Origin of the sequence: Ruegeria meonggei, from assembly GCF_900172215.1 — a bacterium.
Lineage (GTDB): Bacteria > Pseudomonadota > Alphaproteobacteria > Rhodobacterales > Rhodobacteraceae > Ruegeria > Ruegeria meonggei.
The window spans coordinates 168,986-212,160 of sequence record NZ_FWFP01000008.1; the positions used below are offsets into that span (position 1 = coordinate 168,986).

Annotated in this window: 47 protein-coding genes and 1 pseudogene (1 of these 48 cut by a window edge); 18 read left to right on the forward strand and 30 right to left on the reverse strand. The window is 59.8% G+C overall.

Features of this window, described 5'->3' with window-relative positions:
* The 3 genes in view from rnr to dapE are tightly spaced (at most 57 nt apart) and all read right to left on the reverse strand, a layout consistent with a single transcriptional unit that may run on beyond the window.
* Positions 1 to 706: the start of a ribonuclease R gene (gene rnr, locus RUM8411_RS14580; RefSeq protein ID WP_085823437.1), read on the reverse strand. It extends 1,553 nt beyond the left edge of the window; the window shows 706 of its 2,259 coding nt (coding positions 1-706); the start codon lies at positions 704 to 706; its stop codon lies off the left edge, out of view.
* Positions 707 to 763: 57 nt separating this feature from the next.
* The gene (locus tag RUM8411_RS14585; protein ID WP_085823438.1) at positions 764 to 1,339 is read right to left on the reverse strand and encodes a TIGR04282 family arsenosugar biosynthesis glycosyltransferase; all 576 of its coding nucleotides are present in this window, start codon (positions 1,337 to 1,339) and stop codon (positions 764 to 766) included.
* Positions 1,340 to 1,342: 3 nt separating this feature from the next.
* Complete coding sequence (dapE, locus tag RUM8411_RS14590; protein WP_085823439.1) at positions 1,343 to 2,482, reverse strand: succinyl-diaminopimelate desuccinylase; 1,140 nt, start codon at positions 2,480 to 2,482, stop codon at positions 1,343 to 1,345.
* Positions 2,483 to 2,690: 208 nt separating this feature from the next.
* On the opposite strand from dapE, the gene RUM8411_RS14595 reads away from it, so the two are divergent.
* The gene (locus RUM8411_RS14595) at positions 2,691 to 3,749 is read left to right on the forward strand and encodes a transporter substrate-binding domain-containing protein (protein ID WP_085823493.1); all 1,059 of its coding nucleotides are present in this window, start codon (positions 2,691 to 2,693) and stop codon (positions 3,747 to 3,749) included.
* Here RUM8411_RS14595 and RUM8411_RS14600 read toward each other — a convergent pair.
* The gene (locus tag RUM8411_RS14600; RefSeq protein WP_085823440.1) at positions 3,746 to 4,090 is read right to left on the reverse strand and encodes a DUF8846 family protein; all 345 of its coding nucleotides are present in this window, start codon (positions 4,088 to 4,090) and stop codon (positions 3,746 to 3,748) included. The genes RUM8411_RS14595 and RUM8411_RS14600 overlap by 4 nt on opposite strands.
* Positions 4,091 to 4,206: 116 nt before the next feature.
* On the opposite strand from RUM8411_RS14600, the gene RUM8411_RS14605 reads away from it, so the two are divergent.
* The gene (locus RUM8411_RS14605; protein WP_085823441.1) at positions 4,207 to 4,542 is read left to right on the forward strand and encodes a cupin domain-containing protein; all 336 of its coding nucleotides are present in this window, start codon (positions 4,207 to 4,209) and stop codon (positions 4,540 to 4,542) included.
* A 63-nt stretch (positions 4,543 to 4,605) separates the two neighbouring features.
* Here the strand turns inward: RUM8411_RS14605 and RUM8411_RS14610 are convergent.
* A pseudogene (locus RUM8411_RS14610) lies at positions 4,606 to 4,824 on the reverse strand (2,3,4,5-tetrahydropyridine-2,6-dicarboxylate N-succinyltransferase); the annotation flags it as partial.
* Positions 4,825 to 5,059: 235 nt separating this feature from the next.
* Between RUM8411_RS14610 and RUM8411_RS22735 the strand changes: the two are divergent.
* A complete protein-coding gene (locus tag RUM8411_RS22735) occupies positions 5,060 to 5,998 on the forward strand; it encodes a hypothetical protein (protein ID WP_159453906.1) in 939 nt (312 codons plus the stop codon).
* Positions 5,999 to 6,138: 140 nt separating this feature from the next.
* On the opposite strand, the gene dapD is transcribed toward RUM8411_RS22735, so the two are convergent.
* The 5 genes from dapD to RUM8411_RS14640 form a co-directional block, all read right to left on the reverse strand.
* Entirely contained in the window at positions 6,139 to 6,966 is an 828-nt protein-coding gene (gene dapD / locus RUM8411_RS14620; RefSeq protein ID WP_085823443.1) for a 2,3,4,5-tetrahydropyridine-2,6-dicarboxylate N-succinyltransferase, read from the reverse strand.
* A gap of 92 nt (positions 6,967 to 7,058) precedes the next feature.
* Entirely contained in the window at positions 7,059 to 8,024 is a 966-nt protein-coding gene (gene bioB, locus RUM8411_RS14625) for a biotin synthase BioB (protein ID WP_085823444.1), read from the reverse strand.
* On the reverse strand, positions 8,017 to 8,604 hold the full coding sequence (locus RUM8411_RS14630) for a biotin transporter BioY (RefSeq protein WP_085823445.1): 588 nt from the start codon (positions 8,602 to 8,604) through the stop codon (positions 8,017 to 8,019). Before RUM8411_RS14630 ends, bioB begins: the two co-directional genes overlap by 8 nt.
* 122 nt (positions 8,605 to 8,726) lie before the next feature.
* The gene (locus tag RUM8411_RS14635) at positions 8,727 to 9,326 is read right to left on the reverse strand and encodes a GntR family transcriptional regulator (protein WP_085823446.1); all 600 of its coding nucleotides are present in this window, start codon (positions 9,324 to 9,326) and stop codon (positions 8,727 to 8,729) included.
* 43 nt (positions 9,327 to 9,369) lie between these two features.
* Positions 9,370 to 10,287: a threonine/serine dehydratase gene (locus RUM8411_RS14640; RefSeq protein ID WP_085823447.1), complete on the reverse strand. Its 918-nt coding sequence runs from the start codon at positions 10,285 to 10,287 to the stop codon at positions 9,370 to 9,372.
* Between the two features lie 79 nt (positions 10,288 to 10,366).
* Here RUM8411_RS14640 and RUM8411_RS14645 point away from each other — a divergent pair, with 79 nt between their 5' ends.
* Together RUM8411_RS14645 and RUM8411_RS14650 are read left to right on the forward strand one after the other, a co-directional pair.
* On the forward strand, positions 10,367 to 11,209 hold the full coding sequence (locus tag RUM8411_RS14645; RefSeq protein WP_085823448.1) for an LOG family protein: 843 nt from the start codon (positions 10,367 to 10,369) through the stop codon (positions 11,207 to 11,209).
* 3 nt (positions 11,210 to 11,212) lie between these two features.
* Positions 11,213 to 12,313 (forward strand): cystathionine gamma-lyase, encoded by a 1,101-nt coding sequence (locus RUM8411_RS14650; RefSeq protein WP_085823449.1) that lies wholly within the window; start codon positions 11,213 to 11,215, stop codon positions 12,311 to 12,313.
* On the opposite strand, the gene RUM8411_RS14655 is transcribed toward RUM8411_RS14650, so the two are convergent.
* Positions 12,314 to 12,697: a hypothetical protein gene (locus RUM8411_RS14655; RefSeq protein ID WP_085823450.1), complete on the reverse strand. Its 384-nt coding sequence runs from the start codon at positions 12,695 to 12,697 to the stop codon at positions 12,314 to 12,316.
* Between the two features lie 161 nt (positions 12,698 to 12,858).
* On the opposite strand from RUM8411_RS14655, the gene RUM8411_RS14660 reads away from it, so the two are divergent.
* Complete coding sequence (locus RUM8411_RS14660) at positions 12,859 to 13,776, forward strand: DnaJ C-terminal domain-containing protein (RefSeq protein ID WP_085823451.1); 918 nt, start codon at positions 12,859 to 12,861, stop codon at positions 13,774 to 13,776.
* Positions 13,773 to 14,117 (forward strand): hypothetical protein, encoded by a 345-nt coding sequence (locus RUM8411_RS14665; protein WP_085823452.1) that lies wholly within the window; start codon positions 13,773 to 13,775, stop codon positions 14,115 to 14,117. Before RUM8411_RS14660 ends, RUM8411_RS14665 begins: the two co-directional genes overlap by 4 nt.
* A gap of 1 nt (position 14,118) precedes the next feature.
* Here RUM8411_RS14665 and RUM8411_RS14670 read toward each other — a convergent pair whose 3' ends face one another.
* The 5 genes from RUM8411_RS14670 to RUM8411_RS14685 form a co-directional block, all read right to left on the reverse strand.
* Positions 14,119 to 14,694, reverse strand: a complete 576-nt coding sequence (locus tag RUM8411_RS14670) for a cytochrome P460 family protein (RefSeq protein ID WP_143534914.1) — start codon at positions 14,692 to 14,694, stop codon at positions 14,119 to 14,121.
* Positions 14,695 to 14,976: 282 nt separating this feature from the next.
* A complete protein-coding gene (gene rlmN, locus RUM8411_RS14675; protein WP_085823453.1) occupies positions 14,977 to 16,164 on the reverse strand; it encodes a dual-specificity RNA methyltransferase RlmN in 1,188 nt (395 codons plus the stop codon).
* A 79-nt stretch (positions 16,165 to 16,243) separates the two neighbouring features.
* Entirely contained in the window at positions 16,244 to 16,621 is a 378-nt protein-coding gene (locus RUM8411_RS14680) for a lysozyme inhibitor LprI family protein (protein ID WP_200818584.1), read from the reverse strand.
* Positions 16,622 to 16,760: 139 nt separating this feature from the next.
* The gene (locus RUM8411_RS22850; RefSeq protein ID WP_200818585.1) at positions 16,761 to 16,928 is read right to left on the reverse strand and encodes a hypothetical protein; all 168 of its coding nucleotides are present in this window, start codon (positions 16,926 to 16,928) and stop codon (positions 16,761 to 16,763) included.
* A 164-nt stretch (positions 16,929 to 17,092) separates the two neighbouring features.
* Positions 17,093 to 17,626 carry an invasion associated locus B family protein gene (locus tag RUM8411_RS14685; RefSeq protein WP_085823454.1) on the reverse strand — a complete coding sequence of 178 codons (534 nt, stop codon included), beginning with the start codon at positions 17,624 to 17,626 and terminating at the stop codon, positions 17,093 to 17,095.
* A gap of 177 nt (positions 17,627 to 17,803) precedes the next feature.
* On the opposite strand from RUM8411_RS14685, the gene RUM8411_RS14690 reads away from it, so the two are divergent.
* The gene (locus tag RUM8411_RS14690; protein ID WP_085823496.1) at positions 17,804 to 18,802 is read left to right on the forward strand and encodes an asparaginase; all 999 of its coding nucleotides are present in this window, start codon (positions 17,804 to 17,806) and stop codon (positions 18,800 to 18,802) included.
* A gap of 5 nt (positions 18,803 to 18,807) precedes the next feature.
* On the opposite strand, the gene RUM8411_RS14695 is transcribed toward RUM8411_RS14690, so the two are convergent.
* From RUM8411_RS14695 to hutI, 8 genes are all read right to left on the reverse strand, one after another.
* Complete coding sequence (locus RUM8411_RS14695; protein ID WP_085823455.1) at positions 18,808 to 19,128, reverse strand: YciI family protein; 321 nt, start codon at positions 19,126 to 19,128, stop codon at positions 18,808 to 18,810.
* 22 nt (positions 19,129 to 19,150) lie between these two features.
* Positions 19,151 to 19,579, reverse strand: coding sequence for an SRPBCC family protein (locus RUM8411_RS14700; protein ID WP_085823456.1), 429 nt, complete (start codon positions 19,577 to 19,579; stop codon positions 19,151 to 19,153).
* Entirely contained in the window at positions 19,567 to 19,896 is a 330-nt protein-coding gene (locus RUM8411_RS14705; RefSeq protein WP_085823497.1) for an ArsR/SmtB family transcription factor, read from the reverse strand. The genes RUM8411_RS14700 and RUM8411_RS14705 overlap by 13 nt, the downstream gene beginning before the upstream one ends.
* 46 nt (positions 19,897 to 19,942) lie before the next feature.
* Positions 19,943 to 20,821, reverse strand: a complete 879-nt coding sequence (gene serB / locus RUM8411_RS14710; protein ID WP_085823457.1) for a phosphoserine phosphatase SerB — start codon at positions 20,819 to 20,821, stop codon at positions 19,943 to 19,945.
* A gap of 72 nt (positions 20,822 to 20,893) precedes the next feature.
* Complete coding sequence (hutU, locus tag RUM8411_RS14715) at positions 20,894 to 22,576, reverse strand: urocanate hydratase (RefSeq protein ID WP_085823458.1); 1,683 nt, start codon at positions 22,574 to 22,576, stop codon at positions 20,894 to 20,896.
* Entirely contained in the window at positions 22,573 to 23,370 is a 798-nt protein-coding gene (hutG, locus tag RUM8411_RS14720; protein WP_085823459.1) for an N-formylglutamate deformylase, read from the reverse strand. Before hutG ends, hutU begins: the two co-directional genes overlap by 4 nt.
* Positions 23,370 to 24,905, reverse strand: a complete 1,536-nt coding sequence (gene hutH / locus RUM8411_RS14725; RefSeq protein WP_085823460.1) for a histidine ammonia-lyase — start codon at positions 24,903 to 24,905, stop codon at positions 23,370 to 23,372. The genes hutG and hutH overlap by 1 nt, the downstream gene beginning before the upstream one ends.
* Positions 24,902 to 26,110 (reverse strand): imidazolonepropionase, encoded by a 1,209-nt coding sequence (gene hutI, locus RUM8411_RS14730; RefSeq protein ID WP_085823461.1) that lies wholly within the window; start codon positions 26,108 to 26,110, stop codon positions 24,902 to 24,904. The genes hutH and hutI overlap by 4 nt, the downstream gene beginning before the upstream one ends.
* 82 nt (positions 26,111 to 26,192) lie before the next feature.
* On the opposite strand from hutI, the gene RUM8411_RS14735 reads away from it, so the two are divergent.
* The 3 genes from RUM8411_RS14735 to RUM8411_RS14745 all read left to right on the forward strand — a co-directional run bounded on the left by RUM8411_RS14735 (position 26,193) and on the right by RUM8411_RS14745 (position 29,877).
* Complete coding sequence (locus RUM8411_RS14735) at positions 26,193 to 27,548, forward strand: formimidoylglutamate deiminase (protein ID WP_085823462.1); 1,356 nt, start codon at positions 26,193 to 26,195, stop codon at positions 27,546 to 27,548.
* Between the two features lie 13 nt (positions 27,549 to 27,561).
* Positions 27,562 to 28,266 carry a histidine utilization transcriptional repressor HutC gene (gene hutC / locus RUM8411_RS14740; protein ID WP_085823463.1) on the forward strand — a complete coding sequence of 235 codons (705 nt, stop codon included), beginning with the start codon at positions 27,562 to 27,564 and terminating at the stop codon, positions 28,264 to 28,266.
* 93 nt (positions 28,267 to 28,359) lie between these two features.
* Entirely contained in the window at positions 28,360 to 29,877 is a 1,518-nt protein-coding gene (locus tag RUM8411_RS14745) for a malonate--CoA ligase (RefSeq protein ID WP_085823464.1), read from the forward strand.
* Here the strand turns inward: RUM8411_RS14745 and RUM8411_RS14750 are convergent.
* From RUM8411_RS14750 to RUM8411_RS14770, 5 genes are all read right to left on the reverse strand, one after another.
* Positions 29,864 to 30,601, reverse strand: a complete 738-nt coding sequence (locus RUM8411_RS14750; protein ID WP_085823465.1) for a metallophosphoesterase family protein — start codon at positions 30,599 to 30,601, stop codon at positions 29,864 to 29,866. The genes RUM8411_RS14745 and RUM8411_RS14750 overlap by 14 nt on opposite strands.
* A 120-nt stretch (positions 30,602 to 30,721) precedes the next feature.
* Positions 30,722 to 32,317 carry a phosphoglycerate dehydrogenase gene (gene serA / locus RUM8411_RS14755; RefSeq protein ID WP_085823466.1) on the reverse strand — a complete coding sequence of 532 codons (1,596 nt, stop codon included), beginning with the start codon at positions 32,315 to 32,317 and terminating at the stop codon, positions 30,722 to 30,724.
* Positions 32,318 to 32,388: 71 nt separating this feature from the next.
* Entirely contained in the window at positions 32,389 to 33,570 is a 1,182-nt protein-coding gene (locus RUM8411_RS14760; protein WP_085823467.1) for a phosphoserine transaminase, read from the reverse strand.
* Between the two features lie 175 nt (positions 33,571 to 33,745).
* Positions 33,746 to 34,852, reverse strand: a complete 1,107-nt coding sequence (locus tag RUM8411_RS14765; protein WP_085823468.1) for a Gfo/Idh/MocA family protein — start codon at positions 34,850 to 34,852, stop codon at positions 33,746 to 33,748.
* 12 nt (positions 34,853 to 34,864) lie between these two features.
* Positions 34,865 to 35,575: a GntR family transcriptional regulator gene (locus RUM8411_RS14770; protein WP_085823469.1), complete on the reverse strand. Its 711-nt coding sequence runs from the start codon at positions 35,573 to 35,575 to the stop codon at positions 34,865 to 34,867.
* Positions 35,576 to 35,682: 107 nt separating this feature from the next.
* Between RUM8411_RS14770 and RUM8411_RS14775 the strand changes: the two genes are divergently transcribed.
* From RUM8411_RS14775 to RUM8411_RS14800, 6 genes are read left to right on the forward strand one after another with little or no spacing between them, the layout of a single operon-like run.
* Positions 35,683 to 36,837: an LLM class flavin-dependent oxidoreductase gene (locus RUM8411_RS14775; RefSeq protein WP_085823470.1), complete on the forward strand. Its 1,155-nt coding sequence runs from the start codon at positions 35,683 to 35,685 to the stop codon at positions 36,835 to 36,837.
* Positions 36,837 to 37,727 carry an aldo/keto reductase gene (locus RUM8411_RS14780; protein ID WP_085823471.1) on the forward strand — a complete coding sequence of 297 codons (891 nt, stop codon included), beginning with the start codon at positions 36,837 to 36,839 and terminating at the stop codon, positions 37,725 to 37,727. The genes RUM8411_RS14775 and RUM8411_RS14780 overlap by 1 nt, the downstream gene beginning before the upstream one ends.
* Positions 37,727 to 38,242 carry a flavin reductase family protein gene (locus RUM8411_RS14785; protein WP_085823498.1) on the forward strand — a complete coding sequence of 172 codons (516 nt, stop codon included), beginning with the start codon at positions 37,727 to 37,729 and terminating at the stop codon, positions 38,240 to 38,242. Before RUM8411_RS14780 ends, RUM8411_RS14785 begins: the two co-directional genes overlap by 1 nt.
* A gap of 53 nt (positions 38,243 to 38,295) precedes the next feature.
* A complete protein-coding gene (locus tag RUM8411_RS14790) occupies positions 38,296 to 38,883 on the forward strand; it encodes a TRAP transporter small permease (RefSeq protein WP_085823472.1) in 588 nt (195 codons plus the stop codon).
* Entirely contained in the window at positions 38,884 to 40,173 is a 1,290-nt protein-coding gene (locus RUM8411_RS14795; RefSeq protein ID WP_085823473.1) for a TRAP transporter large permease, read from the forward strand.
* Positions 40,174 to 40,193: 20 nt separating this feature from the next.
* Entirely contained in the window at positions 40,194 to 41,255 is a 1,062-nt protein-coding gene (locus tag RUM8411_RS14800; RefSeq protein WP_085823474.1) for a TRAP transporter substrate-binding protein, read from the forward strand.
* A 30-nt stretch (positions 41,256 to 41,285) separates the two neighbouring features.
* On the opposite strand, the gene RUM8411_RS14805 is transcribed toward RUM8411_RS14800, so the two are convergent.
* Positions 41,286 to 41,756, reverse strand: coding sequence for a tetratricopeptide repeat protein (locus tag RUM8411_RS14805; protein WP_085823475.1), 471 nt, complete (start codon positions 41,754 to 41,756; stop codon positions 41,286 to 41,288).
* A 42-nt stretch (positions 41,757 to 41,798) separates the two neighbouring features.
* Between RUM8411_RS14805 and RUM8411_RS14810 the strand changes: the two genes are divergently transcribed.
* The gene (locus RUM8411_RS14810) at positions 41,799 to 43,040 is read left to right on the forward strand and encodes a cytochrome-c peroxidase (RefSeq protein WP_085823476.1); all 1,242 of its coding nucleotides are present in this window, start codon (positions 41,799 to 41,801) and stop codon (positions 43,038 to 43,040) included.
* The last annotated feature ends 135 nt before the right edge of the window (positions 43,041 to 43,175 follow it).

Sequence of the window (43,175 nt, forward strand, 5' to 3'; positions counted from 1 at the left end):
CTATCACTTTGTCCGGGAAATCATCCGGAATCCCGTGCTGATGGATCGAGATCAGCGACACCGCCTTGGGCGCCGACGGATCGCCCAGCCGTTCGACAATGCGCGCGCGGGGCAAGCCCATGCGGTTCTTCGGCCCGGCCTGCTCGGCCTCGACCAATTCGCCATCCTGTGCCCCGTGCACCGCCCCGTCATGGACCAGCCATTCGGTTGATCCGGCCTTGTCGATAGGAACGATCCGACCGCCCTCGGCCCCTTTGCGGAAGATTCCCACGATACGGCGCGGGTTGGACCCGATACGGCGGATCAGGCGGGCCTCGTAATTGTGGTCTTCCTCCTGCACCACGGTCAGCCGGGCCAGGATACGGTCGCCTTCGCCCAACGCCGGATCGCTGGCGCGGGTGATCATCAACACGACGGGCTCGACCCCCTCGCCATGCCATTCCAGCGGGCGCGCAAACAAATCGCCATCCGCGTTGGGGGCCTTGATCTGTAACACGCTGACAGGCGGCAACCGGTCGGGATCGCGGTAGCTGCGCTTGCGTTTTTCCAAATGACCTTCGGCCTCAAGCTCTTTGAGAATACGCTTCAGGTCGATACGGTCAGCGCCTTTGATCCCAAAGGCTTTGGCGATATCGCGTTTCGAGGTCAGGGTGGGGTTCGCCGAGATCCAGTCCAGGATCTCTTGCTTGGTGGGGATGCGAGTCATGCCCTTGGCCTAGCACGGGTGTGCGACGGCGTCATGACCAAAAAGCGCCCCCTCGAGTCAGGAATTCAGATCGTCCACCGTGTCGACGTCGCGCAGATGATCCAGAAAGGCCACGCGGCCCCCCGAAACCGAAGCCAGCGTATCTGCCAGAGCATGTTTCGTAGACCATCGCACATCTCGAAACAGGCTTTGTGGCAAAGCACCAAAGCGCTGCGCACCAACGAGCCAGTAACCCCCGTCCGGGGCCGGGCCAAACACCATCTGCGCTGACCCCAGCCCTTTGAATGCCTGCGCGATATGACCGCGTGTGATACCGGGAATATCCGCACCGATCAGGCAAACCGGCCCGTTCGGCATGGCGCGCAGCATCCGACCCATCCGATCGCCCAGATCGCCCTGCCCCTGCGCCGCGCGGGGCAGGTCTGCGGGCCAGATACGGCTGGTCAAACCCTCGCGATCCGGTGACACCGCCAACACGATATGCCACCGCGGATCGCGCAGCCGCCGGATCAGCGACCGGGTCTGGTGCCTGAACCACCAGGCCGCGCCAACCATGCCGATATCCCGCCCCAGCCGAGTCTTGACCCGGCCCGGTCGTGGTTCCTTGACCATGATGACCAAAGTACGCTGCATGGATCAGGCAAAGTAATCCCGCAGGATGCGCGTATATATCGCCTTGAGCTGTTCGATCTGCGCCACCTCAACGCATTCGTCCACCTGATGCATGGTGCGGCCAACAAGGCCAAACTCGACCACCGGGCAATGGGACTTGACGAACCGCGCGTCAGACGTGCCCCCCGTAGTGGACATTTCAGGCGCAACTCCTGTTTCATCCTCAACCGCCTTGCCCACGAGATCGGACAATGGCCCCGGCGGTGTCAAAAAGCTTTCGCCCGAAATCTTGATACGAACCGCCACCTCGACATCGCAGGCATCGGCCACGCTTTGCGCCTTGGCCCGTAACCACGTGCTGAGTTCGGCCCCGGACTGCAGATCGTTGAACCGGATGTTTATCGTCCCGCTGCACTGCGCAGGGATCACATTGGTAGCCGTGTTCCCGGTGTCGATATTGACGACCGCCAGGGTCGACGCATCGAAATGGTCCGAGCCCTGATCCAGTTCATGACTGGCCAGGTCGTGCATCAGGCGCGCCATAGCGGGCAGTGGGTTTTTGGCCCGGTGCGGATAGGCTGAATGGCCCTGTACCCCGGTCACGGTGAACCAGGCGGTCATCGACCCGCGCCGGCCGATCTTCATCATCTCACCCATTGTGTTAGGGCAGGTCGGTTCACCGACCAGACAAACTGACATCCGCTCATCGGCGCCGTCCATGTAGTCCAGCAGGGCCGTGGTGCCGTGCAGCGCATCGCCCTCCTCATCGCCGGTGAGCGTCAGAATGACCGCCCCGTCCGGCGGCGTGTCGCGTACGAAATCCACAGCTGCGGCAGCAAATGCCGCCACCCCGGACTTCATATCGGTTGTCCCACGGCCGTACATCACACCATCGCGTATCGCGGCCCCGAAAGGAGGCATGGTCCAGGCGGCCTCGTCCCCGACTGGCACAACATCGGTGTGCCCGTTGAATCCAAAGCTGCGCGCATGACCCTTTTCGCCCCACCGGGCAAACAGGTTGCTGACACCACCGCGATCCACACGAGTGCAATCAAACCCCGCATCCGACAACAACGCCTCAAGCCGCACCAAAGCGCCGCCCTCTTCGGGTGTGACCGATGGGCAACGGATCAGGTCTGCCGTCAACTGTACCGGATCTGTCATGATGTGGCCCTTTGGTTCATTCGCACGCAGGTTCGCGTACAGATTCAACGAATTGGGCGGATTGCCAACCCCCGTGGTCCCGATTTCAGACGCTTTTTTCCGTTTGTACCGAATTGATACGTCAATAAAACATGACGCTTTACCCTGCGCGCATCTTGCTGGAGTAATCAAAATCGCGTTAGAGGGCCGCGAAACAGGTAAATTACCAATGACTCGCGCCCTTTGCATATGGATCTGCCTGGCGGTTGCCACATTAGCGCAGCAAATCCAGGCTCAGACACTGACGGTCACCACAGTGACACGCCCACCGTTTTCTTATGTTGAAGACGGGGCGCAGGCGGGATTCTCAATGGATCTGTTAGAGGCTCTGGCCGAGGCGCTGAACTGGGAGTACTCGGTCACCCGGGTCGAAGGGTTCAACGAAATGCTGGGGGCCGTTCAGGATGGCACCGCTGATCTGGCCATCGCCAATATCTCGATCACTGCCTCGCGTGAGACGCAGATGGACTTTACCCAGCCGATCTTTGAGGCCGGCCTGCAGATCATGATCCCGTCCGCGGCCACGCGCAGTCCATCTCTGCTGCAGGCGCTGCTGTCGGTCGAGCTGTTCATCGCCATCGGGCTGGCCTTTGCCATTTTGCTGGGCGGCGGGATGCTGATGTGGGGGTTCGAACGGCGCGCGCAGCCCTATTTCGACCGCAAACTGAACGAGGCGTGGTTTCCATCCTTCTGGTGGGCCCTCAATCTGGTGGTCAATGGCGGGTTCGAAGAACGGATGCCCCGGACTCCCTTTGGCCGATTGCTGGGCGTCATTCTGGTTGTGTCCTCGCTGTTCATCGTTTCGGTCTTCACTGCGCGGATCACCTCGGTCATGACCGTGGACGCCATCACCGGTAACGTGAATTCTGTCAACGATCTGTACGGCAAGCAGGTTGGGACAATTTCTGACTCAACCGCTGCCAGTTTCCTGAACCGGCGCGAGATTGAGTTTTCCAGCTATGAAGATCTGGATCAGATGCTGACCGCTTTCAAGGATGAGCAGTTGGACGCTGTGGTGTTCGACGCACCAATCCTGTCCTACTATGCCGCGCATGAGGGGCGCCGGATCGCATCCGTCACCGGAGGCGTGTTCCTGCGTGAAAACTATGGCATCGCGTTCCCCACCGGATCGCCTCTGGTCGAGGACGTCAATCAGGCCCTGCTGGCCCTACGCGAAGACGGCACCTATGACGAGATTTACCGCAAGTGGTTCGGCGCGCGGAACTAAGCGGTCTCTTCATCCCCGAAAAACGGCGTCATCTGCGCGACGATCACTGCGTTTTCGTCCAGCGCCCGCTGCATCAACGCCCGCTCATCGGGATCGATTTCATGCCCTTGTGCCTCACGCTCGGCCAATGTGCCATAACCAGTGACATCCAGCGGTGCGGTATCGGCCTGTTTCAGGATCGCCACGGTTTCACGCACGGCCTCTGCCTCGTCCACGCCACTGGCAAAACATATCAGCGCCGCCCCGGTCGCGCCTTTGGGCAGGCCATCGCCGTCTTTGCGGCCGATTTGCACAAGCAGGGTGTAAACTTGCTGACGAGAAGGCTTCTTTTGCTTTTCCATGCAGGGGGCCATAGCGGCGCACCTGTGCGCGGTCAAGCACCCGCCAATTGCAAGGTCAGGTCCGCCCGGTCATAGTACCCGCGTAACCCTTCCCAAATCCTTTTAAGGACGCCGTTATGCCCTATCCAGGTTTCATTACCAGTTTCCCAAGCCTTGACGTCCCGTTTCCCGAGGACGTGGTACAGACAGCGGTCATCAGATCCGATGCCGGGCTGGTGGCGTTCTTCACGTTTCTCCAGGATTTCGAACTGCCGCTGCATTCCCACAAAGCGCAGTGGGGCACCGTGATCGAAGGCGAGATAGAGCTGACCATCGGCGACGACACCCGCATCTATCGCCGCGGGGACAGCTACTCGATACCGGCTGGTGTTGAACATGGCGGCAAAATCAAAGCCGGATCGCGGGTGATTGACGTGTTTGAAGAACCCGACCGCTATCCGATCAAGGGATAAGCCGCGAACGAAAAAGGGCTGCCGCGGTATGCGCTGCAGCCCTGTTTAATTCTCGCGAGAGCGTTAGTCGCGCAGCAGTTCGTTGATCCCGGTTTTCGAGCGGGTTCTTTCGTCCACCCGCTTCACGATCACCGCGCAATACAGACTGACATTGTTCTTGGACGGCATCGAACCAGCAACAACCACCGAATAGGGTGGCACTTCGCCATTCATGATCTCTCCGGTTTCCCGGTCCACGATCTTGGTGGACTGACCGTTAAAGATACCCCTTCCCAGAACCGATTCTTGATACCTTGCGAAAAAGACACAATCCAGCCGCAATCTCCTCTCCGGGGGATTGACACGAATCTCTGCAAGAATCCGCAAGGTTGAATATGGCAGCCTTTTGCCGACACTTCGCGCATCTGTGCGCGGGTTTTGGCTGAACGCTGCACCGCTGACCCGAGCCGTTACACGCTGAAAAGAACGGTTCTTAAAATGACCGCACTTTAAAATTATTTTTGAGAGGGAAAGTTCGATGAGTAAATTATCCAAACTCTTAACAACTACCGCGAGCCTGTCCTTGCTAGCATTAACTCCGGCAACAGTCAGCGTAATCACCTTCTCTTCCAATGCCGCATACGCACAAGAAAATGGCGGCGAAAGCGGCGGCGGCGAGTCCGGTGGCGGCGAAGGCGGCGGCGGTGAGTCCGGTGGCGGCGAAGGCGGCGGCGGCGAGTCCGAAGGCGGCGAAGGCGGCGGCGGTGAGTCCGGTGGCGGCGAAAGTGGCGGCGGTGAGTCCGGTGGCGGCGAAGGCGGCGGCGGTGAGTCCGGTGGCGGCGAAGGCGGCGGCGGTGAGTCCGGTGGCGGCGAAGGCGGCGGCGGTGAGTCCGAAGGCGGCGGCGGTGAGTCTGGTGGCGGCGAAGGCGGCGGCGGTGAGTCCGGTGGCGGCGAAGGCGGCGGCGGTGAGTCCGGTGGCGGCGAAGGCGGCGGCGGTGAGTCCGAAGGCGGCGGCGGTGAGTCCGGTGGCGGCGAAAGCGGCGGCGGTGAGTCCGGTGGCGGCGAAGGCGGCGGCGGTGAGTCCGGTGGCGGCGAAGGCGGCGGCGGCGAGTCCGAAGGCGGCGAAGGCGGCGGCGGTGAGTCCGGTGGCGGCGAAAGCGGCGGCGGTGAGTCCGGTGGCGGCGAAGGCGGCGGCGGTGAGTCCGGTGGCGGCGAAAGCGGCGGCGGTGAGTCCGGTGGCGGCGAAGGCGGCGGCGGTGAGTCCGGTGGCGGCGAAGGCGGCGGCGGTGAGTCCGGTGGCGGCGAAGGCGGCGGCGGTGAGTCCGGTGGCGGCGAAGGCGGCGGCGGTGAGTCCGGTGGCGGCGAAGGCGGCGGCGGCGAGTCCGAAGGCGGCGAAGGCGGCGGCGGTGAGTCCGGTGGCGGCGAAAGCGGCGGCGGTGAGCAGGCTACCGATGTGATGCCAGGAGAGAACCGCTGATTTCAAAAATTATCGGCTTCTATAAAACCAATAATCCTTAGCTATGGAAGCTCAATAATTGCGAGTTCTCATCGCTGAAGATTCAAACAAATTGATTGGCCGGGCCAGATGGCACCGGCCCTTCTTTTTTTGATCAATAATCAATCGCGCAGCAGCTCGTTGATCCCGGTTTTCGAGCGGGTTCTTTCGTCAACCCGCTTCACGATCACCGCGCAATACAGGCTGACATTGTTCTTGGTTGGCATCGCCCCGGCAACAACCACCGAATAGGGCGGCACCTCGCCATACATGACCTCACCGGTTTGCCTGTCCACGATCTTGGTGGACTGGCCGATAAAGACGCCCATCCCCAGAACCGAACCTTCGCGGACGATACAGCCCTCAACCACTTCGGAGCGCGCGCCGATAAAGCAGTTGTCCTCGATGATGGTCGGGCCAGCCTGCATCGGCTCCAGAACGCCACCGATCCCAACGCCGCCTGACAGGTGCACATTCTTGCCGATCTGCGCGCAGGACCCGACGGTGGCCCAGGTGTCAACCATGGTGCCCTCGTCGACATGAGCACCGAGGTTCACGAATGACGGCATCAGAACCACGCCAGGCGCGATATAGGCCGATTTACGGACCACGCAGTTCGGAACGGCACGGAAACCGGCGGCGCGCCACTGGTTTTCGCCCCAACCGGCGAACTTGCTGTCGACCTTGTCCCACCAGCCACCGGCCTGCGGCCCGCCGTTCTGGATTTCCATATCCTTGATGCGAAAGCCCAGCAGCACCGCCTTTTTGGCCCATTGGTTCACATGCCAATCGCCGCTGTCCAGCTTTTCGGCCACGCGCAACGACCCGCTGTCGAGCGCATTCAGCGTATCTTCGATCGCCTCACGCTGTTCGCCGGTGGTGGCAGGGGTGATGGTGTCGCGCGCCTCCCAGGCGGCTTCGATGGCGGCTTCCAGTTGCGCGTTGGACATGGCGGTGCTCCGTACAGAATCTATTCACGTTGGTCTTGCCTATACGCAAGCGCAATCCATGGCGCAATGCGACGCAGGCGGGCGCGTTTACGTCAGTCTTCGGTTAAAGCCCCTAATGCGGCAAACATATCCCGGTCACTGCCCGTGCCCGCATTCGGCGCGGTCAGCAGCACATCGCCGTAAAATACCGAGTTCGCCCCAGCCAAAAAGCACAAGGCCTGCTCGGCCGCCGAGAAGTCGGAGCGCCCGGCCGACAGGCGCACGCGTGTCTTTGGCATGGTGATCCGGGCGGTAGCGACCATGCGCAACAGATCAAAGATGCCAACCGTTTCTCGATGTGCCAGTGGCGTGCCTTCGATCGGGATCAGCGCATTGATCGGCACGCTTTCAGGATGCGGATCAAAATTCGCCAGCACCTGCAACATCGAGGCCCGGTCCCGCAGATTTTCGCCCATGCCGATAATCCCACCACAGCACAGATCGATGCCCGCGTCCCTACAATAGCTGAGCGTTTCCAGCCTGTCGCGATAGGTACGGGTGCCGATGATTTCACCGTAGAACTCGGGCGAGGTGTCAAGGTTGTGGTTATAGGCCGTCAGCCCGGCCTGGGCCAAACGTCTGGCCTGATGCGGCTTGAGCATTCCAAGGGTCACGCAGGCCTCCATCCCCAACGCGCGAACGCCCGCGACCATCTCAAGCACGTTGTCGAACTCGCCCCCATCCCGAACCTGACGCCAGGCGGCCCCCATGCAGAACCTCTCGGCCCCAGCCTGCTTTGCGCGTTTGGCCAGGGACAACACGTGTTGCGGGTTCATTAGCTTTTCTTTGGTCAGCTCGACTTCGCGGTGATGGGCGGATTGAGGGCAATAGGCGCAATCTTCGGGGCAGCCACCGGTCTTGATCGACAGCAGGCTGGCTTTCTGGATGTCTTCGGGGTTGTGATGCGCCCGGTGGATCATGTTTGCACGGCCGACAAGATCCAAAAGGGGAAGGCGCATGAGCGCCTCCACCTCATCTACACTCCAGTCACTGCGGATATCCCGGGCGTTATCAAGCATCCGGCTGAGCCCCGCGGATTTTCTGCATCAATCCCACAGGCAAGCCGATCACCAGTACAGCGGCAAGGGCGATCTTGACCAAATCACCGGCGATGAATGGGGTAAAGCCATAGGCCAGCACTTTGTCCGCCGGAACAAACTGCATCAGCCAACCAAGGCCAAACACGTAGATTGCCGCCAAACCCATCAGCATCGCCGGGACAAGGAACAGTTTACGCAGGTGTTCCGCCACCCATCCAACAAGGATCGTCGCAATGACAAAGCCCATCAGATAGCCGCCGGTGCCGCCGATCATATAGGCAACGCCAATACCCTTTTCCGGGGTTCCGGCAAACACCGGCAGACCCGCAGCCCCGGCCACCATGTACCCGATCACCGTCGCCGACCCCAGCCGCATCCCATAAGCGGCAGCGATGGCCATGACGGCAGCCACCTGCAGGGTGATTGGAACCGGCCAGAAAGGGATCTGAATCTTGGCGCTCGCCGTTAGCAACAGGACACCCGCCACTACTCGGAGGATTTGGCCAATTGGCGTCAGATCGCCTGCGGATGGCAAGGTAGAGTTGAGTGCAGGTCTCATTTGATCCTCTTTTATAGATAAAATTGAGTCGATTCTGCACAGCAGCATTATATTTATCTATTAAAAATCAAGCGAAAAATTCACACGTGAATTAAGTGGTTAAATATCAATGAATTACGTGATTAACTGGCACGCCGTATATGACGGGACAGAATCGCCGTGGCAGCCGAAGCATCCCGATTTTTCAGCGCCTGAACAATTGAGGCGTGATCGGTATCCACACGCTGCACCCATTTCGGACGCCAGTGGGCGAACAGATGGCGCGCGCTTGCGATATGCAGATCATCGATCGTATGCAACAGGCGTGGCAGCCCGCAGGGTGTCAGGACAGCCCGGTGAAACACACGGTTCCGGGCCTCCCATTGCGGCATGGTTTCGGCCTGATCGCACGCGATCCGGGCGTCATCAGCGGCCTTCAGCGCGACCGGCGTCATGTTCTGCACCGAATGCTGCAGCGCCAGAGTTTCCAGCGCCACCCGCATTTCAGTGACTTCCCGCACCTCGGCCGGATCCAACGCGGTCACGCGCATACCGCGCCGGGGCTCGCTTTTGGCCAGACCATGGGCTTGCAGCCGCAGCAAGGCCTCGCGCACGGGAACATGGCTTGCCTCAAACGCGCGCGCGATATGATCCTGCCGCAGCTTTTCACCGGCAGAAAGCTCTCCGGTGATGATCTGTTGGCTCAGGGTCTCATAGATTCTGTCGGCTATCGTCGCGGTCATAAATTATAGATAAAATCCGCAACTCATTTCCACAAGCCGATAATTACCCCTGTAGCGGGTCCGGAGAGATGTTTCCGCCACAGATCAGAACTGCCACCTTTTCCCCCGGTTCGGGCTGATAGGCCCCCGATAACAACGCAGCCAACGCAGCTGCACCCGCAGGTTCGACAAGGATGCGATGCGCGCGCCACAATTTATCCTGCGCCTGCGCAATGGCCGCGTCTGGCACAAGGACCGAGGTCATCCCCTGTGCCAGATCGAAACAGATCGACCCGATCCGCCGCGCGCCCAGAGCGTTGGCAGCAATACCGGACACGGCGACATCAACCGGCTCACCCGCCTGCAGGGCCGCGTTCAAGGCACAAGATGTCTCAGGCTCGACCGCCACAACCTTGCGCGCACCCTGAAACCAGCCCAGAGCCCCGGCGATCAGGCCACCTCCGCCAACCGCCACCAGAACCGTATCGGCCTTCAAGCTCTGCGCTTCCCATTCTGCGAAACAGGTGCCCTGCCCGGCTACCGTTGCGGGCGCGTCATAGGCATGGATCTGCATCGCTCCGGTGGCGTTCTCATACACCTGCGCCTGCGTCAACGCATTGGCGTATTCGCCCGCGACCACGCTCAGATCCGCGCCGGTTTGTTCGATCAAAGCGATCTTGGACGGCCCCGCCAGTTCCGGAACAAAGATTTTGGCCGGATGGCCCAGCGTTTGCGCCGCATAGGCCGCTGCGGCGCCGTGATTGCCGCCGGATGCGGCCACAACCCCCGCTTCGGGCACATCCAGGCTGAGCAACGTGTTGAACGCCCCACGCGCCTTGAAACTGCCTGTGTGCTGCATATGCTCCAGTTTCATTTCAACCGGATAATCCAGCCGCAGCGCCCGGCTTTCCATCACAGGCGTCACCTGTGCATATCCGTCAATCCGTTCAGCAGCTGCTGAAATTTCGTGCTTCCAATTCATTCTTGTCTTTCCGTGACTGGCGCTCTGACCGTGAACCCTATAGCTGTTTTGAGAACACGCAAGCAGGGATAGATCACCGATGAGAGAAGACCGCCTCAGCCCGTTTCGCGACGCGCAGACAGACCGCTCGACCGCGAGCGAAGTACCGGACACGCCGCAGACGCGCTCACCCGCGTATCGCCTGGCCTTTGCCGATGATGACTTCCTGTGTCGCGATGAATTGCGCCCGGTGCGCCTGCAACTGGAACTGCTGAAACCCGAGATGATCATGACCGAGCGTGAGATCACCTCAACCATTGTCATGTTCGGCGGGGCGCGCATCCCCGAGCCATCGCAAAAACACACGGCACGGACACAAACCCTGTCCAACCTGTCGGTATACTACGACGAGGCGCGCGAATTTGCCCGGCTGATGACCGAGAAATCGAACGAAACCGGTTGCCGCGAAAACGTGATCGTCACCGGTGGTGGTCCCGGCGTGATGGAAGCCGGAAACCGCGGTGCGCAGGATGCAGGCGGCTGTTCCATCGGGCTGAACATCGTGCTGCCACATGAACAGGCACCGAACCTCTATGTGACGCCCGACCTCAGCTTTAACTTTCACTATTTCGCCATTCGCAAGATGCACTTTCTGATGCGCGCCCGCGCCATCACTATTTTCCCCGGCGGATTTGGCACCATGGATGAGCTGTTCGAATCCCTAACGCTGATTCAGACCGGTCGGATGGAGCGTGTGCCCTTCCTGCTGTTTGGTCGCGAATTCTGGGAAAAGGTGATCAACTGGGAGGCGCTGGCAGATGCGGGCACCATCTCGGACGAAGATCTGGACTTGTTCCGCTTTGTCGATACGGCCCAGCAAGCAGTTGATATCATCGAGAATTGGGAACCCGCGCCCGCCCGCGACGAAATCCCGGGGCGTTAAGGCATGAAGCCTCCCAAGACCGGCGAAATGTTGCATCTGCGCGGCAATGCACTGGACAAAGGGGAACCAGTGGCGTTGCCGCTGACCCAAAGCAGCATGTTCCACCTGCCCGGCGCGCCGGAGGGTCAGGATTTCTATGGCCGAGTGAACAACCCGACATGGGAACATCTGGAACAGGTTCTGGCCCATCTGGAAGGTGCACCCTGTCTGAGCTTTCCGTCAGGCATGGCGGCGATCTCGGCCGCCTTGTTCGCGACGGTCAAATCCGGGTCACGCATCCTGATCCCATCCGACGGCTATTACGTGACGCGGGTACTGGCCGAGCGGTTTTTGACCAATCTGGGCGTCTCGGTCACCGAACGCCCGACCACTGCGTTCACCGCTGGCGGGTTCGATGGGTTCGATGTGATCTTTGTCGAAAGCCCCTCGAACCCCGGTTTGGACATGATGGACCTGCCCGCCATTGCCGCCGCTGTTCGTGCCGCAGGTGGGATCACGATCGCAGATAACACTACAATGACACCGCTGGGCCAACGCCCATTGGATAGGGGCATCGACATTGTCGTAGCCTCGGACACCAAGGCCATGGGTGGGCATTCCGATCTGTTGATGGGCCATGTCGCCAGCCACTGCGCGCAGATCATGGAACGGATCGCGGAATGGCGGCGGGTCTCGGGCGCAATTCCCGGCCCGCATGAGGCCTGGTTGCTGCACCGCGGGCTGGAAACGCTGGACGTCCGGTTCGACCGCATGTGCAGCTCGGCGCAGGTTCTGGCCGAACAGCTGGCGGGGCATCAGATGGTCAAACACATCCGTTATCCGGGCCTTCCGGATGACCCGTCACACACCCTGGCCAGGGCTCAGACCACACGGTTCGGCTTCCTGCTGTCGATCACGCTGGAGAGTGAGGCCAAGGCCGAAGCGTTCATCAACACCTGCCCTCTGCTCCGGCCTGCGACATCCTTTGGCGGCGTCCACAGTTCGGCCGAACGCCGCGCCCGGTGGGGCGACGATGTTGATCCCGGATTTATCCGCCTGTCGGTCGGGTGCGAACCCGTGGAAGAACTGTGGCACTCAATCGAGGCCAGCCTGAACCGGCTGTGATTACTTCTTGGGTTCGCGCAACTCGGTGAACACATAGATTGGCAACACCACGCTGGCGATCAGCGCACCCAGCCAGACCAGCAGCGTCGCAGCCAGCAGGTTAGAGATGCCCCCAACCGTCAGACCGGCGGTGACCAGATCGGTCACCAACAGGCCCACAAAAGTCACGATCAGGGCGATCCCACCCTTGAGTGCCGGCGCCTTCTGTTCTCCTAGCTTCAGGATCAGGGGCTCGGCCACCACCTGCACCAGCGTAAAGACGATCACCACAACGATGAACGAGATCGGCCGGATCGCAAATCCTGACAGCAGCACTGCCGCAAGCAACAAACCGATGGCATTACCAGCCAACAGGGCCAGAACGGATTTGATTCTGCGCGTCATGGGGTTCTCCGACAGCAAATACTTAGAAACATGCATATGTTAGCAGACCCGCGGGATTTTGCGAGCGGTTCCAAAAGCCTCTTTCATTTGGGGTGTTGAAATCGCATGATAAAACGCATTCATCAAGATCAGACCTGCACCCGAGATTGACGAGAGGTGAGATGAGCGACGATCCCTATTCCGCCCTAGGCGTCACCAAAGACGCCAACGCTGCCGAGATCAAAAAGGCCTATCGGCGCATCGCCAAGGAATGCCACCCGGACTTGAAACCCGGTGATGCCGAGGCCGAAGAGAAATTCAAGGCCGCCGCGGCCGCCTATGATCTGTTGAAAGATCCCGACACTCGCGCCCGCTTTGACAAGGGCGAGATCGACGCTTCGGGTCAGGAACGCCCACAGCAGCAGTATTATCGCGACTATGCCGAGGCCGCCGGAAACCCCTATCGCGGGCAGGCCGCGGACCCAGACGATATGTCCGACATCTTCGCCGAATTCATGCGCGGGCGCGGCGGGTACGGACAGCGCACACAAGAGTTTCACGCCCCAGGGCACAATCGCAGCTATAGCCTGCAGATCAGCTTTCTGGATGCGGTGTTTGGGGCCAGCCAGAAACTGACCCTGCCTGATGGCAACCGGATCGAGGTCAAAATCCCTGCAGGTATCACCGACGGCCAGACCATTCGCCTGCGCGGCAAGGGGGATCCGGGATTTGGTAAAGGACCGTCGGGAGACGCTCTGGTTACGGTGTCCGTCGCGCCGCACCCGGTCTTTGATCGCCTGGGCGATGACATCCGCATCACCCTGCCCATTACGATTGATGAGGCGATCCTGGGCGGTAAAATCCCCGCGCCCACCATAGACGGCGGCGTCAATGTCAGCGTCCCGGCCGGCACCAGCAGCGGCAAGACCCTGCGCCTGCGTGGCAAGGGCGTCAAGAAACGCGGATCAACCGAGCGGGGGGATCAACTAATCGAACTGACCGTTTCGATGCCGGACCAGATCGACGATGAGCTGAAGGGTTTCATGGAGACATGGCGCGAAACCCACCGCTATGACCCGCGCAAAGGAATGCTGTCATGAGCCGCACTTTGACCGAAGACGAACTGATCACCACTGTCGCCCGCCTGACATCCTCGCGTCTGACCGAGTATCTTGCCGCCGAGATTGTGATCCCTGAACAGACCGAGCAGGGGCTGGTCTATCACAGCCTGGACGTGGCGCGGCTGGAACTTGCCTGCGAGCTGCACGAGCAATACGAGATGGAGCCCGATGCCCTGTCGATGATGATCTCACTGATCGACCAAATGCACGGCCTGCGCGCGGAACTGCGCGAAGTGCTGAACGCGGTGCAGGCGCAGCCCGAACCGGTGCGGCAGACCCTGATCGAAGTCATCGGAACTGCCCGGTTCAGACAAAGGTGACTTAGTTCTTCACCACGTACTCTTCCGGCACGAAGAACGTATAGTCCCGGTCGGCCACCGCCTCGTGGCAGTCATGGCAATAGGCCACGGCCCGCGCGCGTGCGCCCATCGTGTCACCGAATAGAGACCCGTCCGGCATCACCATGATGTACCGCCAGTCTGCGGTGTCTGGATTGGCACCATCGGCCAGTTTCTCCATCACGAACAAAGCACCCGGGTGGATGTTACCCTCATCCGTGACCGTCACGCTGTCTTTGGCCAGAACCGACCCCATGGGCAGCTTTTCGCCCGGTTGCAGGGTGCCGTAATTATGCGCCATGCGATTGGCATAACTGTTTACAAAGCGCTGACCATGCGTGGCCGAAATATAGGGCGCGTCATTGAACAATGGCCAGTTCTGATAATTCAGAAGAATATCCATTTGTGCAGCGGCATAGCCTCGCCCCATGCGCCGTTGCAGCGACTCATAGACACGCAATGCCTCTTCCTTGGACAGATCCGCCGGATTCTCGATCGCAAGATGCGCATCGTCTGAGTTTGATTGTGCAATAGCACCGGTAGCGGCAAATACCGACATGACCAATGCTGTAACTGAGATTGAATTCAATCGATTAAATAGAAATAACATTTGGATGGCCCACCTGATTTTTAGGTTCGCCCGCACGCCGCTGGTTACGATAAAAATGATAGCGGCCTTGAACAAACACGCCACACCCGGATCGCGACTCTCACCGCTTTGTGCGTAAGAGTGAAATGCACCTGCCCGGTTTTGGCCGTGCAAACATATCAAATTCTGCATGCAATAAACAGCGGCCCAAAGATTAAATTATCGCAGGCCGCCATGCAGGACTGGGAAGGTTCAGCTTTGCAGCCCGGCCTCGGCCTCGATCTGCTTGCGCGATTTGCGCGCGCGTTCGGTGGCGGATTTCAACTGACCGCAGGCGGCCATGATGTCCTCGCCCCGGGTTTTCCGGATCGGTGAGGCGTAACCTGCTTGATAGATGATGTTCGCAAATGCCCGGATGCGGTTGTTCGAGCTGCGCTTATACGGCGCGCCGGGCCATTCGTTGAACGGGATCAGGTTGATCTTGGCCGGAATATTGTGGCGCTTGATGTGGTCGATCAGACGGTGCGCATCTGCGTCGCTGTCATTGACCCCGTCCAGCATCACGTATTCAAACGTGATCCGTTCGGAGTTCGAAACTTTGGGATAGCTGGCCAGCGCCTGCAAAAGCTCTTCGATGTTCCAGCGCTTGTTGATCGGCACCAGCGTATCACGGGTGTCATCCGTAGTTGCGTGGAACGAGATCGCCAGCAGGCAGCCAATCTCTTCGGCTGTACGTGCAATTTCAGGCACCACACCCGAGGTCGACAGGGTGATGCGGCGGCGCGACAGGGAAATCCCCTCGGGGTCCATGGCGATTTTCATCGCGTCGCGAACGTTGTCGAAATTGTACAGTGGCTCGCCCATGCCCATCAGAACGATGTTCGACAGCAGGCGGGTTTCGTCCTTGGGCGCACCTGGCACCGGCCATTCATCCAGATCATCACGCGCCATCATCACCTGGCCGACAATTTCCGCCGCCGTCAGGTTACGCACAAGTTTTTGCGTACCGGTATGGCAGAACGAACAGGTCAGCGTGCACCCGACCTGAGACGAGATACACAGCGTGCCGCGATCGTCTTCGGGGATGTAGACAACCTCTACCTCATGCCCGCCCGCGATGCGGACAAGATATTTGCGGGTGCCGTCCTCGGACACCTGACGGGTCACAACCTCGGGAATCTCGATGACGAAATTCTCGGCCAGCTGCGCGCGATAGGCTTTGGCCAGATTGGTCATCTCGGCAAAATCGCGCACACCCCATTGATAAATCCACTGCCAGATCTGGCCAGTGCGCATCTTGGCCTGTTTCTCGGGCGTGCCGTGTTCGATCAGAACCTCGCGCAAGCGGTCGCGGGTCAGGCCGACAAGGTTCACGTTCCCCTCTGGCAATTTGCGGGGGATGGTCAGGACGTCTTGAGTGATCGGCGCTTTGGGCGACATGGGAATATCTCGAAGGATTCTGGCTTGGGATGCGCCTCTATATAGGAAGCTGCGCAAAGATCAAAAGGAATCGTACAGATCATTCTGCATAGTTCAGCAACGCATCCACCCGCGCCCGGCCCAGATCGACCCGGCAGGAGGTGATGGCAATACCCGTGCCCGAGCCGCCCCCGTATGAGGCACCAATCGCCTCGCACTGCGCATCCCGGTAAGTGATCCAAGCGGTTTGCGCAGCCTCCAACGCGGGTTGAGCGACGGTCCGGCCGGTCACGTCATCCAGTTCTTTGGCCGACTGCATAGCAAAGCCATAGCTTGCCTCAACAGCGCGGTTCACCTGGTCCTCCACTGCCTGAACACAGGTGCCGATTTCGACCTGCGAGTTAGCCTCAGAGCATTCCAGACTTGGGTCAGCCAGGGCCGCCGAAGAAAAAAGCAGGAAGGGCAGAATGTAGCGCATGGTGTGTTCCCGGACTGGTTTTGCATTTGGCCCCTCTATACCACGCCGGCACCCATGACCCCAATTGAAGTTCAGCCGCAGCGGCAAACCCGATGCGGCCGAAAACATGTGCTAGTTCCGGGAATACTGGATCCTGTCGTCAGACGCCCGCAGGAAGAATGTCACAATCCGCGGCGTCCAGAGTCTTCACCGGGTCTTCCGGCCCGCATTGCTCACCGGTGACGGGATAGGTTTCACTGGTCTTGTCACACGCGCTCAACAATAAGGCAGCAGCCATCATCAGCACAGCAAAAGGTTTGTTCAACATCTGCAATTTCCTTCCTAAATCCTGAACCAATTAGTGCAAACCCGCAGGCCGTTTACATTGATAAGGATCAAGTTCGGGAAGGGACGCTGGGTAAAGACGGCGCTTACTTCACCCAAAAGAAAACCCCGCCAAAAGACGGGGCTTTGTGTCGATAACAGGTTCGTCTAGTTGGTGCAGCGCTTTTCCGCGTCTTCGATCGCCGCGGTGAATCCCAACAGCGAGAACGTATCCTTGGTCTGCGTGCCGCGCTCGGATCTGGCAGTCAGAACCGCCTCGGTTCCGCGCTTCATGGCCGCGACGACCTTCAGGTCTTCGCCCTCGGTTGCGGGCCACGCCCATTCGCCTTCGGTGATCAGCTCGAATTCGGTTCCGTCGATCTCAAGGTTGACCGTCGATCCGGGGGCAAACGGATAACCACCGGTAAAGGTCACCTGACCTTTGACCTCGGCGTTGGGGCGGTAGAACACGAATAACAGGATATCGCTGCGGCGCACCGACACCACACGCCCGCCGCGGGTGTTGACGGTTTCCTTGGGGGCAGACACGCTCCAGCATTCGGTGGGATCATCTTCTACGAAAACGCTCCAATCAGTTTTGGCTGCCACCCGATTGGTGCTTGTCGCCTGCTGAGCGATTGCGGTGGTGGACATCCCTGCCACGCACAGGCCCGCGATCACGCGGACGAGTTTTGATCCCATTTGTCCAGCCTCCTAGCTCGACCTATACCTCATACCCACCGGAAATGCCTGCGAACCCTGCCAGTTCGTCTGTAAGTTGCGTCTTCCGATGATTGCCGACATACACACACTAACGCAGGTTTCGCCACAGGCGAAAGAGCGATTGGCAGAATTTTGCGCATAAAGAGGATGGTCCCGATGACGCACCCCATACCAATGACCGAGCTATGGCGCGGCCCTTTGCTGGAAAGCCTGCATCTGGGGCACGCCGTGATCTGCGACGACACTGGCCAAATCGTACGCAGTTGGGGTGACCCGAATGCGATCATTTTTCCCCGGTCCTCGGCAAAAATGATCCAGGGTTTGCCGCTGGTTACGTCAGGCGCGGCCGCGAAATTCGGGCTGAACTCTGAACATCTGGCGTTGGCCTGTGCCTCACATAACGGTGCGGCCATCCATACCGACCGCGTTTCAGCCTGGTTGGATCATCTGGGCCTGGCCGAACCCGATCTGCGCTGCGGCCCGCAGGAACCGCAGGACATGGCGGCGCGTGATGGGCTTATTCTGGCCGATGACACACCGTGCCAGATTCACAACAACTGTTCCGGCAAACATTGCGGGTTCCTGACCGTAACACAGCACATGGCCGCCGGACCGGAATACCTTGAGATCGACCACCCGGTGCAACAGGCCTGCCTGTCGGCCCTCGAAGAAACCACCGGTGAAACCAGCCCGGCCTATGGCATCGATGGCTGCTCTGCCCCGAACTTTGCCACATCGCTGATGGGTCTGGCCCGGTCGATGGCGTGGTTTGCATCAGCGGCTGACCGGTCGGACAGGGCCAGCGACGCCGCACAACAACTTACTGCTGCGATGATCAAACATCCGGAACTGGTTGCCGGGGAAAGCCGGGCTTGTACGGAACTGATGCGTGCCATGCAGGGTCGTGCCGCGATCAAGACCGGGGCCGAGGCGGTGTTTGTCGCAATCATCCCGGAAAAACGTATGGGGGTGGCGCTGAAAATCGCCGATGGCACAACCCGCGCCAGCGAATGCGCCATCGCCGCCATTCTGGTCAGCCTCGGCGTGCTGGAGGCCGATCACCCGGCCACCCGCACCTTTATGAACGCCACGCAATACAGCCGTCGTGGGCTGGAATGTGGCGTGATCAGACCGGCGCCGGGGTTCCCCGGCTAAGGCCCTTACATTTCGATTTCATGCACCTCGGCCACTTCGACCGAGCCTGATCCGTTCACGACCATGGGGCAGCCTTTGGCCATCTCGGTCGCAGCATCCATGCTGTCGGCCTTGACGACAGTAAAGCCCGAGGCCGGGTTGGCACCGCCATTGTCGGCAACGCCATCGGCGCTGACAGTACAGGACTGGCCCACCGGGTTACCGGGAATATCCAGTGCGGCGCCTATATTCTGAAACCATGCGCCCCACGCGGCCATGGTCGCCTCAACCTCGGCAGGGTCGGTTGGGGTGTGACCGCCGTGATAGACAAATAAATACTGTGGCATTTCTTTCCTCCCTAAATGAAATCTATCCCAATTGGGCCTCAAGCTTGCGCAGCGATGAGGTCCAGCCGGTATTGTGGTTTGCGGCGATCTCGTCATCACCCAGATCGCGGTGATCCAGAACAAGACGCGCGCCGTCGCCAGCTGCTTCGACTCTGAGGGTTACGTGGCTTTCCGCCCCGCGCTGGTCCTGATCATCATGCCAGCCCCAGGTGAACCCCACCGACTTGGGCGGGTTGGTATGTGTGACCTGACCCGACACTTTGTATCGCTGGCCGTCCGCGTTCACCATGACAGAGTACCACGGCCCAAGGCGCGAAAAATCCAGATCATGCTCTGGCACATGCATCCCCTCGGGGCCCCACCACTGCAACAGTTTCGCGCCATCGCTGATCCAGGCAAACAGGATTTCGGGGCTGGTTGGGAACTCACGTTCCAGTTTCAGGTCGGCCATGAGTTTTCCCTTTCAATCAAATCGTTCAAACGGTCGAGGCTGCTCTCCCAGAATTGTCGTTTCGATATGGTCCACTCGGCAATCGCCCGCAGCCCATCTGGCTGGATCGAATACATCCGTTGTGTGCCCTGCACGCGCTGCTGGACCAGCCCGGCCTCGCGCAATACCTTCAAATGGCGCGAGATCGCCGCCCCGGACATGCCGCGCCCATTGATCAGGTCACCTGCGGACAATTCTCCGTCCTGCATCAATTGCTCAACAATCGAGAACCGGGTGGCGTCGGACAACGCCGAAAAACTGGTCAGAAGCGTGTTCATGATCATTATTTAACGGTTTCGCTAAATAAAGGGAAGCCCCAGTTTGTCAGAGGTCCGAAAAGGCCGTGCGTGCATAACCCTGCAGGTAAAGCAGGGCGGTCAGATCCCCGTGATTGATCCGGATATCACATTGCGCTGCGACCGAAGGCTTCGCATGCAGCGCTACGCCCGTGCCGGCGCGCTCCAGCATACCCAGATCATTGGCCCCGTCGCCCACGGCAATGACATCCGATTCCGACAGGCGCAGCCGCGCTGTGATCTGTTCCAGCGCATCGACCTTGGCCTGCCGCCCCAGAATGGGGCGCTGCACGTCGCCGGTCAGCTTGCCATTTTCGGCCAGCAAGGTATTGGCGCGGTTTTCGTCAAACCCCAGCTCATCAGCCACCTTGGCCGTGAACGCCGTAAAGCCCCCGGATACAAGCGCCGCATAGCCGCCGTTTAGCCGCATAGTTGCGACCAGTTCTCTACCGCCTGGCATTAATGAGATGCGTTCGGCCAGAACCTTGCCGATCACGGCCTCATCCAGACCTTTCAATAGGCCGACCCGCTCGATCAGCGCGCCCTCAAAATCCAACTCACCATTCATGGCACGGGCTGTGATATCTTTGACCCGATCCCCGACACCGGCCTCGTCGGCCAGTTCGTCAATACATTCCTGCTGGATCATTGTGCTGTCCATATCGGCCAGCAACATCAGCTTGCGCCGTTTGAACACCGGCTGCACGATCAGATCAACGCCCAACAGCTGCAGCTCGGCCCATACGTCCCATTGGTTTTCGGGCTTCTCGGCAAACTTGAACTCCGCCGCCTCGTCCGGGCTCAGCCATACGGGATTGCTGCCACCCCAGGCATTGCACAGCGCCTCGATCAGTGCCTGTTCAAGCGATGGTGCGGTTGGATTGGTCAACAGGGTGGCAACGTACATAGTCAGTCTCCGGCAAAGTCACCTGCGCATAGCGCAGGTGCCGCAAATTCGCCAGAGTCTGTTCGCACAGAGCTATCCCAAAATGCCAGGCAAACGCAGCCCGTGTTCCCGGGCACAGTCTTTTGCAATGTCATAGCCCGCATCCGCATGCCGCCATACGCCCGAGGCAGGATCGTTCCACAACACGCGTTCCAACCGCCGCGCGGCGTCGTCGGTACCGTCAGCACAGATCACCACCCCAGAGTGCTGGCTAAAGCCCATACCGACACCACCGCCGTGATGCAGTGACACCCAGGTTGCCCCGCTGGCCGTATTGATCAGCGCATTCAGCAGAGGCCAGTCGGACACGGCGTCCGAACCATCCAGCATCGCCTCAGTCTCACGATTAGGGCTGGCGACCGAGCCGCTGTCCAGATGGTCGCGGCCGATGACCACCGGGGCGCTCAGTTCGCCATTGGCCACCATTTCGTTGAACGCCAACCCGGCACGGTGGCGGTCCCCCAAACCTATCCAACAGATGCGAGCCGGAAGTCCCTGAAAGGCGATCCGGTCCCGAGCCATATCCAACCACCGATGCAGGTGGTAATTCTCGGGGAACAGCTCTTTCATCTTGGCATCGGTCTTATAGATATCCTCGGGGTCGCCTGACAGGGCACACCAGCGGAACGGGCCAACGCCCCGGCAGAACAGCGGGCGGATATAGGCGGGGACAAAGCCGGGGAAGGCAAAGGCGTTTTCCAGCCCCTCATCCTGCGCCACCTGTCGGATGTTATTGCCATAATCCAAGGTTGGCACACCCGCATTCCAGAAATCCACCATCGCCGCAACATGCTGCTTCATCGAGGCACGCGCAGCCTTTTCCACCGCTTTAGGCTCTGTTTCCCGCTTTTCGCGCCACTGCGCCATGGACCAGCCCAAGGGCAGATAACCATTGATCGGGTCATGCGCGCTGGTCTGGTCTGTGACGATGTCCGGGCGCATCCCACCGGCGACCATACGCTGAAAGATTTCGGGAAAAACTTCAGCCGCGTTGCCCAGCAGGCCCACGGATTTTGCCTCACCCGCCTTGGTCCAGCGGTCGATCATCTCCAGCGCTTCGTCCAGCGTTTCGGCCTTGTCGTCGAGGTATTTGGTGCGCAGGCGGAAATCGATGCTGTCCGGGTTGCACTCGACCGCCAGACAGCAGGCCCCGGCAAAGACAGCAGCCAGTGGCTGCGCACCGCCCATGCCGCCCAAGCCTCCGGTCAAAATCCACTTGCCGGTCAGGTCGCCGTCGTAATGCTGCCGTCCGGCCTCTGCGAATGTCTCATAGGTGCCCTGAACGATGCCTTGCGTGCCGATATAGATCCACGAACCTGCGGTCATCTGGCCGTACATCATCAGGCCCTTTTTATCGAGCTCATTAAAATGATCCCAGGTCGCCCAGTGCGGCACCAGGTTGGAATTGGCAATCAACACTCGCGGCGCGTCCGTATGAGTACGGATGATTGCCACCGGCTTGCCGGACTGGACGATCAGCGTCTCGTCCTCTTCCAGATCCTTCAAACCGGCCACGATAGTGTCGAAATCCTTCCATGTGCGGGCGGCGCGGCCAATGCCGCCATAGACCACCAACTCATGCGGGTTTTCGGCCACATCCGGGTGAAGGTTGTTCATCAGCATCCGCAACGGTGCCTCGGTCAGCCAGCTTTTGGCATTCAGCTCGGGCCCGGTTGGCGGATAAATGTCGCGGGTGTTTTTGCGGGGATCGGTCATGGCGTAAGCTCCAATGCTGTGTCTTGGATGGCGTCCAGGATGTCGCGCAGCCATCGGCGCAGGCGATCGGCTTTGACAGGGTCATAGTCCCAAGGGGCGGCTTCGGCGGTCAGGTAGGTGGACTGCGCCAGTTCCATCTGAATAGCATGTACCCCGTCAGCCGGACGGCCGTAGTGCCGGGTCGTCCATCCGCCCCGGAAACGCCCGTTCAGGACAGCGCTATAGGGTGACGAAGCCGCAAATTCATGCGCGATAGACTCGATTTCCGACGCACAGGTCACGCCACCGTCAGTTCCAATATTCACGTCCGGCAAAGTACCCTCGAACAGAAAGGGAATGTGGCTGCGGATCGAATGACAGTCGAACAAAACCGCCACCCCATTCTGGTCGAGCACGCGCTGTAATTCCTGTTGCAACGCACTGTGGTAGGGCAAGTGGTATCTTCGTCGCCGATCCTCGACCTCATCGGCTGACGGTTCCTGCCCGCCTTGCCAAATTGGCTCCCCCTCAAAATCCGTGAGCGGTACAAGGGTCGTTGTGTTCTGACCCGGATACAGCGAAGCCCCTTCGGGATCACGGTTGGCGTCGATTACGTAGCGGTGAACATGGGACTGAACAACCGTCGCATCACCGATAATCCCTTGATAGAGCCTGTTTATGTGCCAATCCGTGTCTGCCAATGCCTGCCCGGTTTGGTTCAGGCGCGCGAAGATCTCGTCTGGAACAAAGGTTCCACCATGAGGCTGTCCCAAGACTATTGGGCCCCGCCCCTTGTGAATGCTGACCTCCTGCATCACACCAGCCCAGGCATGACAGTGCCGACGGCCTGAAGGATTGCGCCGTCCGCCACCAGCTTTTTGGAGCTCTCCAAATCAGGTGCCATATAGCGATCCTCGACCAGCGGCGGGATATCGACCCGCAACCGGGTTATGACTTGCTGCAACGGTGTACTGGTGGCTAAGGGTGCGCGAAACTCCACCCCTTGCGCGGCACAGAGCAGTTCGACGCCTAGAATGTAACTTAGGTTCTCGACCATTCGGGTCAGACGCCGTGCACCGTGGGCGGCCATGGACACGTGATCCTCCTGATTGGCCGAGGTTGGCGTGCTGTCGGTTACGCAGGGGTTGGCGAGGTGCTTGTTTTCGCTCATCAACGCGGCGGTGGTCACTTCAGCGATCATCAGACCGGAATTCAGCCCCGGTTCCGGCGTCAAAAACGGCGGTAGATCAAAGCTGAGAGTCGGATCCACCATCAAAGCGATCCGCCGCTGCGCGATCGCTCCGATCTCGGACACGGCCAGCGCGATCATATCGGCGGCAAATCCCACGGGTTCAGCATGAAAGTTCCCGCCCGAAACGATAGTACCCGCCTCGTTCAGAACCAGCGGATTATCGGTGGCAGCATTGGCCTCGATCTCAAGCGTGGCAGCGGCCTGCCGCAGCACGTCCATCGCAGCACCCGTGACCTGCGGCTGGCACCGGATGCAATACGGGTCTTGAACACGCGTGTCGCCATCGCGGTGGCTTTCGCGAATCTCCGACCCCTCCAGCACAGCCCGCATGGCACTGGCGGCCTCGGTCTGGCCACGATGCCCGCGCAGCGTGTGGATTTCAGGCTGCAGCGGTGCGGTCGACCCCATGATCGCATCGGTGGACAGGGCCGAAATAACCAGGGCGCTCTGTGCCGCCCGCCAGCCCTCATACAGACCAGCCAGGGCGAAAGCGGTTGAAAACTGTGTGCCGTTAATGAAAGCCAGCCCCTCTTTGGGACCCAGTTCAACAGGCTCTAACCCAACGGATCTCAGGGCTTGATCACCAGGCAAGGTTTCGCCGTTCACCTCAGCCTCACCTGCGCCGATGATCACGGCTGTCATATGAGCCAGCGGGGCAAGATCGCCCGAGGCCCCAACCGAACCTTGCGCCGGGATAACCGGTGTGACCCCACGGGCCAGCATCTGCTGTAGCAGCTCAATCAGCTCCCACCGGACACCCGAGGCGCCGCGCCCAAAGGACAATAGTTTGAGCGTCATCATCAGCCGGGTCACACGCCGTGACACAGCCGGGCCCACACCGCAGCAATGGCTAAGGATCAGATTGCGCTGAAGGGTCGAGGTGTCTTTGGCTGCAATCTTCAGGCTAGCCAGTTTTCCAAAGCCGGTATTGACCCCATAGACAGGCTCTATACCAGCGGCGGCTATCTGTATGCGCCGCGCCGCATCTTCGACCTTAGGTTTACAGCTCACATCCAGTGATACCGTGGCCTCTTGCCAATAGATTTCCGCCAATTGCGACAGGGAAACCTGCCCAGGCACCAGCATCAGGGGCGTCATGCCAGGCCTCCGAAGATACGTTTGTATAGGGGGTTGAAGCCGACGCGATACGCCAGTTCGGCCGGGTGTTCGATATCCCAAACCGCCAGATCGGCGCGCTGCCCGGGTGCGACGGTGCCCTGTTCCGCCAACCCCAGCGCGCGGGCAGCGTTTCGGGTGACCCCCAATAGCGCCTCCTCCGGTGTCAGCCGGAACAGGGTGCAGCCCATATTCATCGTCAGCAACAGTGAGGTCAAAGGCGACGATCCGGGGTTGCAATCTGTCGCCAGGACTATCGGGACTCCTTGCTGACGCAACAGATCCACCGGTGGCAATTGTGTTTCGCGCAGCGTGTAGAACGCGCCCGGCAACAGCGTGGCTGCAGTCCCTGCTTGCGCCATCGCCAACACACCATCAGCCTCCAGATACTCGATATGGTCCGCAGACAGCGCCCCGTAAGAGGCCGCCAACTGTGCGCCGCCAAGATTTGACAGCTGTTCTGCATGCAATTTAACCGGCAGGCCAAGTTCCTGCGCCACATCAAAGACCTGCGCGATCTGAGAGGGGGTGAACGCGATCCCTTCGCAAAACCCATCTACTGCATCCACCAGACCCTGTGCATGGGCCTCGCGCAGCGTGGGGATGCAAACCTCGCGGATGTATTCATCCGGTTGGGCGGTAAATTCGGGTGGCACGGCATGCGCTCCCAAAAAGCTGGTTCTGATCCGAACCGGACGGGCGTCACCAATGCGTCGGGCGACGCGCAGCATCTTTAGCTCGGTCTCGGTGTCCAACCCATAGCCGGACTTGATTTCAATGGTGCTGACACCTTCGGCGATCAACGCATCCACCCGCGTCTGCGCATCTGACAACAACGTCTCTTCGCTGGCTGACCGTGTGGCGTTGACGGTGGACAGGATACCACCCCCGGCGCGCGCGATCTCTTCATAAGAGGCACCGTTCAGGCGCATCTCAAACTCTTGCGCGCGGTTACCGCCAAAGACGACATGGGTGTGCGCATCGATCAGGGCGGGTGTGATCAACCGGTCGCCAAAATCCTCAACTGGCCATTCCGCGTATTCCGTGGGCAAGCCCTGCCGCGCTCCAACCCAGACGATATCTGTTCCGTCCAAGGCGATGGCCGCATCCTGGAGCAGGCCATAAGGCGTGGCGCTGTTTGCCATCGTGGCGATCCGAGCACTGGTAAGGACTGTTTTTCCTGTCATGGCGTTTCTTTTTGACCTCCCCTCTTGGCAAATCATTTCGTATACGTGTAACTTTATAAAGTCTACACAAAATGGAAACAACATGTCGGTGCATGCCAAATCTGCCTTGTTAGGCCCTAGCTGGTTCAACGATGTTCGGGTCGAAATCGGCGATGGGCGCATTGTCGGCGTGCAAACGGACGTTCGTGCTGCACTTGAAGACACCCAGGTGGGTGTTTTGCTGCCGGCGCTGGGAAACCTGCACAGCCACGCCTTTCAGCGCGCCATGGCTGGCATGACCGAAATGCGCGCGGCAGGGCGCGAGAGCTTTTGGACCTGGCGCAACCTGATGTACCGGTTTCTGGATCGCCTCACGCCCGAGCAGATCGAAGCCATTGCCGCGCTGGTGTTCTTGGAGATGCAGGAGGCCGGTTACGCCGCAGTCGGAGAGTTCCACTATGTCCATCACCAGCCCGGCGGCGCGCCTTACGATCAGCTGTCGGAACTAAGCCAGCGTATCTTTGCGGCGGCGGATCACACCGGTATCGGCCTGACCCATCTGCCAGTGCTTTATACATATGGCAACGTCACACAGGCCCCTCTTACGGGTGGTCAGCTGCGGTTTGGGAATGACGTAGACCGGTTTCTGACTCTGGTCGAAGGATGCCGCGCTGGCCTGCCCCACTCAGATTCTGAAATTGGCATCGCCCCGCATTCGCTACGGGCGGTGTCCCCAGCCGATTTGCGCAGGGTTCTGCAGGCGCAACCTGACGGACCAGTCCACATCCATATCGCCGAACAGCTGAAAGAGATTGACGATGTTCAGGCCACGTTCGGCCAGCGCCCGGTGGCATGGTTACTGGACAACGCCGATGTTGACGCCCGGTGGTGCCTGATCCACGCGACGCACATGACAGATGACGAAACACACGGGCTGGCCCGGTCGGGGGCCGTGGCAGGGCTGTGCCCGATCACCGAGGCCAATCTAGGCGACGGCACCTTCAACGGCGCGCGGTACATCGCCGAAGAGGGGCGGTTTGGCATTGGATCCGACTCTAATGTGCGAATTTCCTTACCCGAGGAGCTGCGCACGCTGGAATACTCGCAACGGCTGCGGGATCATGAGCGTGCGGTCATGGTCAAAGACGAAGGTTCGGTTGGTCATGCACTTTATACAGGGGCCGCGCGGGGCGGCGCGCAGGCCCTTGGTCGCGACTCGGGTGAGATCGCCACAGGAAAACTGGCAGATCTGGTAGCCATTGACCGCTCTCACCCTACGCTTTGCGCGCTGCGCGACGATCAACTGCTGGACGGACTGTGTTTTGCCGCACCTGACGGGTTGGTGACCGATCTGTGGAGTGCCGGACGCCATACGGTGCAACAGGGTCGCCACATCGCGCGGGATCAGATCATCCCAGCATACCGATCCGCGATTGCGGGCCTGCTGGCCTCGGTCTAAGGGTAAAGGCACCATGGCCCAGACCAGCGACACAACCAGTTATAAAGACATCAAACTCACTGTGCTTGAACGTATTCGGTCGGGGCAATGGCAACCGGACTCGCTGCTTCCAAACGAAGAGGCGCTTGCGGTTGAGTTCTCCTGCACCCGCACCACGGTTAATCGTGCGCTGCGGGAACTGGCGGACGAGGGCTATCTGGAACGCCGCCGCAAGGCCGGAACCCGCGTTCTAAGCGCGCCGCAGCGACAAGCGCGGTTCACCATCCCCATGGTCCGGGATGAGGTTGAGGCCCTGGGCGGCACCTATCGCTATGCGTTGGTCTCTGCCGGATCGGAACCCGCGCCCGAGTGGTTGAACGCGCGCCTTGCGTTAAATCCGAACCAAAGCGTGATGCATGTGCGGTGTATGCATTTCAACGGCAATACCCCGTTCCAATACGAGGATCGCTGGATTGTCACCGCCTCGGTCCCGCAAGTGGAACAGGCTGATTTCTCGCAGATCGGACCAAATGAATGGCTGATCCAGACCGTGCCTTTCACCAATGTTGAGCTGAGCTTCATGGCCAGCCGTGCCGATGCGACGCTTGCGGGTTTTTTGGATATGCCCGTTGGTGATCCTGTTTTCACCGGCGAGCGGATCACCTGGTTGCAGGGACAGCCCGTGACCTTTGCCAAGATGTTCTTTGCGGCCGGGTATCGCATGACCACGGAATTCTGACTGGCGGCCTGATTTCTGACCGCGAGGGCTTTACCCTCTTTCCAATCCAAGACAGATTCGCATTGAATCCACCTGGTGCAAAAGGAAGACGACATGGGCAATCCGCTTTATGACCGTTTGTTTGGCATTCACGCGGGCAAGGACACGCCGTTTCTGCATCTGCCCAACGGCCAATCCCTGACCCATGCTGCCTTTCTGGACATGGCTTCGCGGATCGCCAATGCGCTCAACGGGTATGAGCTAGAGCCCGGAGACCGTGTGGCCGTGCAGGTCGAGAAATCGCCCGAGGCGCTGGCGCTGTATGCTGCATGCGCGCAGACCGGACTGATCTTTCTGCCGTTGAACACCGCCTACACCACGACCGAGCTGCGCTATTTCGTTGAAAACAGCGGCGCGGCGCTGGTGGTCTGCGACAGCGCCACAGAAGCAGGGCTGACCCCTATCGCACAGGCAAACAATGCCCGGTTAGAGACGCTGAATGGTGATGGATCGGGCAGCCTGATGCGCCGCGCGCTGGGAATGTTGCCCGCCTTTGCGCCGGTTCAGCGCGGGTCGGGCGATCTGGCCGCGTTCCTCTACACATCGGGCACGACGGGGCGGTCAAAAGGCGCGATGCTGACGCAGAACAACCTGCTGTCGGACGCCGAAACGCTGGTGCAGCAGTGGCGCTTTACACAAGACGACGTGCTGCTGCATGCCTTGCCGATCTTTCACACACACGGTTTGTTTGTGGCAACGAATGTAATTCTGGCCTCGGGCGGATCGATGATCTTCCTGCCGAAGTTCGATCTGGATGACATTCTGCGGTTGATGCCTCAGGCGACATCGATGATGGGGGTTCCGACCTTCTACACCCGCCTGTTGGGCGATGATCGGTTCACTGGCGATCTGGCGCGGCATATGCGGCTGTTTATCTCGGGCTCAGCCCCATTGCCGGCGGAAACCCATGAGCGGTTTGAGACCCGCACCGGCCATCGCATCCTGGAACGCTATGGCATGACCGAGACCAACATGAACACTTCGAACCCCTATGATGGCGAACGCCGCGCCGGGACGGTCGGGTTCCCCTTGCCGGATGTCGAACTAAAAGTCACCGACCCTGACACGGGCGAAACGCTGCCGCAGGGCAAGATCGGCATCATCGAGGTGCGCGGACCCAACGTGTTCGACGGCTATTGGCAAATGCCCGAGAAAACCGCCGCCGAACTGCGCGAGGATGGGTTCTTTATCACCGGCGATCTGGGGCGCGTGGACGCAGATGGCTATGTCCACATCGTCGGGCGCGGCAAGGATCTGATCATCTCGGGCGGCTACAACATCTATCCCAAAGAGATCGAGCTTGTTCTGGACGACCAGCCCGGCGTGTTGGAAAGCGCGGTGATTGGCGTGCCACACCCGGATTACGGTGAGGCGGTTGTGGGCATTCTGGTGGCCGAACCAGGCCAGTCACCCGACCCCGAGGTTATTCTGGCCAACGTGCAAAGCCAATTGGCCCGGTTCAAACATCCACGACAGCTGATCGTGCTGGACACGCTGCCGCGCAATACCATGGGCAAGGTGCAGAAAAACGTGCTGCGAAACAGCTACAAGGACCTGTTTACGCAAAAATAGGCTTTAGCGGCTTCCGTCCCCGTTCGGTCAGCAACCAACACTGGCGGCCCTCAAATACAGCAGTGGCCAGTGGGCGGCCATAACCCGCGCCAGCATCCAGATTGACCCTATTGCAGCAATGCTCTGCCGCGTCGACGGGCGTGTGGCCATGCACGATCAACCAGGGATGCGGGCCGGATTCGATCAAGAACTCTTGCCGGATCCAAACCAGATCGTCCTCGGATTGCTGCGCCAAGGGGATACCGGGCCGAATGCCCGCATGAACGAACAGCAGGTCACCCTCTTGGTGATAGGCAGGCAGCGCATTGATAAAATCCAGATGCGCGGGTGGAACGGCGGCACAAGCCCGTTCGTGGACCTGATAAATGCGGTCGTTATCCGTGACCTCGACGCCGTAAGACGCCAGCGTGTCCCGGCCTCCAAGCCGGGGATTCAGCCAGTTTAGAGTGATCGGCAATTGCTTGTCCGCGATCTCTCGCTCCTGCACGAAGCGAGCCATCATCCGGTCGTGGTTGCCCTTGACCATCACCCAGTTTCGCCCGGCCTGTTGCCCGTCAATCAACAGATCCAGAACGGCGCGGCTGTCGGGGCCGCGATCCACATAGTCACCCAGAAAAACGACGCGCGCATCCGGTCCGCCATCCGCCTCAATCCGGGACAGCGCGTTTTGCAGCATGCCCAGCTGCCCGTGGATGTCACCAACGGCATAGATCGAAGTTGTCAAACCGGAGCCCTTTCAAATTGGTTACAGGTCTTGTGCCTCAATTGGGCCGCCGACAAAAGACAATGCCCGCGCAATTAACAGCGCGGGCATCGAACAGGTCACGATTTCTACGTCTGACTATCAGGCGACGTCGAATTCCAGCGGTTTGATCTGCGTGAACAGGCCAGTCTCGGCCAATTTGGCGCGCGCTTCGGCTGGCACCGGTTCGTCGACATACAGCAGCGCAATCGCTTCGCCGCCCGCTTCGGATCGGCCAAGGGTAAAGTTGGCGATGTTCACATCGCTTTCACCCATGGTCTGGCCCAACGCACCGATGATACCCGGGACATCCTCGTTGGTGGTGTAGAGCATATGCGCGCCGACCTCGGCGTCGATATTGATACCTTTGATCTGGATGAAGCGCGGCTTGCCGTCGCTGAACACCGTGCCACCGATCGAACGCTCGCGCTTTTCGGTCACGACAGTGACCTTGATGTACCCCTCGAAAGCCCCCGATTTATCCTGATTGGTGGTCGAGATCTTGATCCCACGCTCTTTGGCCACAACCGGGGCTGAAACCATATTCACCTCGGGGTTGAACTTTTTCATAATCCCGGCCACGGCCGAACAGTTCAACGCCGCCAGGTTCATCTCGGCCGCGACACCGTCGTAGAGAATGTTGATCGCCTTGATCGGCTCATCCGTCATTTGACCGATGAAGCTGCCCAGATGCCCGGCCAGTTTGATCCACGGCCCCATGACCTTGGCTTCTTCGGCGGTGACGGACGGCATGTTCAGCGCGTTCTCAACCGCCCCGGTCAGCAGGTAGTTCGAGATCTGCTCAGCCACCTGCAGCGCCACGTTTTCCTGCGCCTCTGTGGTTGCCGCACCCAGATGCGGTGTGCAGACCACGTTGGGCAGGTTGAACAGCGCGTTTTCCTTGGCCGGTTCCTCGCTGAACACGTCAAAGGCGGCCCCGGCGACATGGCCGGATTGCAACATCTCGGCCAGCGCCTCTTCGTCGACCAGGCCACCACGGGCACAGTTGACGATACGCACGCCGGGTTTGGTCTTGGCCAGATTCTCACGGTTCAGAACATTGCGGGTCTGATCGGTCAACGGCACATGCAGGGTGATGAAATCGGCGCGCGACAGCAACTCGTCCAGTTCAACCTTTTCCACGCCCATCTTGGCGGCTTTCTCTTCGCCCAAATAGGGATCATAGGCGACGACTTTCATCTTCAGGCCCAAGGCGCGTTCGCAGACGATCCCGCCAATGTTGCCCGCGCCAATGACACCAAGCGTCTTGTTGGTCAGCTCAATCCCCATGAACTTGGACTTTTCCCACTTGCCCGCATGGGTCGAGGTGCTGGCCTCGGGGATTTGCCGCGCCACGGCGAACATCATCGCAATCGCATGCTCGGCCGTGGTGATCATATTGCCAAACGGCGTGTTCATCACGATCACGCCCTTCTTGCTGGCTGCGTCCTTGTCGACATTGTCGGTGCCGATCCCGGCGCGGCCAATGACTTTCAGCTTGTCCGCATGTTCCAGCAACGTGGGCGTGACCTTTGTGGCCGAGCGGATCGCTAGGCCGTCATATTGACCGATCACTTCGGCCAGCTTGTCTTTGTCCTTGCCGAGGTCGGGCATGAAATCCACGTCGATGCCACGGTCACGGAAAATCTGAACAGCAGTTTCGCTGAGCTTGTCGGAAACGAGTACTTTAGGGGCCATATCTCTGGTCCTTGATATTTGGGAATCGTCCGGGCCTGACGCGGCCCAGAATTTTCGACGAAAATTCTTTGTCAGGCCGCAACCGTTTGCGCAGCGATCTCGGCCTCGAAGGCCCAGGCCAGCCAGGGCAGCATCGCCTCGATATCCGAGGTCTCGACCGTGCCACCGCACCAGATGCGCAGACCCGCAGGGGCGTCGCGATAGGCGCCGATATCCAAAGCGATACTCTCAGCCTCAAGTCGTTTCGCCACAGCTTTGGCAAACACCGCCCCATCCTGAATACGCGCATCGGTGAATTTCAGGCACACGGATGTGTTCGACTGCGTCGCGTCATCAGCGGCCAGATTGGCGATCCAGTCATTTTGCGCGCAGAAGCCATGCACCGCACCGGCATTGGCATCCGCACGGGCGATCAGGCCTTGCAACCCGCCAACCGAGCGCGCCCAGTCCAGCGCGAACAGATAGTCCTCAACCGCCAGCATCGACGGCGTGTTGATTGTGGCACCGGTGAAGATGCCGTCAATCAGCTTGCCGCCTTTGGTCAGGCGGAAAATCTTGGGCAGGGGCCATGCGGGCGTATAGCTTTCCAGCCGCTCCACCGCGCGGGGGCTCAGGATCAGCATGCCGTGGGCCGCTTCTCCGCCAAGAACCTTCTGCCAGCTGAATGTGGTCACATCCAGCTTATCCCAGGGCAGGTCCATGGCAAAAGCGGCTGAGGTCGCGTCACAGATTGTCAGGCCCTGACGGTCATCAGCGATCCAATTGCCGTTGGGAACGCGCACGCCCGAGGTGGTGCCGTTCCATGTAAAGACAACGTCATTTGCGAAATCGACAGTCGCCAGATCAACGATCTGGCCATAGTCGGCGGTCTTGATCTCGGCCTCGATTTTCAACTGCTTGACTACATCGGTTACCCAACCCGCGCCAAAGCTCTCCCAGGCCAGCATCTCGACCTTGCGTTCGCCCAAAAGCGACCACAGAGCCATCTCAACTGCGCCGGTATCCGACGCAGGAACGATGCCGATCTTGTAGCCTGCCGGGATGCCCAGCACTTCACGCGTGCCTTCGATGGCCGCCTTCAGCTTGTCCTTGCCAACGGCGGCACGGTGCGAGCGTCCCAGAGCGGCGCCGGCCAGTTTGGTCAGATCAAATGTGGGGGGTTTGGCGCAGGGGCCTGAGGAAAAACGCGGGTTTGCGGGCCGCAGATCAGGTTTGCGCGCGGCGTCGCGCGACGCCGTTTGTTCGATAGTCATGTGTATTATCCTTCCAGATACACGCCCCTCGTTGGGGAGGGGTGTCCCACCGCCACACCTAGAAACCCCGCTGCGGCGCAGCAAGCGAAAAAGACGCCCTGAAAGCGGAAAACGACATCAAACACCGTTCGATTCCGGAACGCGTGTTTCCGATCGGCGAAATCCTGACGGGGTATTAACGCGCAGGCGCGCCCAATCGGACCGTTTCACCGGTCTCAATCGACTGTTGTGCTGCCAGGCCCATTCGCACCGCCCAAAGGCCGTCTTGCAGGGTGACGTCCGGCTGAGGCTTCTCGCCGCGCAGCATCGCAAGGAACCCTTGATGCTGGTAAAACGTGGACCCGTTATGGTCGCCCGCAGCCAACAGGGTAGGGTCGACCGGGATATCCTTGACCACAGGCCCCTTTTGGTCACGTGGGCTGACGATCACTTGCGGGACCGGCGGTTCGCCCAGATGATCGGGCCAGAACCGCCCCGGCCCTGGCACCAGCGCCTCAATCTTGGCCTCAGGTCCGATCACCGAGATTTCCTCCTGATACCGCGATCCTTCGGCGAACATGCACAGTTCCAGCATCGCGCGCGCACCCGAAGCGAATTCGACGATGACATAGCCGTGGTCCAGAATATCCGGCACCTCGCCCGCATAGCTCTCGTCCAGATGATTGACCGCCTGACCGCCGCTCGCGGTCACGCGCACCGGGTCGGATTGCAAGATCAACCGCATCAGGTCAAAGAAGTGACAGCATTTCTCGACAAATGTTCCGCCGGTATTGCGGTTGAAGCGGTTCCAATCGCCAACTTTTTCCAGAAACGGAAAGCGATGTTCGCGGATCGACAGCATTTTGACGCCACCGGTAGCCTGCACCTCGGAAATCAGCGCGGCGATTGGCGGCATATAGCGATACTCCATCGCCACCCAGATCGGCTGGTGATAGCTGTGCTGCAACACCTCAAGCCGCGCGGCATCCCCCGGATCGGTAAAGAGCGGCTTTTCCACCAGCAAGGGCAAGGGGCGCGTCCGAGCGATCTGATCGATCTGATCCACATGCAGATGGTTGGGGCTGGCGATGACCAGACAGTCAAGGTCTTCGACGGCCAGCAGATCCTGCACCGACGCCACCATCGTGGCCTCGGGCGCAATCGCCTGTGCGGCCTGGGCCATTTCGCCATCAGGCTCGAAAATGGCCGAGACACGCGTACCATCCAACAAGGCGATATTGTGCAGGTGTTCCTGCCCCATCATGCCGCATCCGATCAGCCCATAGTGGATGGTCCGGGTCATGCGTGTTTCCTTTTACTTCAGTCGTTGGACGTAAGTGGCCCGATCCGGATCGAACCAGGTTTTTGAAAACTCAACCGGCTCTGGCCGGTCCGACCAGCTGAACCGTTCAATATACCCCGCCATCTGGCCGGCGGGTTTGGTGAAATCAGGCGGTGTCCACTCTGGCAGAGGCCGCACGGTCACCCGATCTTCGGCCCGCGTGATCCAGAACCCTAACTGGTGCTGATAAAAGCGATACAACGAGTCCGACAGCTGCGCCTGATCGATCCATCCGGCTGATTCGTCCAACCAGATTTCCTCGACGGCGATAATTGTGTCATTCAAATAGCGCATACGCCGAACCCTTGACCCCCGCTCCGACGCGCCGAACTGTGGCAGGTTGTCGGGCTTTGTCAGGTGATCGACCGAGAGGATGTCAGCGCGCGGCAGTCCACCGCCTTCGGGCAGTTCCAGCCGGAACATCGCGTAGACGCTGTTCTGTGTCCCGGTTTCGCGGATGTAGTTGCCCGAGCCCTGGACGCGCTGCAGCATGCCCTTTTTCTCAAGCTCAGCGAGCGATTTTCGCAATGTCCCGACCGAGACCTGAAGCTCGGCTGCCATCTCACGCTCGGGTGGCAGACGTTCGCCATCGATCAGACGACCCGCAGCAATATCGCGGATCAGTAGCTCAGCGATCTGGATGTACACCGGCAGGGCGTTGGGGTTTCGGGTGGCTGGGGACACGTGAGGGCGCTTCACTCGGTCGCAGGAAAAATTGATACACTATTGATCTACATCAATGCGGTTGCTACGCAAGAGAAAAAGTAAATCAGCTGCAGAAAGAGAATCATATGACAGTCGTCCCCATCACATCCCCCGATCTGGACGCAGCCGAAGTGTCCTGGTTCGCGGCTCTGTGTTCGGACGATTATCAGTTTCTTGGGGTGCCGGATGGCGATCTGCGCTCCAGCTGGGATCATTGTTCCGGCATTGTCAAAGAGGCCGAAGCGCAAGGGTTCCGCAATATCCTCTGCCCGTCCTCCTATCAGGTCGGGCAGGACACGCTCAGCTTTGTGGCCGGATGCGCGCCGATCACCGACAAGATCAACCTGCTGGCCGCCGTGCGCTGCGGTGAGATGCAGCCGATCATGCTGGCCCGCACCATCGCCACGCTGGACCACATGCTCAAGGGTCGCCTGACGGTGAATATCATTAGCTCGGATTTTCCGGGCGAAAAGGACGACAGCGCGTTCCGCTACCAGCGCTCACGCGAAGTGGTGGAGATCCTGAAACAGGCCTGGACGCAGGATGAGATCAACCATGCAGGTGAGGTCTATAATTTCTCGGGCCTGACCACCGATCCGGCAAAACCCTATCAGACGGGCGGACCACTGCTGTATTTCGGAGGCTATTCCCCGTCTGCGTTGGACCTGTGTGGCGAACATTGTGACGTCTACCTGATGTGGCCGGAAACCAAGGATCAGCTGGCCGGAAGGATGCAGGCCGTCCACGCAGTCGCCGAAAATTACAACCGAACGCTGGACTACGGGTTGCGTGTGCACATGATCGTCCGCGACACCGAGGCCGAAGCGCAGGAATACGCGGATTACATCGTGTCCAAGCTGGATGACGAATACGGTCGCGCCATCCGCGAACGGGCGCTGGATTCCACCTCGCTGGGTGTGGCGCATCAGGCCAAGAACCGCGATCTGGCGGATGAATACGGCTATGTCGAACCGGGTCTTTGGACAGGCGTGGGTCGGGCGCGGTCAGGCTGCGGTGCCGCACTGGTCGGCTCCACCGATCAGGTCATGACCAAGATTGAGGATTATCAAAAGATGGGCATCCGCGCCTTCATCTTCTCGGGCTACCCGCACCTGGACGAAGCCCGCCATTTCGGCGCCCGGGTGATGCCAAACCTGAAAACCTGCTCGCTTCCCGAAGTATACGGGCGCGTGCCCAAAACCACCCCGGCGACACCGCTGGGCAACGGAGAACGCCGCTGATGCAACGTGTGAAACTATCCGACACGCTGGAACTAAGCCGTCTGGTCTATGGCATGTGGCGGCTGGGCGATGACGACAACACCGCGGCACAGCATGTCGAGGCCAAGATTCAGGCCTGTCTGGATCAGGGCATCACTACCTTCGATCAGGCCGATATCTACGGCGATTACGGGGCTGAGGCGGTTCTGGGCAATGCCCTGCGCACGAACCCCGGCCTGCGCCAGAAGATGGAGATCGTCACCAAATGTGACATTGTCGCGCCCTGCGGCCGCTATGCTGATGCCAGGGTCAAATACTATGACACATCGCGCGGGCATATTCTGAAGTCGGTCGAAACTTCGCTGACCGAAATGGCCATCGACCACATCGATCTGCTGCTGATCCACCGCCCTGATCCGTTCATGGATCACCGGGAAACTGGGACCGCCTTGGATGAGATTGTCGCCAGCGGCAAGGTTGGCGCGGTCGGCGTGTCGAACTTCCGCCCGTGGGATTGGGACCTGCTGCAATCGGCGATGAAAACGCCACTGGTCACCAATCAGATCGAAATATCTCTGGGTCAGGTTGCCCCCTTCACCAATGGGGATCTGGCCTTTCACCAGCAGCATGGGCAGCCGGTCATGGCCTGGTCTCCCTTGGGTGGCGGGGTGCTGATGGCTGGTAACCCACCGGTCGGGCTGGTTGCGGATGAGATTGCCGAAGAATTCGGCGTGGACCGCGCCGCAGTCGCAGTGGCCTTTTTGCTGGCTCACCCCTCGGGCATCCTGCCGGTTCTGGGTACAAACAATCTGGACCGCATCAAACGCATCTCAGATGCGCTGAACGTCAAACTGGATCGTGAAGGCTGGTTCCGCCTCTATGAAGCGGCGCTGGGGCACGAGGTTCCATGATGAACGCAATCTCCAAGGACATGGCCCATACATTTGTTCCGCATAAGGAAGATACCCGCACTCTGCGCGATGCCTTTGGCCGCTTTGCCACGGGCGTCACCATCGTCACCTGCAACAGCGATGATGGGCCGATCTGTATCACTGCCAACAGCTTTTCCTCGCTTTCGCTGGACCCGCCACTGATCATGTGGGCCGGCGACCGAACCTCGCGCCGGTTCCCCTATTTCCACAAAGCACGTCATTTCAGCGTCCATGTTCTGTCAGCGGAACAGGCCGAGTTATGCTTTGGATGCTCAAGGAACGCCCATGCGCTGCGGGACATCGACCACATGCGGTGCGAAAACGGCACCCCGTTGTTGCCGGACTGTCTGGCGCGGTTTGAATGCGAGCAGCATGCGTATCACGACGCAGGCGATCACGTTATTGTTGTTGGAAAAGTTCTCAAGGTCAGCATGGCGGACGGAGACGCACTGACCTTTTACGCCGGGAAATTCGGCCAATTCGCGCATCAATAAGCGCGATATGACGACTGCGGGGCAAACCCGCAGCTGAAATAGGGAGAATCCGCATGGGCGGACTGGCATCGGTGCTCGCGCCGATTGCATTCGTGAACGAAACCGCGCTGCGTCTGGGCCGCGCGGTTGGTATCGTTGCGATTGCATTCATGGTGATCGCAATCCTGATTCAGGTGTTCTTTCGATACGTCTTGGGCAATGCCCTGCCCTGGCCGGATGAAGCTGCCCGCTTCTGCATGCTGTGGATGACCGGCCTGATGGCACCCACCGCGTTTCGGCGCGGCGGCTTTGTCGCCATCGATATGGTCCCCATGATGTTGCCGCGCGCGATCGGCCAAATGCTGAACATCCTTCTGATGCTGGTATCCCTTGCGGTGCTGCTGGTCGCGGTTCGGATTGGCTGGTCCGAGGTGACCGGCTTTGGCGGCAAATTCGCCACTGCAGCTTTGTATCTGCCCACATCCCTCGGGTTTGATGAATGGTACCGCATTCCCCGCAGTTGGATGATGGCCTCGCTGTTGGTTGGGGTGGTCCTGCTGGTCTCGGTCAACATCGAGCTGATCCTGCGCGCCATCGTCAAAATGCTGGGCGGCGGTGATCTGTTGCCGGAAATCGCTGATGCACCCGTGGGGGCTGAATAGATGCTGATATGGTTCCTGCCGACTTTTCTGGTCTTCCTGCTGATCGGTCTGCCGGTCTTTTTCGCGCTGCTTGCAGCGCCGGGCATCCTGCTGTGGCTGAACGGTCAAACCAACGACATCACGCTGCTGTACCGCAATGTCTATAACGGCATGGACAGCTTTCCGCTGATGGCGATTCCCTTCTTTATGCTGGCCGGAGAGCTGATGAATCGCGGCGGCATCACCATCCGTCTGGTCGAATTCGCCCAGGCCCTGATGGGGCATCTGCGGGGCGGTCTGGCGCATGTGAATGTCCTCAGCTCGATCCTGTTTGCAGGGCTTTCGGGTTCAGCAGTGGCAGACACTTCGGCGTTAGGATCGATGCTGATCCCGGCGATGGAGAAACAGGGCTATACACGCAAATTCGCCGCCGCGATCACGGCGGCCAGTTCCGTCATTGGCCCGATCATTCCGCCCTCGGGCATCATGATCATCTATGCCTATGTGATGGGTGAAAGCGTGGCGGCACTGTTTTTGGCCGGTATCGTGCCCGGTGTCATGGTTGGCGTCGGCCTGATGCTGATGATCAAGTTCATGGCGGACAAGTATGATTTCCCGGTCGCCAGTCGCAAATACACTTGGGGCGAACGCGGGCAAGCCAGCCTCAAGGCGTTCTTCCCTTTGCTGACACCGGTGATCATTCTGGGTGGTATTCTGGGCGGTATCTTCACCCCAACCGAGGCCGCCGCCGTGGCCGTCGGTTATGCGTTCCTGATCGGCTTCTTTGTGCTGCGCACGCTGACCCTGAAAGAAGTGCCCGAGATCCTCAGCAATGCGGGCCTGACTTCAGCGGTTGTATTGCTGCTGGTGGGTGCGGCGATGGCGTTCAAAACCGTGGTCAGCCTCAGCCATGCGCCGGAACAACTGGCGCAACTGATCCTCAGCCTGTCGAACAACCCGCTGATCCTATTGTTTCTGATCAACCTGCTTTTGTTCATTGTCGGCATGTTTCTGGATGCAGGTCCCGCGATCATCATCCTGGGTCCGATCCTGGCCCCGATCTTTACCAGCCTCGGCGTTGACCCGATCCATTTCGCCATCATCATGAGCGTCAACCTGACCGTCGGTCTGGCGACGCCACCAATGGGCTTGGTGCTGTTCGTGGCCGCCGCCGTGTCGCGCGAACGGGTTGAGACCATCGCGAAAGCCATCCTGCCATTCCTGGCAGTCGAAATCATAGTGATCTTCCTGATCACCTATGTCCCCGCACTATCCATGACGATCCCACGCATAACGGGATTTGCAAACTGAGTACTACAGGGAGGAAACGCATGCTCAGAAGTTTCATCAAGACGGCAGCCGTGGCGACGTCACTGGTCGCTGCATCCGCCATCGCGGCAACAGCGGCCGACTACACGCTGCGCGCCACGGCGAACTCGAACGAAAACGATGAAGACTATGACGGTTTGATCGTTTTCAAGAACTATGTCGAGGCCGCCTCAAACGGCGCGATCGAGGTCGAACTGTTCATCGGCACGCAGCTGTGTTCGAACGGCGCAGAATGCCTGCAGGGCGTGGCCGACGGCACCATCGATATCTATATTTCGACCTCGGGCGGGGCCTCGGGCATCTTTCCCTATGTTCAGGTGTTGGACCTACCCTATCTGATGGCCGATGACCGCATTGCCGAGCATGTTCTGTCAGGCGATTTCACCCGCACGATGCGCGACATGGCGCTGGAGGATTCCGGAGGTGCGATCCGCCTGATGACCATCGGCAATACCGGTGGCTGGCGCAACTTTGCCAACACCCAGCGTCGCGTCGCTGAACCTGCTGATATGGAAGGGTTGAAAATCCGCACAGTAGTGGCCGACCTGCCGCAAGAGCTGGTCAAGGCTCTGGGTGCGTCCCCCACCCCGATCCCATGGCCGGAACTGTTCACCAGCTTCCAGACCGGCGTTGTCGAGGGATCCAAGAACGGCATCACCGACATCATGGGCATGAAATTCCCCGATGCAGGCCTGCAATATGTCACGCTGGACGGCCACGCCTATATGGGCGCGCTGTGGTGGATGAACAACGCCAAGTTCCAGGAGATGCCCGAAGACATGCGCCGCGTGGTGGTCGATGGGTTCTATGCGCTGCAGCAGGCCACGTTCGCGTCGCCCAAGCGCAAGTCGATCCAGGCCTATGAGGATTTCGTTGCCGGTGGCGGCGACCTCTATGTGCCGACGCCTGATCAGAAAGCCGCGTTCAAAGAGGCCGCGACCCCGGTCTATGCGTGGTTCCAGTCCAACGTGGCACGCGGGGACGAAGTGTTCACCGCCCTGACCGATGCTGTCGCTGCGGCTGAGGCTGACGTGAACGCATCCCGCGATGCAGACCTGAACTAAGCCATGGTGCCGGGCTTTCGGGCCCGGCGCTTACCGAAACGGGTACATCCACCCTTTGTAGTCGTTGACCAGAACATGCGCTTTTTCGATCTGCTCCGGCGACATTTTCTTGACCACTTCCTCAAGGCTGATCGCCGCATCGGGATCGCCACCAATGGCGCTGAGCGTGTACCACATGTAAGCCCGCACCAAATCAGGCGCGGGCATTCCCAGACCCAGCTCATAATACCAGCCGATCCCCGATTGTGCCCCCGGATGCCCCTTCATCGAGGCGCGCAGATACCACTCAAACGCCCGCTCGTAATCCTGCTCGACCCCAAGGCCCAACCCGTACATCACCCCGATCAATTCCTCAGCCTCGGCATTGCCCGACCGCGCGGCAGGCATCAGTTCCTCGCGCGCAGCCTGAAACGCACCGGCTTCCATCAGATCGCGCGCCTGTTCCAGTTCGGCCAGCGCCGGGGACGCAAACAGGCAAAGGGCAAATACAAACTGGCGCATGGGGTTGCTTTCCTCTGGGCCGGGGTGGCTGCGGCGCAAGAAATGCCGCGCCCGCTGAGTGATGATGACTTTCTATCCTTTGATATGGAACAGGCCGCCATCGGTCATCAACTGTTTTACGATCCCATCCTGTCGGGCAACCGCAATATATCTTGTGCCCATTGCCACCATCCGGATTTCGGCACCTCCGACGGGTTGTCGCTGGGCATCGGCGAAGGTGGGCAGGGGCTGGGCCCCGACCGCACCCCCGGCACCGGAGCTGACCGGATCCGAAAACGCATTCCGCGCAATTCACCGGGGCTGTGGAACCTCGGGGCCAAAGACATTCATACCCTGTTCCACGACGGTCGCCTGAGTATCTCGGATGTCTACGGCAACGGCTTCAACTCCCCGGCGCAGGAATGGCTGCCTGAGGGGCTGAATTCCCTGCTTGCGGCGCAGGCGCTGTTCCCGCTGACATCGCAGTTCGAAATGGCGGGGAATGTGGCTGAAAATCAGGTCACCGGCGCGGTGCATGACCGGATCGACAAAGGCTGGCCGATCCTTGCCAAACGGGTGCGCACTGATCCGCGTTACGGCCCGGCCATGGTTGCGGCCTTTGACGAGGTCAAGACCACTAAAGACATCACCATCACGCAGATCGCCAATGCACTTGCGGCTTTCATGGCCACTGAATGGCGCAGCACAGACAGCCCGTTCGATCAGTATCTGGCCGGAGACAGCGACGCCCTGTCACCTGCCCAGCAGAACGGCATGGGCCTGTTCTACGGCAAGGCCCAATGCTCCACCTGCCATGCCGGGTCCTTGCTGTCAGATCAAAAGTTCCATGCGCTGGCCTTGCCCCCGTTCGGGCCGGGCCGGACTCGCCGATGGGACCCCTATGTCCGGGATGTCGGACGCATGGGTGAAAGTGATCGTCTTGAGGACGCCTATCGTTTTCGCACCCCAATGCTGCGCAATGTGGCGCTGACCGCGCCTTATGGGCATAACGGCGCTTTTCCCGACCTTGAGAGCATGATCCGCCACCATCTAGATCCAGCAGACAGCCTGTCGCAGTGGACGTGGGACAAGGCCGCCTTGCCAAAGATTCCTTGGCTCCAAAAGGCAGATTTTGTCGCCTGGGATGATCGGCTGGAGATGGCGCGTCAGCGCAACAAGATCGACATCACCCCGGTCGTGCTGTCGGATACTGAATTGGACAGTCTTGTCACCTTTATGCACGCGCTAACCGGGACCAGTCTGGACACGCCGCTTTTCGGCGTGCCCGAGGGGTTTGAGCCCTGATTTCAACCTTACTCTGCTGCGTCTTGGTATTCTGACATTGGAGGGCATGTGCAGATTAGGTTTCTGTCACCGTATGCGTTGTCGACGCGGTTTACGGGGGACCAGTATTTGTCGACGCCCATCGAGCCCGGGGGG

Coding starts and splice junctions, on each gene's coding strand:
- RUM8411_RS14585 (WP_085823438.1), bottom strand. CDS start 1,339: ATGCAGCGTACTTTGGTCATCATGGTCAAGGAACCACGACCGGGCCGG.
- dapE (WP_085823439.1), bottom strand. CDS start 2,482: ATGACAGATCCGGTACAGTTGACGGCAGACCTGATCCGTTGCCCATCG.
- RUM8411_RS14595 (WP_085823493.1), top strand. CDS start 2,691: ATGACTCGCGCCCTTTGCATATGGATCTGCCTGGCGGTTGCCACATTA.
- RUM8411_RS14600 (WP_085823440.1), bottom strand. CDS start 4,090: ATGGAAAAGCAAAAGAAGCCTTCTCGTCAGCAAGTTTACACCCTGCTT.
- RUM8411_RS14605 (WP_085823441.1), top strand. CDS start 4,207: ATGCCCTATCCAGGTTTCATTACCAGTTTCCCAAGCCTTGACGTCCCG.
- RUM8411_RS22735 (WP_159453906.1), top strand. CDS start 5,060: ATGAGTAAATTATCCAAACTCTTAACAACTACCGCGAGCCTGTCCTTG.
- dapD (WP_085823443.1), bottom strand. CDS start 6,966: ATGTCCAACGCGCAACTGGAAGCCGCCATCGAAGCCGCCTGGGAGGCG.
- bioB (WP_085823444.1), bottom strand. CDS start 8,024: ATGCTTGATAACGCCCGGGATATCCGCAGTGACTGGAGTGTAGATGAG.
- RUM8411_RS14630 (WP_085823445.1), bottom strand. CDS start 8,604: ATGAGACCTGCACTCAACTCTACCTTGCCATCCGCAGGCGATCTGACG.
- RUM8411_RS14635 (WP_085823446.1), bottom strand. CDS start 9,326: ATGACCGCGACGATAGCCGACAGAATCTATGAGACCCTGAGCCAACAG.
- RUM8411_RS14640 (WP_085823447.1), bottom strand. CDS start 10,287: ATGAATTGGAAGCACGAAATTTCAGCAGCTGCTGAACGGATTGACGGA.
- RUM8411_RS14645 (WP_085823448.1), top strand. CDS start 10,367: ATGAGAGAAGACCGCCTCAGCCCGTTTCGCGACGCGCAGACAGACCGC.
- RUM8411_RS14650 (WP_085823449.1), top strand. CDS start 11,213: ATGAAGCCTCCCAAGACCGGCGAAATGTTGCATCTGCGCGGCAATGCA.
- RUM8411_RS14655 (WP_085823450.1), bottom strand. CDS start 12,697: ATGACGCGCAGAATCAAATCCGTTCTGGCCCTGTTGGCTGGTAATGCC.
- RUM8411_RS14660 (WP_085823451.1), top strand. CDS start 12,859: ATGAGCGACGATCCCTATTCCGCCCTAGGCGTCACCAAAGACGCCAAC.
- RUM8411_RS14665 (WP_085823452.1), top strand. CDS start 13,773: ATGAGCCGCACTTTGACCGAAGACGAACTGATCACCACTGTCGCCCGC.
- RUM8411_RS14670 (WP_143534914.1), bottom strand. CDS start 14,694: ATGTCGGTATTTGCCGCTACCGGTGCTATTGCACAATCAAACTCAGAC.
- rlmN (WP_085823453.1), bottom strand. CDS start 16,164: ATGTCGCCCAAAGCGCCGATCACTCAAGACGTCCTGACCATCCCCCGC.
- RUM8411_RS14680 (WP_200818584.1), bottom strand. CDS start 16,621: ATGCGCTACATTCTGCCCTTCCTGCTTTTTTCTTCGGCGGCCCTGGCT.
- RUM8411_RS22850 (WP_200818585.1), bottom strand. CDS start 16,928: ATGTTGAACAAACCTTTTGCTGTGCTGATGATGGCTGCTGCCTTATTG.
- RUM8411_RS14685 (WP_085823454.1), bottom strand. CDS start 17,626: ATGGGATCAAAACTCGTCCGCGTGATCGCGGGCCTGTGCGTGGCAGGG.
- RUM8411_RS14690 (WP_085823496.1), top strand. CDS start 17,804: ATGACGCACCCCATACCAATGACCGAGCTATGGCGCGGCCCTTTGCTG.
- RUM8411_RS14695 (WP_085823455.1), bottom strand. CDS start 19,128: ATGCCACAGTATTTATTTGTCTATCACGGCGGTCACACCCCAACCGAC.
- RUM8411_RS14700 (WP_085823456.1), bottom strand. CDS start 19,579: ATGGCCGACCTGAAACTGGAACGTGAGTTCCCAACCAGCCCCGAAATC.
- RUM8411_RS14705 (WP_085823497.1), bottom strand. CDS start 19,896: ATGAACACGCTTCTGACCAGTTTTTCGGCGTTGTCCGACGCCACCCGG.
- serB (WP_085823457.1), bottom strand. CDS start 20,821: ATGTACGTTGCCACCCTGTTGACCAATCCAACCGCACCATCGCTTGAA.
- hutU (WP_085823458.1), bottom strand. CDS start 22,576: ATGACCGATCCCCGCAAAAACACCCGCGACATTTATCCGCCAACCGGG.
- hutG (WP_085823459.1), bottom strand. CDS start 23,370: ATGCAGGAGGTCAGCATTCACAAGGGGCGGGGCCCAATAGTCTTGGGA.
- hutH (WP_085823460.1), bottom strand. CDS start 24,905: ATGACGCCCCTGATGCTGGTGCCTGGGCAGGTTTCCCTGTCGCAATTG.
- hutI (WP_085823461.1), bottom strand. CDS start 26,110: ATGACAGGAAAAACAGTCCTTACCAGTGCTCGGATCGCCACGATGGCA.
- RUM8411_RS14735 (WP_085823462.1), top strand. CDS start 26,193: ATGTCGGTGCATGCCAAATCTGCCTTGTTAGGCCCTAGCTGGTTCAAC.
- hutC (WP_085823463.1), top strand. CDS start 27,562: ATGGCCCAGACCAGCGACACAACCAGTTATAAAGACATCAAACTCACT.
- RUM8411_RS14745 (WP_085823464.1), top strand. CDS start 28,360: ATGGGCAATCCGCTTTATGACCGTTTGTTTGGCATTCACGCGGGCAAG.
- serA (WP_085823466.1), bottom strand. CDS start 32,317: ATGGCCCCTAAAGTACTCGTTTCCGACAAGCTCAGCGAAACTGCTGTT.
- RUM8411_RS14760 (WP_085823467.1), bottom strand. CDS start 33,570: ATGACTATCGAACAAACGGCGTCGCGCGACGCCGCGCGCAAACCTGAT.
- RUM8411_RS14765 (WP_085823468.1), bottom strand. CDS start 34,852: ATGACCCGGACCATCCACTATGGGCTGATCGGATGCGGCATGATGGGG.
- RUM8411_RS14775 (WP_085823470.1), top strand. CDS start 35,683: ATGACAGTCGTCCCCATCACATCCCCCGATCTGGACGCAGCCGAAGTG.
- RUM8411_RS14780 (WP_085823471.1), top strand. CDS start 36,837: ATGCAACGTGTGAAACTATCCGACACGCTGGAACTAAGCCGTCTGGTC.
- RUM8411_RS14785 (WP_085823498.1), top strand. CDS start 37,727: ATGAACGCAATCTCCAAGGACATGGCCCATACATTTGTTCCGCATAAG.
- RUM8411_RS14790 (WP_085823472.1), top strand. CDS start 38,296: ATGGGCGGACTGGCATCGGTGCTCGCGCCGATTGCATTCGTGAACGAA.
- RUM8411_RS14795 (WP_085823473.1), top strand. CDS start 38,884: ATGCTGATATGGTTCCTGCCGACTTTTCTGGTCTTCCTGCTGATCGGT.
- RUM8411_RS14800 (WP_085823474.1), top strand. CDS start 40,194: ATGCTCAGAAGTTTCATCAAGACGGCAGCCGTGGCGACGTCACTGGTC.
- RUM8411_RS14805 (WP_085823475.1), bottom strand. CDS start 41,756: ATGCGCCAGTTTGTATTTGCCCTTTGCCTGTTTGCGTCCCCGGCGCTG.
- RUM8411_RS14810 (WP_085823476.1), top strand. CDS start 41,799: ATGCCGCGCCCGCTGAGTGATGATGACTTTCTATCCTTTGATATGGAA.